Below are 49,872 nucleotides of genomic sequence, written 5' to 3' on the forward strand. Positions count from 1 at the left end.
ACGACCTGGCCGAGCGCTTCGCGGTGAGCCGCGGTACCGTCCGAGCCGCCCTCGCCGACCTCGCCGATGACGAGTACATCGCCACCCGTGGCGGGATCGGGTCGGTCGTCACGTTCGACGGCGCTGCCCTCGACCCCCGCGGCGGCTGGGCGCGGTCGATCGCCGCGTCGGGAACCGAGGTGTCCACCCGGATCCTGCGGATCGCACGGTTCGACGACGCGGCCCTCCAGGCCGAGGTGGACGCCGTCGATGCGACGTTCGTCGCGGTCGACCGTCTGCGGATCGTCGTCGGCGGCAGTCCGGTGTCACTGGAGCGCAGCGTGGTGCCGCACACCGGTCGCCTGGCTGCCGCCACCACCGACGGACTCGTCGACGACTCCCTCACCGCCACGATCGCCGAGACCGGTCTGGTGCCGGCCAGTGCCGAGCAGTGGATCGACGTCGTCCCCCTCGACGTCGACGACGCAGCGCTCCTCGACCGTGCCGCGGGCACGCCGTTCCTGCGCAGCCGCCGCGTCTCGCGCACCACCGAGGGTGCGTTCGTCGAACGCGTCGACAGCCTCCTCGACCCCGACCGCTTCCGGCTGCACATGCGCTTCGGGACCACGTCATGACCCCGCGACAGGACTCCGTGAACCAGCTCCGCCTCCGTTCCCACGCCCTCGCCAGCCTGACCGGGCTGGCGATCGGTGACGCCCTCGGCATGCCGACCCAGTCGATGTCGCGTGCGCAGATCCGCGCCGACCACGGGACGATCACCGGGTTCGCAGACGCCGGGCCGAACCAGCGCATCGCCGCCGGCATGCCGGCGGGCTCGATCACCGACGACACCGAGCAGGCCGTGATGGTCGCCGAGCTGCTGCTCGAGGGCGGCGGACGGCTGGACCCCGTCCGCTTCGCCGAGGCGCTCATCGCCTGGGAGCGCGGGATGGAGGCGAAGGGCTCGCTCGACCTGCTCGGCCCGAGCACGAAGACCGCGGTGCAGCGGATCCTCGACGGTGTCCCCGCGTTCGAGGCCGGCTCCACCGGCACGACGAACGGCGCCGCCATGCGCATCGCGCCGGTCGGGGTCGCGGTGCCGTCCAGTGACCTCGTCCACCTGGTCGACGCCGTCCAGGACGCCAGCCGCGTCACGCACGACACCGGACTCGGCATCGCCGGAGCGAGCGCCGTCGCAGCTGCCGTGAGCGCCGGCGTCGACGGTGCGACCCGGTCCGGCGCACTCGACGCCGCGGTCGCCGCGGCCACGATCGGCGCGGAGCGCGGCCACTGGGTCGCCGGCGCGGACATCGCAGCGAAGACGACGTGGGCGCGTGGGCACCTTCCGACCGTGCCCGAGTCCGAACGCATCGACACCGTCGCGCGGCTCATCGGCACGAGCGTCGCCAGCCAGGAGTCCGTCGTCGCCGCGCTCGCCCTCGTCGCACTCGACCTCGACCCGTGGGAGACGCTCTGCACGGCGGCGTCGGTCGGCGGCGACACCGACACGATCGCCGCGATGGCCGGTGCCGTGCTCGGTGCCGTGCACGGACCCGAGGCCTGGCCTGCCGACGCGGTCACCACCGTGACGACCGTCAACGACCTGCGGCTCGACCACCTCGTCGACGGGCTGCTCCTGCTCCGCGCGCGCAGCTGACCCACCTCCCCCTCCCCCGGCTGCGGCGTCTCCCGACGGACCGCCGCTCACCTTCGTGCACCACCCTTCCAACGACGTAAGAGGAACCGAACCATGTCCGAGAAGCCCACCACGCTCAGCAGCGGCACGCTGACGACGATCGAGCAGCGGGGCATCGAGCCCGTGCCCCACGACGAACGGACCGGCACGCCCGGCGCGCTGTTCTGGGTCTGGTTCGCTGCCAACATCTCCATCCTCGGCCTCCCGCTCGGTGCGACCCTGGTCGCGTTCCAGGGCCTGACGATCTGGCAGGCGCTGCTCGTCGCCGTGATCGGCGCCGCCGGGTCCTTCGCGGTCGTCGGCGTCATCTCGATCGCCGGTCGTCGCGGCGGGGCTCCTGGCCTGACGCTCAGCCGTGCGGTGTTCGGCGTCCGGGGCAACATCGGCCCGACGTTCGTGTCGCTGCTGTCCCGGCTCGGCTGGGAGACGGTGAACACCACCACGGCGGCGTTCGTGCTGCTGTCGCTGTTCACGATCCTCTTCGGCACGGGCGGTGACGCGAAGGCGAACCCGGTGCTGACGATCGTCGCGATCCTGGTGTTCGTCGTCGCGACGGTGCTCGTCTCCGGCCTCGGGCACGCGTTCATCGTCGCCGTGCAGAAGTGGGCGACGTGGGTGTTCGGCGCGCTCAACGTGTTCGTCGCCGTCTTCCTGGTGCTGCGTGTCGACTGGGACGTCGTCGGGTCCCAGCCGGCGGGCCCCGTCGCCGCGATGGTCATCGGCATCGGCACAATCGCCGCCGGCACCGGCATCGGCTGGGCCACGGCCGGAGCCGACATCGCCCGCTACACCCGCACCTCGGTGAAGGCAGGCGCCCTGATCGCGTCGAGCGCCGCCGGTGCGGGCATCCCGCTCGTCGTCCTGGTCGGTCTCGGCGCGCTCGTCTCCGCGGGCGACCCGACGCTGGCGCAGGCGGGCGACCCGGTCGCCGCGATCCGCGACCTGCTGCCCAGCTGGATGGCGATCCCCTACCTCGTCGCGGCGTTCGGTGGCCTCCTTCTGTCGAACCACCTGTCCGTGTACTCGGCGAGCCTCACCACGCTGACGCTCGGCATCAAGGTCCCGCGGGTCTGGGCGGTCGCGGTCGACGTGGTCGTCACGACGCTCGGCGCGATGTACTTCATGCTCGTCGCCGACGGCTTCTACGCCCCGTTCATCACGTTCATCTCCGTCCTCGCCGTCCCCATCACCGCGTGGCTCGGGGTCTTCATCGCCGACATGGTGAAGCGGCGCTGGTACGACCCTGCCGCACTCCTCGACCTGCGCGCCGGTGGCCGCTACTGGTACCGCGGCGGCATCGCCTGGGGCGCCCTCGCCGCCTGGATCGCCGCGATCGTGATCGGGTTCCTCTTCACCAAGGTGCAGGTCGGCGACGCGGACCCGGTCTTCGTCGGCGCACTGTCCGGGACGTGGATCGGCGCGAACGGCCTCGGCTGGATCGTCACCTTCATCGTCGCTGCCGCCGTGTACCTGCTCACCGGCGGGGCACGCGGTCGGCTCACCGAGCACGGACCAGCGACCACCACCGATGCCGAGGTCGGCGCCTGATGCCCCGCCTCGTCTCGGTCGGCAACGTCATCGTCGACATCGTCATGCGCGTCGGTGCGATCCCGGAACCCGGCGGTGACGTCATCGCCTCCGGTTCGGAGATCACGGCGGGCGGCGGCCTGAACACGATGGTCGCCGCCGCCCGGGACGGGCTCGACGTCGCCTTCGGCGGACAGTACGGCACCGGGCCGTTCGGCGACATCGTCCGCAGCGCGCTCGCCTCGTCCGGCGTCGAGGTCCTGCAGCCCGGTCTCGACGACGTCGACAGCGGGTACTGCGTCGCGCTCGTGGACGACTCGACCGAGCGCACCTTCGTCACGAGCGTCGGCGCCGAGGGGCGCCTCAGCCGCGCGGACCTCGACCGCATCACCCTCGAACCCGACGACACGGTCTTCGTGTCCGGCTACGGCCTCGCCCACGCCGTCAACGGGCCGGCGATCGCCGACTGGCTCGGCACGGCGCCGGACGCCGTCCGTGTCCTCCTCGACCCGTCACCGCTGGTGGCCACGCTGGCCCCGGCGGTGCTGGGCTCCGTCATGGCGCGTGCCGACCTGGTCAGCGCCAACGGACGGGAGGCTCGGCTCATGTCCCCGACGTCCGCGGGGCTCCCTGAGGCGGTCGCCACGATCGCCGCGGCCGCCCGCGGCACCGCCCTGGTCCGCGACGGCGCAGCGGGCTGCTGGGTCGTCGAGGCCGGCACCCCTCCGGTCCTGGTGCCCGGCTTCCGGGTCGACGCGGTGGACTCGAACGGTGCGGGCGACGCCCACGGCGGGGTCCTGGTCGCCGCGCTGTCCCGGGGCGCGTCGCTCGTCGACGCCGTCCGGCGGGCGAACGCCGCGGCAGCGCTCGCGGTGACCAGGAACGGCCCCGCCACGGCCCCGACGGCCGCGGAGACGGACGCGTTCCTCACCCGGCTCGCATGACGCGGCCGTGCGCGGTCAGTCGCTGAGGGGCCGGAGCCACTCGGCTTCGAGGTCACCCTGCACGAGGTCGGCCAGCTTGCCGAAGTAGTCCTGCATGTGCGGCTGCTGCACGTGGCGGGCGATGTCCGTCCCGGACGACCAGCGCTCGTAGAACGCGAACGCTCCCGGCTGCTCCTCCGACGTGTGGACCGCGTACTGCTCGTACCCCTGCTCGACCCGGACCGCCGGGATGATCGCTCGGATCGCCTCCTCGAGCTCGCGCTCCTTGCCGGCCTTCGCGCGGGCGAAGCCGTAGACGGCCACCGGGGTGGTCGAGGCCAGGACGTCGGCGGGCATCAGGCCGTCGGGGACGGTGTCCTCGGTCGTGCTCATGGTGACTCCTTCTTGCGTGTGTGGTCGTCACGGGCGTGCGCTCGGGACGAACTCAACGCTAGGAGCGGCCGATGGCGCACTCAATGCGCGCCCGTGCCGAGAAGATGTCCGAAAGGACCAGTGGCTGCCCGGTCTTGGTTCCGTCGAACGAACAGTCGTAGGTTCGGGGCATGGACGTTCTCTCCGAGGTGCTCGACGTCTCCGGTGTCCGCGGGAGTGCCGGCGCGCGGGTCGTGGCGGGTGGCGACTGGGGCGTCGAGTGGGTCCGTGACCGAGACGCCGTCGTCTACACGGTCACCGCAGGCATCGCCTACCTGACGGTCGACGGGGAGCCCCCACGGCTGCTGATGACCGGCGACGTCGTGATCCTCGCCACCGGTGCGGCCCATGCGCTGTCGAGTGCTCCGGGCACCGACATCCACTCGTGCGACGTGGCCGCCGCTTCTGACGCCCGCCGTCGTGGTGATGTCCTCCGACTGGGCGACGGCGACGTGCAGACTCAGATCCTCGGCGCTTCCTACTCGCACGACCCGGCCGGGAGCACCCCGGTCTTCGCGCTGCTCCCGCCCGTCGTCCAGTTCAGAGCGCAGCAGCTCGACGCGACCCTGACCGACGTCGTCCGGCTCCTCGGGAAGGAACTGGCCCACCCCGGTCTCGCAACCCGCCTCGTCCTGGACCGCCTCGTCGACGTCCTCCTCATCGAGGTCCTCCGCACCTGGCTCACCACCTCCCCGCAGGCGGACGCGTCGTGGTGGGGCGTGCTCCGCGACCCGCTCCTCCTGCGCGCAGTCACCCGGATGCACGAAGACCCTGGGCACCCGTGGACGACCGAGTCCCTCGCGCGTGCGGTCGCGACGTCGAAGCAGACCCTCACCCGCCGCTTCTCGACGTTCGCGGGGACCACGCCCGGCGCGTACCTGACACGGTGGCGCATGGACCTCGCCGCGCATCGGCTCCGCGACACCGACGACACGCTCGAGCAGATCGCCGCCGACGTCGGCTACACCTCCGTCTACGCCTTCAGTCGTGCCTTCCGCCGCGAACGCTCCTCCCCTCCGGGGCGGTACCGCACGGCCGCGCGTGCCGGCTACTGATGGACCTGACCCGACGCGATCAGCTGCTGGAGGGCCGCGATCGCCGCGCGTGCACCGGCTTCGTCCTGGCGCTCCCACCGGACGAAGACCCGGTCGAAGGCTGCCGCTCCGACAGCGATGGCGGCTCGCCCCGCTGGCGTCACACGCAAGCTCTTCTTCCGAGCGTCTGCCGGGTCGACGTCTCGGGTGACGTACCCCAGTGTCTCGAGTGTGTTGATCGTCTTCGCCGCCGCCTGTCGGCTCACGCCGGTCTCGCGGGCGAGCGACGCCGCACTGGAAGCCCCGTTGTCGATCGCCTGCATCGCCAGCTCGTTCGTGACCGTCAAGCCGGGGTGGCCGGCTTCCTCGAGGCTGGCGCGGACGTCCGCGACCATCACCTCGAACGCCCGCATGAGGAGTTGCGCGAACTGCGTGCCGCTGGTGACGTCCATGCCGCAACGCTACCGACCGCCACCCCCGCTTGACAACCCGGTTGACTACTGTTCTGATGGCAACCAGGTTGTCAAACGAGGAGCATGTCATGCACACCACCATCGCCGCGCACGGGGCCACCATCCCCGAGGTCCGGCACCACACCGCCGCGGTCAACGGGACCGATCTGCACTACGTCTCAGCGGGCAGCAGCGAATCCCCGATCCTGCTGGTCCACGGCTTCCCGGAGAGCTGGTGGGCATTCCACCGCCTGATCCCGCTGCTCGCCGCCGGCCACCGGGTGTTCGCCGTCGACCTCCGCGGGTTCGGCGACTCCGCCACCGCCGACGACGACTTCACCAGCGCCGACGCCGCAGAGGACCTCCACGCCCTCATCGCCGAGCTGGGCGTCGGGCCGGTCCACGTCGCCGCCCAGGACATCTCCGGTGGGGTCGTCTACCGACTCGCCTCGGAGCACCCCGAAGACGTCCGCAGCCTCATCGCGACCGAGATGGGGCTCGCCGGCTTCGGCCTGGAAGGCTTCGGCGACATCACACACGGCGGCTCCTGGCACATCGGCGTGCTCGCCGCTCCGGGCATCGCCGACTTGCTGCTCACCGGCCGCGAAGAGGAAGTCCTCGGCACGTGGGCGTTCCCGTCCATGTCGGCCGACCCGGACGCTGTCACCGCTGCGGACATCGCCGAGTTCGCCCGGACCTACTCCCGCCACGACGGCTGGAACGGCGCCGTCGGGCTCTACCGGTCGATGCTCTCCGAGGGTGCGGACTTCCAGACCCGAGCCGAGCAGAAGCTCACACTCCCCGCTCTGGCGATCGGCGGGTTCGGAGGGCCCTTCACCGAGCGGACCGTCGCGCAGATCGTCGAGGGGCCGGTCGACAGTGTCCTCGTCGACGGAGTGGGGCACTACGTCGCCCTGGAAGCGCCCGACCGGCTCGCCGGCGCGATCACAGCCTTCCTCACCCAGCAGGACTGACCCCGCCGGAACGGCATCGAGCCGGACTGTTCACCGTGGTCAGCAGCGATCCCGACCGGAACTCGTCGGCCAGCTCCGTGAACTGGTCGAGGGCAGGGTCGCCTCGCCTCGCCTCGCCTCGCCCCGCCCCGCCCCGCGTCGAGTCGAGTCGAGTCGAGTCGAGTCGACGCCACCGGTGGGTCCGGGGCGGACCTGGCGTTCCTCGGACGTTCGGTCAGGAGTACGCGTTGCCCGACACGGCGTGACGGACGCCGCCCGCCGGCGACGGAACATCCCCGTCGAAGCGTGGGATGACGTGCACGTGGGCGTGGAAGACGGTCTGGCCAGCTGCCGTCCCGTCGTTGAAACCGACGTTGTAGCCGTCCGGACCGTGGCTCTCGTCGAGTTGGCGCTTCACGACGGCCACCAGCTCGGTCATCGCGACGACCTCGTCAGCGGTTGCGTCGAACCAGCTCACCACCGCTCGCTTCGGTACGACGAGGGAATGCCCAGGCGAAACCGGGTTCGCGTCACGGATCGCGAACACCAGAGCGTTGTCAGCAATCCACTCGTCGGGCGGGATCTGCTCGAACACGGATGTCGCTGTCATCGTCCCACTCAACCGTCTTTCCGCGTTTGGTTCAACGACCGGTCGTCGGAACCGGAGCGCTCGGCGGGCCGCCTCCTGGTGTTCGGTGCCTCGGCCCGAGGGCTGCCGGCTCGGCACGATAGCGTGGCTGTATGCGGTTCAACGCCTTCGCGGCCTACTCGGCCGGGATGGGCTTGATCGCTGAAGTCATCCCCGAGATGCAGGACAGTGACTACGAGTCCGGGATCGTCCAGATCGGCGAAGAGGCCTGGCGCGTCCGGACTGGGCGGAACACCCCGACCAAGCCGGGCGCCTTCGTCGCGTTCTGGCACCGGGACGAAGCGGGCAACACGGCGCCGTTCAGCGATGACGATCCCGCTGCAGGGCTGCTCGTCTTCGTGGAGCACCATGGTCGAAGGGGACTGTTCCGGTTCACGGGCGCGCAGCTCACTGAGCTCGGCATCACGTCAGGAGAGCGGCCGGGCAAACGTGGGTTCCGGGTGTACCCGAGCTGGTGCGTGGGCTTGAACGTGCAGGCCACGACCACGCAACGCGCTCAAGCTCCCGCGTTCCAGGAGTTGTGAGCTGCAGTGCTGGCAGTCGATCGCCCATCGGGATGGACGGCTGCGATCGCGGTTTGACTCAGCGGAGTCCCGCCGACAAGCGACTCTTCGGGCAACAACTCCTACCCCGACATGCCGAATGACGCGATCGTCGAGGCTGCCGAACTCACGACCGGGCCGTCACGGTAGGCAGGCGCTGGCCCCAGGTCTTCTCGGTGGGCCCTGCCGGGATCGAACCGACGACATCCACGGTGTAAACGTGGCGCTCTACCAGCTGAGCTAAAGGCCCTCACCACGATCCTAGGGTGTCAGCGCTCGATCGTCGTCGAACCAGGCGGGCACGTCACGACACCCCGCACCGGGGTCGATCGCAGCGGATCACGAGTCCCTGCGCGTCCTCGTCCCGGTCCTCCGGAACGCCACCGGACAGCACGATCGGGGTGTCGTCGGCGCTGAGGCCGATCGCCAGCGTGCTGGTGCTCGACCGTTCGTCCTGCACCGGCGGGAACCGGGCGATCGTCGTCTGCTCGGAGCTGGTGCACCGCGCATCACGGCACGAGAGCAGTCCAAGAGTGCCGCGTTCCTCGTCACGGACCGCGACGAGTGGCCGCCCCGATCGGTCGACGACGAACGCCGGAAGCAGGTTCGTCGGCCCCTTCGGCGTGATGTCCGTGTGTGACGAGGACGAGCACGACGCATCCGCGCAGAACGTCAGCCGTTGGGTCGAGACACCGTTCGACCGCGCGAGCACGACCGGGTTCCCGTCGCCGCCGATCGCCACCCGGGCGTCGTACGCCTCGTCCCACGCCCGGACCGGCTCCCCCGGCGGGATCGCGTGCGACAGGTCGCGGACGACGGGCTGGCCGCCGTCCGGGCTGAACGACACGAGCCGAAGGGCGGTGAAGGTCGGCGAACGAGCATCGGTCTCCGACACCAGCGAGACCACCGCGGTGCCGTCCGGCGCGACGGCGACGTCCACACCCTGGTGGTCCAGCGGCGGGATCCACGGCAGCGCCACCTGCCGAACCGTGTGTTCGACGCAGGACACGTCCTCGCAGAACACGGCGACCAGGTGCGAGCGTCCTTCCGGTTCACCGCCGCGGGCGATCCCGACCACCACCGGCCGGTCGCCGGAACTCGCGACTGCCACGTCGGTCATCCAGTAGTTGACGCGGTCCCGGTCGGTCTCCACGATGTCGACGGCGGCGACCGTGGTGCGGTGCCCTTCCGGGCGATCGACGGCCGGCGCCTCGTCGGCGGAGTCACGCTGCTCCGCCCGTCTCCCCGCGGGCCAGGCGGCACCGTCCGACTTCGGCGCCGCATCGAGTTGGTCCGCCCGGGAGTGCACGACTTCGAGCTCGTACCGCTGCGCGACCTCGTCCTCGAACCGCACCTTCCACTGGGCGGTGAGCAGGCCGCCGTCACCCGCGCTGCCGACCACGGATCCGAGTGTCCGGCTGGGCATCTCGGTGGCGTCGTCGCACGATGTCTTCCGACACATCCGCAGACTGCTCGGCGGCGTGTACGGCGCGCTCACGACGGCAGTACGCCCACTGACGTCCGCGACGTCGCCACCCCGCAGGACGCGTGCATCGACCTGCGCGACGTCGTACTGGACCATGCCCAGCGGGTTGCTCGAGACGATCACCGCGAACACCATCGCCGGGACGAGCACCACGCCCGCTCCGACGAGGCCGGGCCGCGCCCGTCGTCCGCCGCCCATCGGGTACCCCAGCAGCGGCGGGCCGAGCCGGCCGCCTTCGCTCCGCGCGGCGGCGCCGCGTACCGCGATCGCGAGGACGAACAGCACCAGCAACACCACGACGACGCAGCACCACGCGACGACCACGCTGCTCCGGAACACGGACGGCGGCAACAGACGCAGCAACAACAGGACACCGACCCCGAGCACCGTCACCAGCGCCGCTCCCCCGACGAGCGCACGACGCGGCGTCGCCGTCGCCTCGTGCCCACCACGGACGATGACCCGACCAGATCCCCAGGCGCGACGGAAGGCCGATCGACGGGGCACACCGGCCACGAGCAACGCCCACCCGAGCAGCAGCGGCGCCACGATGACGACACCGACCGCCAGCACCACGACGATCACGACGGTGCCCCAGACACCCGCCCGCCACGACACGGCGGTGGCTGTCCCCGCCGCCACCGCCACCAACGCGAGGAGAGCGGCCTCGACGACGAGCCGCCAGTGGTGGACCGACCACCGCCACGCGTCGCGCGGCCCCGCGGTCGCATCATCCGTGGCCGCGAGCATGACCACGGTGGTTGCGGTCACCCCGAAACCGAGCCCGAGCGCCGCGATGACCGTGCCCACGGCGAGCAGGGCCACGGGTACCCCGGCCCGTCGAGCGCCGCGAACGCACCGTTCACAAGGGCGACGCGACCGCCCGGCACGCCGAGCAGGAGCACCACCCCGGCCAGCAGCAGCCCGGCCGTGAACGGCACGACGAGGGCGAGCCCCGCGCGGCCCCCGCTCCACGCAATCGACGGCACGGGTGGTGGACCGTACTGCCGCCGCACCGCGGTCTCGGTCGAACCCGTCCTGGCGACACCCGTCCCCGGTCGTGCACCATCCATCTGCTCGTCCCCCTCCGACAGCGTCCGCCCATGCTGTCAGGTTCGACGCCAGACGTCCAGAAGGTGACATTTCAGCCGCGGACCCGTGCGCCGGCGAGCGTGGCCGCCCCAAATGGTTTAGCCCCAGACTTACTTTCGACGATATGAAGCTCTACGCTTAACCCATGCAGTCCGAGCCCGTGATCGCCGTGATCGTCGACCTGGTCGACTCCCGCACGCTCGAGGACCGCTCCGCAGCCCAGCAGGACGTCGAGCACGCCTTCGACAGTACCGCGGACGTCAGCGCACTCGACCCCCTCCGCGCCACCGTCGGCGACGAGTTCCAGGTCATCTACGCCACGCTCACCGACGCCCTCGTGGCGACGACGGCCGCGACCCTCGCACTCCCCCCGACCGTGCAGATCCGCCTCGGCATCGGCCGCGGGCAGGTCCGGACGATCGGCACCGGCGGCGCCGGTCCGCTGCAGGACGGCCCGGGCTGGTGGTCGGCGCGGGACGCCATCAACGAGACCCACCGGCGCGAGGACGGCCGGACCGCGTTCCTGCGGTCCTGGTACCACGACGCCGACGACCGCCACGGAACGACGGAGCGACTCGTGAACGCCTACTTCCTCAGCCGCGACCACGTCGTCTCGCGACTCGCACCCCGCGCCCGCCGGATCGCACTCGGTCTGGTGCAGGGCCGCACGCAGGCGCAGATCGCCGCGGACGAGGGCATCACCCCGTCGGCGGTGTCCCAGTCCGTGCAGAAGTCGGGCGTCGCCGCCCTGGTCGAGGGCCTGCGTGTCCTCGGGGACGGGGGCCGCTGATGCTCGCCGGAGTCCTCCTGACCCTCGTCGGGCTCGCCGACGTCGTCCGCGCACGGACCGGGACCGACGCGGCACCTCGGCGCGTGCTGACCATCACGGTGATCGCCCTGCTGTGGGCCGCCGTGACGGCCGTGGCGGTGCTCGGCCTCGGCCTCGCCGTCTGGTCGGTGCTGGTCACGGTCGTGCTCGCAGCCCTGTGGGTCGCGACGACGATCCCGGTGCGGTCCGGGGGCGCACCCGGCGGTCGCGATCGGGCACTCCCCTGGCTCCGACGCTCCGGGTCCTGGCCGGCCGTCCTGCTCGCGGTCGCCGTCGCCGCGCTGCTGCTCTGGGCACCGGCTGCCGACGCGTCCGGCTTCGTGGTGGACTGGCACCGTGACGCGGGCCCGTCCTTCGTCGGCGCGGTGCCGCTCGCCGCGATCGTGGCCGGGATCGGATCGGCGCTGTTCCTGGTCGACTCGGCCAACGTGGTCGTCGCCCAGGCACTGCCAGCAGAACTCTCCCCGGACGCCCAGCGCACAGCGGCGGCGGCAGCAGCAGCCGGCCGACCGAAACGCTTCGGCCGACGACGCACCGGCAGGGCGTCGGACGAAGACGACGACCAACCCGGAGACCGCACGGTCACCCTCAAGGGCGGCCGCATGATCGGCCCGATCGAGCGCCTCCTGCTGGCCGGGTTCTCGTTGGCCGGCGCCTTCCCCGTCGTCGCCGCGCTGATCGCCGCGAAGGGGATCGTCCGGTTCCCCGAGATCCGCCGCGAGACGACCGGGTACCAGGCCGAGTACTTCCTCATCGGCAGCCTGGTGAGCTGGGCGATGGCCTTCGCCGCCGCCGGCATGTGCTGGTTGCTGGCACTGGGCTGACGAACACCCCCGCCCCCGATCACCGCAGGTACGCTCTCCCCCGTGAACGGTGTCGGAGTCGGTGTCCTCGACGAAGCCGGGCGGCTCCGCCTGCTCGGCGCCGGTGTGACGGGCGCGGCCTTCGCCGTCGTCCTGGTCATGCTGGTCCTGTCCTCGTGGACCGAGGCGACCACCACCGTCCTGGTCTCGGCCGGTATCCCGACCGCCGTGGCTGGTGCCGCGATCGCCGTCGTCCTGCAGCGCCGCGCCTGGCGTGCCGAGGGCGGCTACGAACGGTCGATCGTCGTCCGCGAGTGGATCGCCGACGGTCAGGTGCCCGCGGGTGTGCCGGCGGACCAGTGGATCCCGCTCGTGCAGGCCCAGGCCGACCGCGAGGGCGCAGGCTGGGGCAAGGTCGTCCTCGGCGTGCTGTGGATCGCGATGACCTGGTCGATGCGCGACCAGCACGGCACGCTCATCACGACGATGCTCATCCTGCTCTGGAGCGCGATGGCCCTGTGGGCAGCCGTCTGGGTCATCCCCCGCGCCCGGGCGGCGCGAGCGCTCCTGCGCCGCGGCGTCTCGACGATCGGCTGAACCCCGCTCGGCTGAACCCCGCCGGCGCACGTCTGACTACGCTCGGACCCATGCAGAGTCGCACCCTCGGCCGCACCGGCCGCTCCGTCTCCCCCATCGGCCTCGGCACCTGGCAGTTCGGCGGTGACTGGGGTCCCGTCTCCGAAGCCGACGCCAACGCCGTCATGGACGCGTCCGTCGAGTCGGGCGTCACCCTGTTCGACACCGCCGACGTCTACGGCGACGGCCGGAGCGAGCAGCTCATCGGCGCGTGGCGTGCCGCGAACCCCGACGTGCCGCTGACGATCACCACGAAGATGGGCCGTCGCGCCGACCAGGTCCCCGAGAACTACGTCGCCGCGAACTTCCGCGAGTGGGTGGACCGCTCGCGGAAGAACCTCGGGCAGGACACCCTCGACCTCGTGCAGCTGCACTGCCCGCCGACCCCGGTCTACGAGGACGACGCCGTCTACGACGCCCTCGACGCGCTGGTCGCCGACGGCTCCATCGCCGCCTACGGCGTCAGCGTCGAGACCGCCGACCAGGCCCTCACCGCGATCGCCCGGCCCGGCGTCGCGAGCGTCCAGATCATCCTCAACGCGTTCCGTCTCAAGCCGCTCGACCGCGTGCTGCCGGCGGCCCGGGAGGCAGGGGTCGGCATCCTGGCGCGCGTCCCGTTGGCCTCGGGGCTGCTCTCGGGCAAGTACACGACCGACACGTCGTTCGCCGAGGGCGACCACCGCAACTACAACCGCCACGGCGAGGCCTTCGACCAGGGCGAGACCTTCAGCGGCGTCGACTACGACGACGGCGTGCGTGCTGCGCAGACCTTCGCGGCGTCCCTGCCGGACGCCGTCTCGGTCCCGCAGGCGGCGCTCGCGTGGATCCTCGCGCAGAACGGTGTCACCGCGGCGATCCCGGGCGCGCGCAACCCGGAGCAGGCGCGCTCGAACGCCGCAGCGGGCGACCTGCCGCCGATCGAGGGCCTCGACGCCACCGTGCACGACCTGTACGACACGTGGTTCCGCGCGAGGGTCCACGACCGCTGGTGAACCTGCGGAGCGTCGCGGTCGCGGTGGCCGCACTCATGCTGCTGTCCGGGTGCGCCGCACCCGGAGCGGTGACCACCCGCGACGCTCCACCCTGGCCACGGCCGACCGACCTGACGGCCCGCGCCGAGTCCGCCGGGCTCCGGAACGTCTGGGGCGAACGGCTGGCCGAGCACGTGCACACGCACCTGACGATCCTGGACGGCGACGAGCCGGTGACCGTCCCGGCGAACGTCGGGCACTCGGACAGCCGGAAGTTCGCCGCGGAGATCCACACGCACGACACGTCGGGCATCGTGCACGTCGAGTCCCCGACGGAGCAGACGTTCACGCTCGGGCAGTTCTTCGACGAGTGGGGCGTCTCGCTCGGTCCGGAGCACGTCGGTGGTCTGCGCGGCGAACTGACGGTGTGGGTCGACGGGCACCGGAGGATCGGCAACCCGCGCTCGATCGAGCTGACGGACCTGCGCCAGGTCGTCCTCGTCGTCACCACCGTCGGCGAGGTCCCGCACCTGCCGGCGCCCTTCGACTGGCCACCCCAGTACGACTAGCGCCGGAACCGGCTCGGCTCAGGCCTCCTTCGCCGCGACCCACGACAGGTCGAGGTCCCACTGCTCGACCGACCCGGCCGGCAGCTGCCACACGTACTCGTTCTTGAGCTTCTTGCCGTCCTCGCGGAACGGCCCCGTCCGGTACGGGTAGAACGCCACCGTCGGCAGCGTGCCGGGCGGCGCCGTACGGATCGCGTTCGAGAAGTCCTTGTTCAACCGCCGCAGCTCGGCGATCACGGCGCCCCGGGCGGCGTCCGCGTCGAACCCGCCGGCACCCGACGCGAGCTGGAACGCGATGTGCAGCTGCCGGTCACCGCGGTCGTCCTCGTAGCTGATCAGCCGGTGGTTCTCGACGGCCTCGAGCAGCTCCGGGTCGCCGTACACGACGTCCCGCACCACGTCGGGTGCGACGACGGCGCCGTTGTAGTCGACGGACAGGTCGGACCGGCCGTAGTGGAACAGCAGCGGCAGGTCGAGCTCGGCCTCCGCGGCGAGCGCCGCGTGTCCGGTCGCCCGCAGCACGGACCGCAGCTCCTTCATCCGCACCACGTGTCCGCGGTCGTGGATGTTGTAGCGGATGCGTGGGCTGATGTTCTCGGAGCGGGCGATGGTGACGACGAGTTCGCCGAGGTCGTTCTTCTCGATCAGGTAGCCGAACGGGTTGAACTGGAACACCATCGGGAGCACCCCGTACTCGCCCTGCTTGGTGAGGGCGGCGGAGAGTTCCGGTGAGGCGGCGATCGCCCGGCGCAGCTGCACGCTGAACGGCGTCTCGATGCCGAGGTTGATCTCGAGGTCGCTCGCCCCGTAGGAGCCGAGCACGGCCTGGGCGTACTGCTCGATGTGGGCGCGCATGTTCTCGCTGATGCCCTCACCCCCGAACGCGGCGACGATCGTGTACTGGCTCCAGTCGAGCCGGTCGTCCTCGAACAGGGCCTTCAGGAACGGTGGGTAGCTGCAGATGATGTAGGTGAAGTCGGTGCCGAACTCGCGCATCGTCTGCACGATCTTGTCGCGGTCCGGACCGATCGACTTGATCATGGACGACTCGGTGAGCGAGGCGGTCACGTTCATCCCGGTGGCCCAGGCCCCGAGCGAGAAGGCGTTGAGCACGAAGGGCTGCTTCGACAGGTCCTTGGCGGTGCGGGAGAACCCGAGTTGCAGCAGCTGTCGGGTGGCCTGGCGTTCGTCGGGGCCGCGCACCCAGCTGGTCGGGGTGCCGCTCGATCCGCTGGACTCGTCGACGACGACGCCGCGTCGGGGCAGGCGTCCGTCGATGCAGCGCTCGGAGATGCTCCAGCGCTTGACGTAGGAGTCCTTGTCCATCTCGGGGAGCCCCGAGATCGCTGCGGCGATGCCGCCACGGGTGTCGAGCCTGGAGGCGCGTCCGGACTCCGCCAGGAACGCCCGGTACGCGGGGACCCGCTTCGCAGCCCGTTCCGCGGTCCGCCAGGCGCGCCAGCGTCCGAGGGTCCAGCGGAGCGGCTCGATGCCGGGCGTGAGCAGGAGCTTGTGGGTGCCGACGCGGGGCATGAACAGTGCGACGAAGGTCTCGACCACCCACACCACCGAGAACACCGCTGCGCGCTTCACCGGGCACCGCCCACGGTCATCGCTGCTGCGGGTCGGCGGTGTGCCAGGGGTGGTGGGTCGCTGTGTCCGAAGCGGAACAGCATCCAGGCCGTCCGCCCGTCGGACTCGTCGACGCCCGCGCGTTCGACGAACGCGGCGTGTGACCGCGGGTTGGTGATGACGGTGCCGAAGGGGTGCATGGCGATGCCGCGTGCGGAGAACTCCAGCCAGATGCGCATGAAGACCCGTCCGGCCTCGACGTACTCGGCCGGGGTGCTGAACGGTCCCTCGAGCCAGGCGAGCTGTCGGACGCCCCGCATGGTGGACAGGTACACCCTGCGGAAGACCCCGCCGATGCCCGGGGCCTGCCAGAGTCCGCGGTGCTCCATGGCGAACCGGAGCACCGGGCCGGGCATGAGCATCGTCTCCGCGGACAACCCGTCGCCGGTGGCCGCTGCCTGTCGCTTCGAGAACCGCAGCCAGTGCAGGATCTCGTCGTGCACGGCGTCGTGCTGCAGGTCGTCGAACAGGGTCTCCTGGTTGACGCGCACGATCTCGTCGACGGTGGCCCGGTCGTCGGTGGTGCGGAAGCGCTGCCCGGCCGCCGACGCGATGGCGGACGCGGCCTCGATCGCGGAGGCGCCGACGAGCGTTGCGTCGTAGGGCCTGCGTGAGGTGCGCCGTGCGAGGAAGCCGGCCAGGGCCTCCCGGTCGTCCGCGGTGACCACGTGCGGACGCAACGTCACCGTGCCCAGCCGGTGCAGGCGGTCGTCCGCGCCAGCGTCGAGCCGACCGAAGTCCATCTCGGCGTGGTCGAGCCGTTCCTGCACGGTGTACCCGTGCGCCCGTGCCACCACGTCGAGCCCGGCCAGGAACACCCCGGCGCAGACGTGCCCGAACGGGATGCCGAACGACTCCGCCGGCAACCCCCGTCGCAGGTCGTAGAACACGGTCGCGGTGCGGTCGTCCTCGACGCGCACGACGATCGGTTGCGAGTTGTGCGGCGACGGGTAGTGCCGCGCGTCCTCGATGATGCCCGTCCACGGTGATGCCATCGTTCCCCCTCGGTGGTCCCTGGCGACGATCATACGAACCCCCGACGTGCCCCATGCCGGTCAGGGCATGCGCTGTGGACAACCGGTGCGTAGCCTGCTCCTCGTGATGACCATCCGCACCGGCACCGACCTCGCAGCGGTCGAGGACGTCGTCGACGCCGTGACGGCGCACGGCGAGCGGTACCTGGACCGGGTGTTCACCCTGCGGGAGCGCACCGACACCGGCGACGACCCAGAGCGCCTCGCTGCCCGGTTCGCGGGCAAGGAGGCCGTCGTGAAACTGCTCCGGCCGGCTCCGGACCAGGCGATCCCGCTGCGTGACGTCGCCGTCGTGCTCGACGCCGGCGGTGCCCCCACGGTCGAGCTGTCCGGAGCGGCCGCGGCCCTGGCGGAGTCGATCGGGTGCGGCCCGATCGCGGTCTCGTTGGCACACGAACGGGGGCTCGCGGTGGCGACGGCGGTGGCCCTCTCGGAGCGCTGACCCGGCGCTCCGGACAGGGGTGCGGTTTCCCGCACCGGCACGGCGGTTTCCCGAGGGCCGTTCCTCTTTACGGTTGCAGTCATGGAACAGGACCCGAACCCCTCCAGCACCACCGCGACGATCGCCGACCCGGCCACCGACCGGGCCGTCCGTCGCGCCCTCGCCGAGCACGGCCGGCTGACGGTCGACGCGTGGGACGTCGCGTCGATCGCCGACCTCTACGCCCTCGGCCTGACCTCGCACGCCACCGTCAACGTGATGCTCGCGGTGGAGTCGGACCTCGACGTCGAGTTCCCCGACTCCGTGCTGAACCGGTCCACCTTCGCGAGCGTCGAGTCGATCACCGCCGCGGCGGAGCTCGCCGCGGAGCTCGCCTCGTGACCCTGGTCCTGCCCGCTCCGTCGGTCATCGACCGCTTCGCCGAGCGTGCGAGCGCGGTGGCCGAGGTCGCCGCACAGTTCGCCGACGAGGTCGACCGCGACGCCCGACCCCCGCGCGAGGCCATCGCCGCGATGCGGGAGTACGGCCTGCTCGCGGCAGCGGTGCCGACCGAGCACGGTGGCGAGGGTGCCTCCGTGGCCGAGCTCTCCGCGATCGCGACCGAACTCGGCCGCGCCTGCGCCGCGACCGGCATGGTGTTCGCGATGCACCAGGGCCAGGTCATGGCGCTCTGGCGGCACGGCGGCGACGGTGCCGGCGTGCTCGAGACCATCGAGGCCGTCCGGGGCGGGGCACTCGTCGCGTCCGCCACCACCGAGCGCGGCGTCGGCGGCGACGCCCGGCGGTCCACGTGTTCCATCGAGCCGACCGACGACGGCCGGATCCGCCTGCGCAAGGACGCGCCGGTGATCTCGTACGCCACCGAGGCCGACGCGGTGTTCGTCACCGCACGCCGCGACCCCGACGCCCCGGCGTCGGACCAGCGACTGCTCATCTGCCGCACCGACACGATGGTCCTGTCGCAGACGTCCACCTGGGACACCATGGGGCTCCGCGGAACGTGCAGCAACGGGTGGATCCTCGACACCGAGACGACGACCGACCGGGTGTTCCGCGACGACTACGCCACGATCTCCGCCCAGACCGTCCTGCCGGTGTCGCACGTGCTCTGGGCCTCGGTCTGGCTCGGCATCGCGGTCTCGTCCGCCGAACGTGCCCGCAGCGCCGTCCGGAAGCAGGCCCGCGCCACCGTCGGGACGACCCCGCCCGGTGCCCTCCGGCTCGCCGAGCTCCTGGTCGACCTGCAGGCCCTCGCCGACTCGGTGCGCCACGCCGCCGAACGGTTCGACGCCGCCGCCGACGACCCGGACGTGCTGGCCTCGAGCGCGTACGCCCTCGCCGCCAACGCCCTGAAGATCGGTGCGTCCGAACGCGTCACCGACATCGTCACGAAGGCGCTGCGCATCGTCGGGATCGCCGGCTACGCCGCCTCGGGTCCGATGAGCATCGCCCGACACCTCCGAGACGCCCACGGTGCCGCCGTCATGGTGAGCAACGACCGTCTCCTCAAGAACGACGCCGACCTGGCCATCATGACGGGAGTGATCCTGTGACGATCACGGACACCACCACGCACACCACCGACACCACCACCGCGGACACCGCCGCCGACGCCGCCGCGCTCGACGCCGCCCGCGCCGCCCTCCGCGCCCGCCTGCTCACCGACGGCGTCCTCCTCGACCTCGGCACGCCCGGCCTCTACGGCCGCACCGGGGTCTTCGAGCGCGTGTACGCCGCAGTCGACGCCGCAGCGGTCCGCAGCCAGCAGCACCTCGGCGCCGAGATCCTGCGCTTCCCGCCGGTCGAGCCGCTCGCGTCGTTCGAGCGCACCGACTACATCGCGTCGTTCCCGGACCTCGCCGCGTCGATCTCCGGGTTCACCGGCGACGACCGCACCCACCGCGCACTGCTCGCCGCCCGCGAGCGCGGTGAGCGCTGGGAGGGGTTCCTCGAGCCGGCCGACCTCATGCTCACCCCCGCGGTCTGCCACCCGGTCTACGGCCTGATCGGCGACACCGTGCCGCAGCAGGGCCGGTTCTTCGACGTCCTCGGCGACTCCTTCCGCCGTGAACCCTCGCTCGACCCGATGCGCCTGCAGGCCTTCCACATGCACGAGTTCGTGCACGTCGGCACCCCCGCGTCCGCAGCGGCCCACCGCGACGGCAGCATCCCGGTGATGCGCGCGCTGCTCGAGTCGTTCGGGCTCGAGATCGACGTCGTCCCCGCCAACGACCCCTTCTTCGGCCGCGTCGGGCAGATGCTCGCCCGCAACCAGGTCGAGCAGGCGCTCAAGTTCGAGTTCGTGACGAAGGTCTACGGCCCCGACCACGACGCCACCGCGATCAGCTCCGCGAACCTGCACGAGGACCACTTCGGCACCTCGTTCAGCCTCCGCACCGAGGACGGCCAGGTCGCGCACAGCGCCTGCATCGCGTTCGGCCTGGAACGCATCACCATCGCCCTGTTCGCCGCCCACGGCACGGACCTCGACGCCTGGCCGGCGTCCGCCCGCGCCGCCCTCGCCCTGTGACCACGCTGCACGGCTGGTCCGGATCGCCGGCGATCCGCGCCGCGGTCCAGCTCCCCGCCGCCGCGCGCGCCGGCGTCGTCATCTGCCCGCCGCTCGGGCAGGAGGGCGTCATCGCGTACCGCACGCTCCGTCTGCTGGCCGACCGCCTGGAGGCCCGTGGCATCGCCTCGGTGCGCTACGACCCGTCCGGACGTGGTGACGGCGCACCCGACACCGCGCCCGACGCGCAGGTCCGGTCCGCACACCACGCTGCCGCCGTGCTCCGCACGACGGGGGTGCAGCACGTCGCCTTCGTCGGGCTGGCCTCGGCGGCCCTCGTCGCGGCGAACGCGGCCGCGGACACCGACGGCCTCGTCGTCTGGGACGCACCGGCATCGGGCAAGGGCTGGCTCCGCCGGCAGCGCGCCCTCGCGACCATCACGATCGGCGCCGACCGCGTGGTCGACGGCGTCGAGAGCCTGATCGGGTTCGACGTCGAGCCGGACGAGGCCGCCGCACTCGCGGACCTCGCCTTCGCCCCGCGCACCGGGCCCACCGTCGCGCTCGTCCGTCCGGGTGCCCGGCCGCCGAAGCCGCTCGGTGGCGTCGAGGTGACCGAGGTCACCGGCAGCGCCGAGCTCCTCGACGGCACGAGCATCCACGCCCGCATCCCCGGAGCCGCCGTCGACACCGTCGTGGCCTGGCTCGACACCTGGGCGCCCGAGACGGCGGTGCCCGTCCGCACGCCCGTCCTCGACGAGGTCCTCGACGTCGACGGCCGCGTGTCGGAGCGCATCGTCCACCTCGGCGATCAGGGCCTGTTCGGGATCGAGACCGTCTCGTCCGCCCAGCACCACGACGCCCCCGTCGTCGTGCTCCACAGCGGCGGCGCCGAACACCGGGTGGGGGCCACCGACTACCAGGTCGAACTCGCCCGCGCCCTCGCCCGCGACGGCGCCCGGGTCGTCCGGGTCGACCGTCGTGCCACCGGCGAGAGCACCGGCGTGCACGAGGACGAGCGGAGCTTCCTGTTCGCGCAGGAGTGGGTGGAGGACCAGTCCGCCGTCGTCACCGCACTCGCCACACCCTCGGACCGGCTCGTGCTCGTCGGCATGTGCGCCGGCGCCTGGGTCGCGGGCCGCGCCGTCGAGGAGGCCCCGCGCCTGGTCGTCGAGATCAGCCCGAACGACTACCGTCGCGTCCCGGCCGAGCCCGGCTCGTACGCCGACGGGGTCCGGGCGATCGACGCCCCGTCGCCCGCCCGGATGTGGGTGCGCGAGCGGTACAACCGCTTCGTGCCGAAGGCCGTCCGCGACCGCATCGCCCGTCGCGACCGGATGGGCGGGGTCGTCGGCCACGTCCGCCCGCTCGTCGAGCACGGCACCGACGTCGTCGTGATCGTCGCTCCCGAGGACGCCGCCCTGTTCGATCGGCTCGGTGGGCAGAAGGCCGTCCGGCGCTGGCCCGGTGACGACCGCCGCGGCTCGGTGTCCGTCGTCCGCGTCGAGGACGGCGACCACGCGCTGTTCTCCCCGACGATGCGCGAGGCCGTCGTCGCCGAGGTGCGTTCCCGCGTCGCGGCGACGTTCCCCGTCCACACCTGACGCGGCCCGACCCGGCGGACAGTCCGTACGGGTGCACGTTCCGACGATCCACGTGTCGAACGACTCGTGGAGTGTCGCCCGATGCACGCGCATCCGATGCGGGCGCATGTTCCGACGATCCACGTGTCGAACGACTCGTGGGGTGTCGCCCGATGCACGCGCATCCACTTCGGGTCAGACGAGGGCGAGTGTCCTGGCGACGGCGTCGGGACGCTCGACGTGGGCGAAGTGCCCGCAGTCGTCGAGCAGCACCGTCCGGACCTGCGGCACGAGCACCCGCAGCGCCTCGAGGTCCGAGACCCGGGCGAACACGTCGTCGCGCCCGGCGATCGCCGTCACCGGGCAGGTGATCGCACGCCACCGGTCGACGTTGTACGCCGCCGCCGACCGTGCCGCCTCGGTGAACTGCTCCGGCCGGAGCTCCTCGACGAAGGCCTCGAGCACGCTCGGGTCCAGGCGTCGCACGTGCGTGAACACCGGCGCCGCGACGAGCGGCAACAGGCCGATCCGCGCGATCCACCGGAGCAGCGGACGAGCGGCGCCACCGGTCACCGTGAGGCCCGCACGCAGCAGGGTGAACGCCGGCAGGGTGCCGAGCGCCCGCACCGGGTGCCGAGCCGCGCCGGCGGTCGCGACCGTGGTGCCGGACACCAGGGCGAGCGACCGCACCCGCTCGGGCGCCACCACCGCCAGGTGCAACCCGACGAACGCGCCCATGGAGTGCCCGACCACGTCGACCGCGCCGAGGCCCAGCGCACCGAGGACCGCCGACACGGCACCCGTGACGGCGTCGAGACCGAGCGGACCGTCCGGAGCGGGCGAGGACCCCCAGCCGGGCAGGTCGACGAGCACCAGCCCGCGATTGCCGACGCCCTGTGCGGCATGCAGCAGCGGCGTCCACGTCGACCAGGAGCCGGCGACGCCGTGCAGCAGCAGGAGCGGGTCCGGGCCGGCGCGGTGGTGCACCACGACTGGCCCGGTCGGGGCCTCCACGACCGTGCGGGTCAGCCCCCAGGCACCGGGCGTGACGCGCACCGGGTACGGGGCGTAGGCATCAGCGGTGACCCCGTGACCACGTGGGTCGGTGTCGATGGCGTGCACCGGGCCTCCTGTCCGACCGTCGACGCGGACGCGTCCGTCAGGAGGGATTCGGAACGCTAGCCGACGGGGACGGGTGCCGAGCAGGCGGCGAGCCGGTCGAGGGCCGCCTTGTACTCGGCGACGTCGCGCTGCAGGCCGGGCTCGGTGATGATCGAGGCCTTAATGCGGCCCTGCACGTCGATGACGAAGGTCGCGCGGGTGGCGAAGCCCTTGTTCTCGAGGAACACGCCGTACTCCTTCGAGACGGCGCCGTGCGGCCAGAAGTCGGCGAGCAGCTCGAAGTCGTAGCCGTTCGTCTCGGCGAACGACCGGAGCGTCGCCTTCGAGTCGACCGAGATGCCGAGCAGCTCGATGCGCTGGTCCTGGAACATCGTGATGTTGTCCTGCAGGGTGCAGAGCTCGTTCGTGCACCCGGACGAGAACGCCAGCGGGAAGAAGACGAGTGCGACCGGGCGGTTGCCACGGAAGTCGCTGAGTCGGACGTGCTCACCGAACTGGTTCGGGAGCTCGAAGTCCGGCGCGAGTGAGCCGATCTCCAGTGCCATCGCTACGTGTGCTTCTTCCTCGGGCGTGGGGTGTGCCCGTCGGGTCCGTGCGCCGCGGATCGCGTGTGCACGATCGGCCATGCTACGCCGACGACACGCGAATGCAAGCACCCGTCCACCTGCACGTCACCATCAGCATCAGCGTCGGTCCTGGGGCCTAGAGTGGACGGGGCCCCAGCCGGTCGCGACCCGACCACCGGAGCCACCATGTCCACCACCACGAGAACGAACGAGGTCAAGGGTGACGGTGAACGACCAGGACCCGTACAGCGCCGGGGCGAACGACCAGGATCCGCAGGAGACCGCCGAATGGCGTGAGTCCCTCGACGGGCTGGTCCAGACCCACGGACACCAGCGCGGTCGCGAGATCATGCTGAGCCTGCTCAAGCGGTCCAAGGAACTGCACCTCGGTGTGCCGATGGTCCCGACGACGGACTACGTGAACACCATCGCGCCGGAGAACGAGCCGGAGTTCCCCGGCGACGAAGAGCTGGAGCGCCGGTACCGCCGCTGGATCCGCTGGAACGCGGCCATCACGGTGCACCGCGCACAGCGTCCCGGCATCGGGGTCGGCGGCCACATCTCGACGTACGCGTCGAGCGCCGCGATGTACGAGGTCGGTTACAACCACTTCTTCCGCGCGCAGGACCACCCCTCCGGTGGTGACCAGGTCTTCTTCCAGGGCCACGCCTCCCCCGGCATGTACGCACGCGCGTACATGGAAGGACGCCTCTCCGAGGACCAGCTCGACGGGTTCCGGCAGGAGAAGTCGCACGCCGGCGGCGGCCTGTCGTCGTACCCGCACCCGCGCCTCATGCCGCACTTCTGGCAGTTCCCGACCGTGTCGATGGGCATCGGCCCGATCAACGCGATCTACCAGGCGCAGCAGGCCAAGTACCTGTCGAACCGCGGCATCAAGGACGCCATGGACCAGCAGGTCTGGGCGTTCCTCGGCGACGGCGAGATGGACGAGGTCGAGTCCCGCGGGCAGCTCCAGGTCGCCGCGAACGACGGCCTCGACAACCTGAACTTCGTCATCAACTGCAACCTGCAGCGACTCGACGGTCCGGTCCGTGGCAACGGCAAGATCATCCAGGAGCTCGAGGCGTTCTTCCGCGGTGCGGGCTGGAACGTCATCAAGGTCGTCTGGGGCCGCGAGTGGGACGACCTGCTCGCCCGCGACACCGAGGGCGCGCTCCTCAACCTGATGAACCAGACGCCGGACGGCGACTACCAGACGTACAAGGCCGAGAACGGCGCCTACGTGCGCGAGAACTTCTTCGGGCGCGACCCGAAGGCGCTCGAACTCGTCAAGGACTACACCGACGACCAGATCTGGAACCTCAAGCGCGGTGGCCACGACTACCGCAAGGTCTACGCCGCGTTCAAGGCCGCGACCGAGCACAAGGGCCAGCCGACCGTCATCCTGGCGAAGACGGTCAAGGGCTACGGCCTCGGCCCGAGCTTCGAGGGGCGCAACGCGACCCACCAGATGAAGAAGCTCACGCTCGACAACCTCAAGCAGTTCCGCGACGAGATGCGCATCCCGATCTCCGACGCGCAGCTGGAAGAGAACCCGTACACGCCGCCGTACTACCACCCGGGCAACGACGACGAGGCGATCCAGTACATGCACGAGCGTCGTCGCGCGCTCGGTGGCTACGTGCCGGAACGTCGCACGAAGTACACGCAGTTCACGCTGCCGGACGACTCGAAGTACCAGGTCGTCAAGAAGGGTTCCGGCAAGCAGGAGGTCGCCACCACCATGGCGTTCGCACGCCTGCTGAAGGACCTGCTGCGCTCGCCCGACTTCGGCGACCGCGTGGTCCCGATCATCCCGGACGAAGCACGCACGTTCGGCATGGACGCCTACTTCCCGTCGGCGAAGATCTACAACCCGAACGGCCAGCACTACACGTCGGTCGACCGCGAACTCCTCTTGGCCTACAAGGAGAGCCCGCAGGGCCAGATCATCCACGTCGGCATCAACGAGGCGGGTGCCCTCGCGGCGTTCACCGCGGTCGGCACCTCGTACTCGACGCAGGGCGAGCCGCTCATCCCGGTCTACGTCTTCTACTCGATGTTCGGGTTCCAGCGCACCGGCGACGCCATCTGGGCCGCCGGCGACCAGATGACCCGTGGCTTCATGATCGGCGCGACCGCCGGCCGCACCACGCTGACGGGCGAAGGCCTGCAGCACGCGGACGGTCACTCGCCGCTCCTCGCCACGACGAACCCGGCCGTCGTCTCGTACGACCCGGCGTACGGCTACGAGATCGGCCACATCGTCAAGGCCGGCCTCGACCGCATGTACGGCACGAACGAGGACGGCTCGCCGAAGCACGCCGACCCGAACGTCATGTACTACCTGACGGTCTACAACGAGCCGCTGGTGCAGCCGGCCGAACCCGAGGGCGTTGACGTCGAGGGCATCCTCAAGGGGATGTACCTGCTCAAGGCGAGCGAGCACGACGGCCCGAAGGCCCAGCTGCTCGCGTCCGGTGTCGCCGTGCCGTGGATCCTCGAGGCGCAGCAGCTCCTCGCCGAGGACTGGGGCGTGTCGGCCGACGTCTGGAGCGTCACGAGCTGGGGTGAGCTGTACCGCGACGGTGTGGCCGCCGAGCAGCAGGCGTTCCTCAACCCGAACGAGCCGGCCCGCACGCCGTTCGTCACCGAGCGTCTGCTCGGCACCGAGGGCCCGGTCGTCGCCGTGAGCGACTTCATGCACCTGGTGCAGGAGCAGATCCGCCCGTTCGTGCCGACCGACTACGCCACGCTCGGCGCCGACGGCTTCGGCTTCTCGGACACCCGTCCGGCCGCTCGCCGCTTCTTCCACATCGACGGCCCCTCGGTCGTCGTGCGGACGCTGCAGCAGCTCGCCCGCCAGGGCAAGGTCGACGGCGCGCTCGTCCAGCAGGCGATCGACAAGTACCGCCTGCACGACGTGACCGCCGGCACCACCGGCAGCGCGGGCGGCGAGAGCTGATCAACCCGTGACGACGGTCCGCCCGGACCACGAGAGCCAGGAGAGCGCGCGCGAGCGTGCGCTCTCCTGGCTCCGTCAGGTGTCCGGAGAACTCTCCACCGCCACGATCAAGCGGCTCGAGGACACGCTCCCCTGGTACAGCGAGATGCCCCCGGGGCGCCGCTCCGCCGTGGGCCTCGTCGCCCAGGCGGGCATCACCTCGTTCATCAGCTGGCTCGAGGGCACCGCGTCGACGCCGTGGATCGCCGCGGCCGACGTCTTCGGGTCCGCCCCGCGGGAACTCCTGCGCTCGGTGAGCCTGCAGCAGACCCTGCAGCTCATCCGCGTCGTGGTGACCGTGGTCGAGGAACGCGCCGCCGACGACGAGATGCTGCAGGAGGCGATCCTCAAGTACTCCCGCGACATCGCGTTCGCCGCAGCCGACGTCTACGCCCGCGCGGCCGAGGCCCGTGGCCTGTGGGACGCCCGGCTCGAAGCGCTCGTGGTCGACTCGATCCTCTCCGGCGAGTACGACGACGAACTGCCGTCCCGCATCGCCGCCCTCGGGTGGCACGGCCACGGCGAGGTCGCGGTGCTCGTCGGCACCGCACCGAAGCAGCTCGAGGTCGACCAGGTCCGCCGCACCGCACGGCACATGGACGCCGACGTGCTCGTCGGGGTCCAGGGATCGCGGCTCGTCGTGGTGATCGGCCGCGCCACCCCCCGTGACGACGTCCCCGAGGGCGAGGAGCCCGTCTCCTTCACGACCATCGCGCAGGCCCTCGAACCACTGTTCGGCGAGGGGCACCTGGTGCTCGGCAACGAGGTCCCCGGGGTCGTCGACGCCTCGACCAGTGCGAAGGCCGCCCTCGCCGGGTTCGCCGTCGCGCGTGCCTGGCGCGGCGTGCCCCGCCCGGCCCTGGCCGACGACCTGCTGCCCGAACGTGCCCTGGCCGGCGACCCCCTCGCCCGGTCCGCCCTGGTGCAGCGCATCTACGTCCCGCTCAAGGACCAGTCCACCGAGCTCCTGCAGACGCTGTGGTGCTACCTGGACACCGGCCGGTCGCTCGAAGCCACGGCGCGCGAGCTCTTCGTGCACCCGAACACCGTGCGCTACCGCCTGCGCCGGGTCGCCGACATCATCGGGTGGGACGCCACGCACGCCCGGGACGCCCTGATCGTGCAGTCGGCGCTCATCCTCGGCGCGATGTCCGAGTCCGCGACCGGCCGTCGCCGCATCACGCCCCGACGCTAGAGCGCTCCGGACGGTAGAGAACCGACAATGTCCCGCGGGGATTCGTGTGGGAAGTCCACACGGGCCCCGCGGGACGAGAACGCGAGGATTGTACGGTGATCGTCGTCGTCGCGCCCGGACAGGGCTCCCAGACCCCCGGCTTCCTCGCCCCCTGGCTCGAGGACGCCACCGTTCGTGAACGAGTCGGGCAGTGGTCGGAGTCGATCGGCGTCGACCTCGCCGAGCACGGCACGAACTCCGACGCGGACACCATCAAGGACACCGCGCTCGCACAGCCCCTCATCGTGGCCGCCGGCCTGGTGACCGCCGACGCACTGCTCGCCGAGGGCCGTCGTGCCCTGGTGGGCGGGGTCGCCGGACACTCGGTGGGCGAGTTCACCGCCGCCGCGGTCGCCGGGATCCTCGAGCCGACCGACGCCGTCGCCCTGGTCGCCGAGCGCGGCCGGGCCATGGCGGACGCCGCAGCGCTCGAGCCGACCTCGATGGCCGCCGTCCTCGGTGGCGACGCCGACGCGGTCGCCGCAGCCCTCGCCGAGCACGGCCTCGTGCCCGCGAACCACAACGGTGGCGGCCAGACCGTCGTCGCCGGTGCCGCAGACGCCATCGCGGCCCTCGCCGCCGACCCGCCCGCCAAGGCCCGGGTGATCCCGCTCGCCGTGGCCGGTGCGTTCCACACCCGCTACATGGCCCCCGCCGTCGAGCGGGTCGCCCCGGTCGCGGCCGCCGCCACCGTGCAGGACCCGACCCTGCCGATCTGGACCAACGCCGACGGCTCCCGCGTCGACGACGGACGCCGCTTCGTCGACCTCATGGTCCAGCAGATCGCGAACCCCGTGCACTGGGACGCGGTCATGGAGTCCTTCTCCACCGCAGGCGTGACCGGCATCATCGAGCTCGCACCCGCCGGTGCCCTCGTCGGCCTGGCGAAGCGCGGCCTCCGCGGCACGCCGACCGTCGCCATCAAGACCCCCGACGACCTGCCTGCAGCGATCGACCTGCTGCAGCGCGCGGGCCAGGAAGCAGACGCAACCGCATGACCGACCCGACCACCCCGACGGACGCCCCCACGGACCTCCCGACCGGATCCGCGCGCCCGCTGCTCCAGCAGCGCCGCGGCCACGAGTTCACCCGGATCCTGGCGTTCGGCGCCGCCCGCGGCGAGAACGTCGTGCCGAACGACGACCTCGTCGGCCCGATCGACTCGTCCGACGAGTGGATCCGCCAGCGCACCGGCATCATCACCCGCAAGCGCGCGGGCAAGGACGTCGAGGCCGTCGACCTCGCCGAGGCCGCCGCACGCGAGGCCATCGAGAAGGCCGGCATCGAGCCGTCCCAGATCGGCGTCGTGCTCGTGAGCACCGTCACGCACACCGTGGCGACCCCGTCGATGGCGTCGCTGCTCGCCGAGCGCATCGGCGCCACCCCGGCCGCCGCGTACGACATCAGCGCCGCCTGTGCCGGGTACGCCTACGGCATCGCCCAGGCCGACTCGTTCATCAAGTCCGGGCTCGCCGACCACGTGCTGGTCGTCGGGGCCGAGAAGCTCAGCGACGTCGTCGACCCGACGGACCGCTCGATCTCGTTCCTGCTCGGGGACGGTGCCGGCGCCGCCGTGATCGGCCCGAGCGACTTCCCGGGCATCGCCCCCACCATCTGGGGTTCCGACGGCTCGAAGTGGGACGCCATCGGCATGACCGCGACCTACAACGAGTGGGAGGCCGGAGCACCGCGTCCGACCATGCGCCAGGCCGGGCAGACGGTGTTCCGCTGGGCCGTGTGGGAGATGGTCAAGGTCGCCCGCCAGGCACTCGAGACCGCCGGCGTCCGCCCCGAGGACCTCGCCGCGTTCGTGCCGCACCAGGCGAACATCCGCATCATCGACGAGTTCGCCAAGCAGCTCGGCCTGCCCGAGACGGTGACGATCGCCCGCGACATCACCACCACCGGCAACACCTCCGCCGCGAGCATCCCGCTCGCCACGCACCGCCTGCTCGAGGAGCACCCGGACCTGTCGGGCGGCCTCGCCCTGCAGATCGGCTTCGGCGCCGGACTCGTGTTCGGTGCCCAGGTGGTCGTCCTCCCCTGATCCCCGTCCGGTCGCGCACCCGCGCGCCCGGTCCCCATCCCGACGAGCCTCCGCGCACCCGGACCCCGCGTGCCCTAGGCTGGTCAACGGTCAAACGACACCCCCCTTCAAGGAGAACACTCATGGCCCTGTCCAACGAAGAAGTCCTCGCCGGCCTGGCCGAGCTGATCAACGACGAGACCGGTATCGCCACCGACACCGTCGCCGCCGACAAGTCCTTCACGGACGACCTCGACATCGACTCCATCTCGATGATGACCATCGTGGTCAACGCCGAGGAGAAGTTCGACGTGAAGATCCCGGACGAAGAGGTCAAGAACCTCAAGACCGTGGGCAACGCGGTCGACTACATCGTCAAGGCCCAGGCCTGACACGAGCTTCCTGAGCGCCGCGGCCCGCGGACCCCTGCGGGCCGTGGCGCTCATCTTGTTCACCCCAACGAAAGAGCACGTCGTCCCATGACCAAGAAGACCGTCGTCGTCACCGGGATCGGTGCGATCTCACCCCTCGCCGCGACCGCCCCGGACACCTGGGACGCGCTGCTCGCCGGCAAGTCCGGCATCACCCGCATCGAGGACCCCCGCTACGCCGAGCTCGAACTCCCCGTGGAGTTCGCCGGCCAGGCGCGCCGGTTCCTCACCGACCAGCTCACCCGCCCCGAGTCGAAGCGCCTCGACCCCTCGTCGCAGCTGTCGCTCGTCGCGGCGCGCGAGGCCTGGGCCGACGCCGGCATCGACGACGAGTCGGTCGTGCCCGAGCGCCTCATCGTCGACTGGGCGACCGGCATCGGCGGCGTGAACACGCTGCTCGACGCCTGGGACACCCTGCGCGAGAAGGGTCCGCGTCGCGTCCTGCCGATGACGGTCCCGATGCTCATGGCGAACGGACCCGCCGCCGCCATCGAGATGGAGTTCGGCGCCCGTGGTGGTGCCCGCACCTACCTGTCCGCCTGCGCGTCGTCGACCGAGTCGCTGGCCGAGGCGTACCGGCACATCGCCGACGGCGACGCCGACATCGTCATCACCGGTGGCGCCGAGGCCGCGCTGCACCCGCTCCCGCTGGCCGCGTTCGCCGCGATGCAGGCCCTGTCGCGCCGCAACGACTCCCCCGAGACCGCGTCACGTCCCTACGACGTCACGCGTGACGGCTTCGTGCTCGGTGACGGCGCTGCGGCGCTCATCCTCGAGTCGAAGGAGCACGCCGAGGCCCGCGGCGCGACGATCTACGCCGAGGTCGCCGGCTCCGGCATCACCTCGGACGCCTTCCACATCACCGCGCCGGACCCCGAGGGCAGCGCCGCCGCCCGTGCGGTCCTGCAGGCCCTCGAGCACGCCGACGCGAGCATCGAGGACGTCGTGCACGTCAACGCGCACGCCACCTCGACCCCCGTCGGGGACGTCGCCGAGTACCACGCGATGCGTCGGGTCTTCGGCGACCACCTGGACGACGTCGTGGTGTCCGCGACCAAGGCCTCGACGGGCCACCTGCTCGGTGGTGCGGGTGCGATCGAGGCGGTCTTCACCGTCCTCGCGCTGCACAACCGCGTTGCCCCGCCGACGATCAACCTGCACGACCAGGACCCGGAGATCGTCATGGACGTGGCCCGCGAGCCGCGCGCACTGCCCGAGGGTGACCTGCTCGCGGTCAGCAACTCGTTCGGCTTCGGCGGCCACAACGCCGTGGTCGCGTTCCGTAGCGTCTGATCCGTCCCACCCTGCCAGGAGGCCCGTCCCGCGTCGTCGGGGCGGGCTTCCGTCGTTCCGGTGCCGGTTGGAGTCCCGGCAACACGCCGTCGTGTCGCTGAGGCGCCCCGGAAACGACGAGACGCCGCCGTATTCGGCGGCGTCTCGAGTCTTCGGCGGCGTCAGGACAGCACGCCGGCGTGTTGCGCACCCGACGTCGGCGTCCGGCGCACCCGAGACGCCGGCGTGTTGCGAGTCGGGTCAGCCGACGCGGTGCAGCCAGACGACCGGGTTGCCCTCGGCCGCGTGGCGGAAGGGCTCGAGCTCGTCGTCCCAGGCCTGCCCGAGGGCGAGCCGGAGCTCACGGTGCAGCTCGAGGGCGTTGCTGCCCGCGACCTCCATCGCGTAGCGCACCCGGTCCTCGGGGATGACCATGTTGCCCGTGACGTCGGTCTGCGCGTAGAACACGCCGAGGTCGGGCGTGTGCATCCAGCGGCCGCCGTCCGAGGCGCTCGTCGGCTCCTCGGTGACCTCGTACCGCAGGTGTTCCCACCCGCGCAGGGCCGACGCGATCGCGGCACCGGCGCCCACCGCACCGGTCCACGTGTACTCGGTCCGGCGCGCACCGTCCTGTGCGGGCTGGTCGAGCCACGAGAAGTTCACGGCGCGGTTCATCGCGCGACCTGCTGCCCATTCGACGTGCGGGCAGAGCGCGCGGGGGGAGGAGTGCACGTAGAGCACTCCTGTCGTCGTTCCGTTCACGGTTCCTCCGATACGTCAGGTGCGACTTCCCCATCGACCTGGTGCGGAGGATCCTGACCCGAGGGGCCACGGAACCATCGGTATGCGATTGTGATGTCCCGACGGGACACGCCCATTATGCAGCGCCGCGGCTGGGAACGGCAAGGAACCGGCACCGATCAGTGCAGGACGGCACCGTCCGCGTCGACCGGGTGTCGCTCCCCCGCCGTGATCGGCACCGGGACGCGGTTGTCCTCCGGTGGGATCGGGCACGCGTACTGGTACGAGAACGCGCACGGCGGCAGGACCAGCCGATTCCAGTCGAGCTCGACCGTGGCCTCCGTGCCGGGGTCGTCGAGGTACAGGAACCGACCCATCGAGTAGGTGCTGCCCGGGTCGTCCTCGGGCAGGGCGCTCGTGGCGTCCTGCACGATGAGCTGCAGCCGCGGGGCTCCCCGGTGGGCAGCCGACCGAACGGCGACGAACCGCACCGTGGCACCGCCCACGACGGTCTCGATGTGTCCGGCGACCGGCAGGGCGTCGCCGGCGGCGTCGCGGACGCTGCCACGGGCCTCCAGGTCGTCTCCCACCAGCGGGACGTACGTGCCGGACGTCACCCAGTCGCCGGACCACGCGAAGCGGGCGATCTGCGCGAAGCGGACGATCGACTCGGACGACGGGTCCCAGACGCGCAGCGTGCCGCCGCTGACGGTGCCGGCGAAGCCGTCCGGCAGCGCGACGGACGACGGCACGACGGCGGTGTCGCCAGCCACCAGGACCGTGCCGTCGACCAGGACGCCGTCGACGACGACACCGTCGGAGGCCTCGGCCGTCACGGTGAGTCCGCCGACCGCCGGGGCCCACGTCCCGGGGACCGGCCAGACCGGCTGCGGGTGGTCGACGTGCTGGGCGTTCACCAGGGCGAGCGGCCCACGGGCACCGCGCGCCCAGCGGTCACGGTCGTGGACGTGCTCGGCGCAGGCGGCGACGACCGCGTCGTCGGGTGCGCCGGTACCGCTCGTCACGCCTGTTCCTGGCGGGGGTAGATGACCTTCTGCACGATGATGATGACCGACGCCGCGACGGGCAGCGCCACGAGTGCGCCGAGCACGCCGCCGATCGTGCCGCCCGCGACCGCCGCGATGACCACGAGCGCGCCGGGCACCTGGACCGCACGCGACATGATGCGCGGGGAGATCAGGTAGGCCTCCACCTGCATGTAGACGAGGTAGTAGATGGCGGCGGCGAGGGCGGTGGCCGGCGACGCGAAGAAGCAGAGCAGCGAGATGACGATCGCGGCGGCGAGCGTGCCGACGAGCGGGATGAGCGAACCGAGGAACGCGAACGACGCGAGCAGCACCGGCAGCGGCGCCCCGATGATGAGCAGGAAGAAGAAGCTCAGGATGCCGTTGATCAGTGCCTGCGACACCTGCCCGACGACGTAGCGGCCGACGGCCTGCGTGATCTGCTCGCTCACGTCGATGAAGTTCTGGCGGCGCGACGCCGGCACGAACCGGTAGGTCGCACGCTTCATGCCCCGCATCGACGCGAGGAAGTAGAGCATCAGGATGATGACGATGAGCGCCCCGGTGACGCCGGACAGGATGCCGCTGCCGACCGCCAGGATCCCGCCGCCGACGCTGAGCAGGTTGCCCGGCTTCTCGACGAACGACTGCAGCGACTGCAGGGCGTGGTCGATGTCGAACGACCCGGCGAACTGCTTCGACAGGTCCTGCACCCACTGCTGCTGCGAGATGTCCTGCACGATGTCGGGGAAGTTCTGGATCAGGTTCGACGCCTGCTCCACCAGGATCGGCACGACGGCGAAGACGATGCCGGCGAAGGCCCCGAGCACCGCGACCACGACGATCGTGATGGCGGACCAGCGCGGGATGATCCGCTCCAGGAACGACACGAGCGGGTCGATGCCGAGTGCCAGGAACAGTGCGACCCCGATGTAGACCAGCACCGTGCTGAGCTCGTTGATGATCGCACCGGCGAGCAGCGCGACGAGCACACCGATGGCACCCATGAACCCGAGACGGAAGGCGTTCACGCGCACACCGGTACCGCCACGGGTCACCTCGAAGGTGACGTTCGGTGTCGGTGCGTGGTCGTCCTGCGACGTGTCGCGCTTCCTTGGCATGTGCACGTAGGGCGGGCGGGACTCGAACCCGCGGATCGTTCGGTTATGAGCCGACTGCCTTGACCAGCTTGGCTACCGCCCCTCGCCGGAGACCCTCAGGCCACCGGCTCACCACGATACAGCGACTCGAACGTCGACAGCGTGCGGTTGATGTCGTGTGCCTCGATCATGGCCAGACTGCGATCCCGCATCGCCACGTACTCCGACTCGGGCGCGGTGAGCACCGTCGTGAGCTTCGCCGCCAGGTCGTCCACGTCGCCCGGGGTGAACAGGTACCCGTTGCCGTCGATCAGGTGCGGCAGCGCCATCGAGTCGGCGGCGACGACGGGCAGCCCGGACGCCATCCCCTCGAGCGAGGAGATGCTCTGCAGTTCCGCCGTCGACGGCATCGCGAACACCGTCGCGTTGGTCAGGGCCTCCTGCTTGCGCTCGTCGGAGACGAACCCCAGGAACCGCACGCGGTCCTCGAGCCCGAGCTCCTTCGCCAACGCGGTGAGCTTCGGGATCATCTCGCCGTCGCCGACGATGGTCAGCGTCGCCGACAGCTCGGCGGGCAGCAGCGCCACCGCGCGGACGAGCACGTCGAGGTTCTTCTCGGGGGCCACACGGCCCACGAAGACGATGTCGTTGTTGACCGGGCGTCCCTCGCGCGCCACGTACCGGGACGCGTCGATGCCGCACGAGATCGCGAGGACCTGCTGGCCGGCGATGGCCTTCCGCAGGTAGTCGGCGGCCAGGTTCGTCGGCGTCGTGATGGTGTCCGCCAGCCGGTAGGTCTTGGCGGCGTCGCTCCACGCGATCTTCAGCGCGAGGGGCAGCGTCCACTTGCCGAACGGCGTGTACTCGAGCAGGTTCTCCGGCATGAAGTGGTTCGTCGCGATGACCCGGATGCCGCGGTCGTTCGCCTCGTGCACGATGCCGCGGCCGATGACCACGTGCGACTGGATGTGCAGCACGTCGGGCTTGACGGCGTCGAGGATCGGGCCGGTCCACTTCCGGACGCTCCACGGCCAGACGAAGCGCAGCCACGGGTGCAGCGGCCACTTGTACGACTTCAGGCGGTGCACGACGAGCGTGACGCCGTGGTGCTCCTCGTCGAAGGTGCCGTAGTGGCGGCTCGAGGCCGGGGCCACGACGTGCACCTCGTGCCCGCGCTCGGCCAGGCCGACGGCGAGCTGCTCGGCGAAGGTGGCGGCGCCGTTGACGTCGGGGGCGAAGGTGTCCGCTGCGATCAGCACGCGCAACGGTCGGTGACCGCCCGTCGCTTCCGTCGGTCCGGCGGTGGCGGTGGTGGCGTCTCCTGACACGGCTGAGTTCGTCCTCTCGTGGGCGATGGCTGGTCGGCAGTGACGCTATCGCACCAGGATCGACGGTCGCGTCAGCCGCGCGGATGAGGGCGGCGACCACCGGGGGTGCGCGGCGAGTGCACCGCCGCGTGCGCGCCGGTCGCCCGCGCCGGCCGGCGTCAGGCCCGGGTCTGCGGGTGGTGCTTGGCGAGCAGGAACACCCCGGTGATGGCGATGCCCGCGGCCACCACGAAGCCCGCGACCGCGAACCACGGCGCCCCCGAGGCCTCGCCGAGCACGATTACGCCGATGCCGACCGCGACGATCGGGTCGATCACCGTCAACCCAGCGATCACGAGGTCCGCCGAACCGCTCGAGTACGCGTTCTGCACGAAGTACCCGCCGAGCGACGCCGCCACGACCACCCCGACGATGGCGAGCACGGTCAACCAGTCGAAGGTGCCGTTCACGAACCGGTTCAGCACCACCTTGGCCAGCGTCGCCACGAACCCGTAGAGCACCCCCGCCCCGACGATGTAGTAGAGCGCACTGCGGTGCTTGGCGACCAGCCGGAAGGACACCAGCACGAGCACCAGCACAACGGCCAGGATCACCAGCACGGTGACGAGCTGCTGACGGGTGATCGCGCTCTCGTGTCCGACGAACGCCGCGATCCCGACGAAGATGCCGACACCGATGATGCACGTCCACACGGCCCGCCGGGCACGGCGACCGAGTGGCACACCGGACGACCGCGACGAGAACCACGTCGTGATGACGAGGGCGACGGCACCCAGGGGCTGCACGACGATCAGGGGCGCGAACGTGATGCTGATCAGCTGGAGCACCACCGCGATGCCGAGCATGAGCGTGCCGAGCACCCAGTAGCCGCTCGAGACGAGCCCGACGACGTGCCGGACACTCAGCCCCTTCGACTGCCGACCGAGACGCGCCTCGACCCGCTGGACCCCGCGGCTCTGGAACTGCGCCCCGAGCGACAGGAACACCGCACCGATCAGCGCCACCGGGATCATCAGCGCCTGGAACGGCGTGAGGTTGCTCACGGCGTCGGGCAGCTGGAGGTCCGTCGTCACGCGTCGAGGCTACCGTCCCCCGCCGGATAACCTGGGTGAATGGCCGTTCTCCCGATCCGCATCACCGGCGAACCCGTCCTGCACGAGCGTGCAGCCGAGGTCACCGCGTTCGATGACGACCTCCGCACCCTCGTCGCCGACATGCTCGAGACCATGGACCTGGCCCCGGGCGTCGGCCTGGCCGGTCCGCAGGTGGGTGTCGGCAAGCGCCTGTTCGTGTACTCCTACACCGACGATGACGACGTCCTGCACCGGGGCGCCGCCGTGAACCCCGTCCTGTGGATCACGCCCCCGGTGCCCGAGTCCGTCGAGGAGCTCGACGAGGACGAGGAGTCCGAGGGCTGCCTGTCGATCCCGGGCGAGCGGTTCCCGCTCCGCCGCTCCGAGGGCGCCCTGCTGCGGGCCTTCGACGAGCACGGCACCCCGTTCGAGGTCGAGGCGCACGGCTGGCTGGCCCGGATCTTCCAGCACGAGTACGACCACCTGGACGGCTGGCTCTACGCCGACCGCCTGGTGCACCCCTACGGCAAGCAGGTCGCCAAGGCGATCCGCAAGAGCAGCTGGGGCGGCCCCGGCCAGTCCTGGTTGCCGGGTCGCGACCACCCCGAGGGCTGACTGACGCCCGTCGGCGTCGGCACCCGGTGCCGTCCAGCCCGTCGCTGGTCCGGCGGGCGGCCTGGAGGCCCGGCTCAGCCCCGGTAGGCGGCCAGTGCGTCGCGCAGGCGGTCGGTCTCCGGGTGCCCGGGGCAGTACCGCAGGAGCCCGGCGGCCACGTGCGCACCGCGCGCGTCGGCGACCGCCGACGTCCACGGCGCCGAGCCGCGGACCGCGCACGTGCTCGCGAGCTCGACCAGGGTCGCGTCACCGCGCGCCGCCGCCACCGCGGCCTGCTGCTGGCTCGACGGCACCGACCCGGTCAGGCGCTTCGCCGAGCAGTCGGCGCGCTCGGCCTCCCACACCGCCGAGTAGGTGGTGTAGGTCTCGCTTTCCGATCCGTCGGCGGCGCAGACGAACGCGAAGACCACGGGCGACGCGCCCGAGCCCAGGCCGGTGTCGGAGCTCGTCGGGTCCTCGGACGCGTCGGTGTCCGGGCCGACGCTGCTGCAGCCGGTGAGCACCGCCGTCACGGCGACGACGACGCCGAGGAGCGTGAGTCGAGGCGAACGGGAACGGTGCACCTGTGAACGCTAACAGCAAGCGCTGCGGACGACCCGTACGGCGGCTCCTGCGATGATGGTCCGGCATCGCCCTGTCCTGGAGGTCCTCATCCCCCGCCTGCACTCCCGCCCCGTCCGTGCGACGGCCCTCGTGGTCGTCGCCCTGGCTGCTGTGTTCGTCGCCTACTGGCACCTCGGCCGTCCGACCATCGTGAACGACGAGTTCGTGTACCTCCGCGCGAGCTGGGCCTACGTGCACGGGAACTTCTCGCTCAACCTCGAGCACCCGCCGCTCGCGAAGTACGTGTACGGCGTGGCGCAGCTCCTGGTGGGACAGGGGCCGCTCGGACCGAGGCTGGTGGCTGCGACCGCGATGCTCGGCACGGGTGTCGTCCTGTTCCTCTGGCTGCGACGCGAGGTCGGCTTCTGGACCGGCCTGACCGCGGCGGCGATGTGGTGGCTGACGCCGCGTGGCTCGGGCTCGTCCTGGGCGGAAGCCGGGTCGGTCATCGGTGTCCGCATCGACCGGTTCGCGATGCTCGAACCCCTCATGGTCTTCTTCGCCGTCGCCTCGCTCGCCGCGGCCTGGCGCTGGATGCGGACCGGCAACCGGTGGTGGGTGGCCGCAGCGGGTGCGCTGCTCGCACTGTCCGTCACCTCGAAGGTGTCGACGGCAGTGCTCGTCCTCGCCGTGGGAGCACTCCCCCTGCTGTTCCGTCGGTGGCGCGACCTGGGGGTCGGTGCGCTGTACGGCGGCGTCGCGTTCGTGGTCGTGTTCGTGGTCGTCTACCTGCCGGTCGGGCTCTTCGGGGCCATCGGGCAGATGCTCCGGTTCCAGGCGCAGCAGAACGCCCACGGGCACCCGACGACCATCCTCGGGACGATCTACCCGGCGGCACCGTGGTGGGCGAACTTCGCGTTCCTCGCCGACGGCACGGGCTGGTTGCTGCTCAGCGTCCTGACCATCGGTGTGGTCGCCGCGCTCGTCGTCCGACCGGACCGCCTGGTCGCGTACCTCGGCATCGCCCTCGGTGTCTTCCTCGTCTTCTACGTCATCGTCGCCAACGTCTCGCTGCCGTACTACTACGACGCGTGGATGCCGTTCATCATCGCCTTGGCGGCGATCGGGTACGAGCGACTGGCGACCGTCCGGCCGCCCGTCGGACGCATTGCGGCGGCAGTGCTCGTCGCCGCGCTGCTCATCCCCGTCGCACGGCTCGGCGTCGCCGTCGTGCAGACCCGTCCGAGCGGGATCGCTCTGCTCTCGGATGCTCTGAAGGTCCGCGGACACGACTCCGAAGGCGTCCTCTTCAGCCAGTTCAGCGCCAACACCTGGCGCATCTACTTCGGGGACCGTGGCTCCATGCGCCCGGAGAACGGACCGTTCGACGCCGTCGTCGTCGGCTCGGACACCCGGCGGACCATGCCCGAGCAGGTCCGGACGTTCCTCGACGAACACGCTGCAGAACTCCAGCACTTCCGGCTCGACTACCTCGACGTCTACGTGCCCCGACAGGGCATCATCGAGGACAACAACCGGGACGGCACGCTCAGGGTCGAGCCCGACGCTCGCTGACCGCGATCGAGGTTCAGCTGTCCTGTCCGGCGACGACGACGTCCACCGGCGCCTCGAGACGACCGCCGTGTCGTGCGTCCGTGCGGATCTGGCACCGGACGGTCGTCGTGCCGACCGGCGCGGTGACCACACGGTCACTGCAGTTCGGAGAAGTCAGTCCGAGTGGCAGTTCCAGTCGGAGCACGACGCGGACTGCTGTGCCGTCGGTGCTCCGGACCGAGAGCGCTCCGGGTTCCAGTGCTGTGCCCCGGACGCTCATCTGCTCGATCCGAGCGCCCGACAGGTCGGCACCGGAGACGTCTGCACCGTCGATCCGGGCGGAGGAGAGATCAGCGTCCGCGAGCCGGGCTCCGCGCAGATCAGCACCGCGCAGATCGGCGGCGTGCAGATCAGCCTCCCGGAGGTCCGCGCCGCGCAGGTCGGTCGAGCGCAGGTCGGCTCCGAAGAACACGGTCTCGGAGAGGTCTGCGTCACGGAGGTCAGCACCACGCAGGTCTGCGAGCCGGAGGTCGGCCGTCGAGAGATCGACCGATGACAGGTCGGCTCCGGGGCACGCCGTCGCCGTGGCCGGCCCCGGCTCGGACACCACCGCACAACCGTCGACATCGTGACTCGTACCCCCGTCGTCGCCCGGCCTGAGGAAGGCTGCGACACCGATCACCACGACGAAGGCAGCTGAGGCGACTCCGACGCTCACCCCACGGGCGCGACGGGACGCGCTCACGACTCGACCCCGGTCAGCCATCTCGGCAGGACGTCGAGCCCCCAATCGGAGTACCACGCGGCGGAGTGTGCGTAGGGGAAGAACGCGCTCAGCGGGTTGTACAACACGAAGAGCGCGGCGAGCACCACGCCGACCACGGCCGTCGCGACGGAACGCGTTCGCGGTCGGAGACGTCGGAGCCACGTCCGGACACCAACCAGGACGACGACCACGGCCAACGGCATCGCTGGCAACAGGTAGCGACCGGAGAACGCGTACGACTCCCCCAAGTTGACCATCGTGGCGGCGTTGAAGCAGAGGACGGCGAACGTGTAGGTCGCCGCGACCGCGGCGCACCAGGTGAGCGCCGCATCGTGCAGGATCCGTCGGGCCTGCGTCAGCGCGATCCCGATGCCGACGACGGCGCTCGAGGCTCCGAACACGACGACCGACGGGTTCGGACGCCACGGGAACGAGGCGCCCCAGAAGAAGAACAGTGACTGGAAGTAGATCGTCACCCATGACCACAGGAAGGACAGCGGCGCGAATGCCGGCAGCGTTCCGTTCACCTCGGCCAGGTCGTGGGCGCGGGAAGCGGCGTAGTTCCGGCGGAAGATCGCGTAGTCCATGCAATCGGCACGACTGTGCAGGGCAGTACAGGCGGGGTTCACCGCGCGGAACTGCAACAGGTTCAGACCGAAGCGCTCGATCGCGAGAGCGGTCAGCACACCGCCGATCACGAGCAGCACGATCGACTGTCCGGGTCGCGCGCGGAGTCCCCCGACGGCTCGCTGCACCGGGTGCCGCAACCACGACCAGCCGGCGGCGCGGTACCGCAGCAGGATGGCGAAGAACCCTCCCGCGAGCACGAACGGCGCCTGCGAGTACTTCATCAGGAGGGCGAACAGCGCTGCGACGGCCATCCAGGCCAGCGTGCGCAGTCCCCCACCGCGGACGAAACGGACCGCGACGGCGGCGAACACGAAGAGCGCTGCCATGGCCGGGGCGTCGTAGCTCACCGACGCGGCCTGCCAGGTGAACCGCCCCGTGAACGCCGTCGCCACGATCGCGAGCAGCCCGATCGACGCGGGGACGCGAGCGTGCTGGAACAGCGACCGGAGCGCGATGAGCCCCGAAGCTGCCCACAGCACGTCCACGGCACGGAGAACGAAGACGACTTGCTCGTAGTCGAGCCCGATCGCGAGTGCTCCGCGCGCGGGGAACGACATCAGGTAGTGGTACAGGTACAGCGGCGACCGGACGAGCTCGCCCATCCAGAGCTGCGACGGGTCGACCTGCTGCAGGTAGGGGCCCGCGAGCACGGGGCGCTCGGCGTAGAGCAGGATGTTCCAGACGTGCCCTCGCTCGTCCGGGGCCGCGGCCACGTGGACGTGGAACCACCCGGCGAAGGCGAACCCCATGACGACGAAGACCGTCAGCACCACCACGAACGACGCTCGTGACGACAGTGCGACGTCCACCGCCTGCACGACGGACCGCCGCTCCGTTCGCTCCGAACGTCCGCGGCGGGACTCCCGAGTGTTCGTCATGACGGAACGATCGTACAGGGAGCACCGAACGCGCACGACGACAGCAACGCAAAAGATCCCCACCCCGAAGGGATGAGGACCTGTCGCTCCCCGAGTTGGACTCGAACCAACAACCTGCCGGTTAACAGCCGGCTGCTCTGCCAATTGAGCTATCGAGGATCACTGTCCGCTGGCGAATGACGTGCGAACAACGGGTAACAGCATAGCAGGACGCCGAGGCCCTCCACCGCATCGGACACGCCGCCCGGGCGCGCCGCGCTTCGAGGCCCCCGTGTCAGTACCCGGCGACCGGGTCGACGACGCCGACGAAGCCCTCGCCGTCGCCCCCGAGGAACGCCGCGGCGTTGAGCCGGACGCGCTCGGCGAGCAGCGGTGCGACCATCTCCGGTGTGTCCGCCTGGTGCGGGGTGATGACCGCGCCGGGCTCCGACCAGAGCGGGTGCCCGTCGGGCAGCGGCTCGGGGTCGGTGACGTCGAGGCCAGCCGCGGCGATCTCCCCCGCGCGCAGGGCGGCGACCAGTGCGTCGGTGTCCACGAGTCCGCCGCGGGCGATGTTCACGAGCCGGGCGGACGGCTTCATGATCCGGAACTGCTGCTCACCGAAGAGCTTCGCGGTGCCCGAGGTCATCGCCGCTGCGATCATCACGACGTCGGCGTCGGGCAGGACCCGGTCGAGCTCGTCGGTGGTGACGGTGCGCGCGGCTCCCGGCACGGGCTCGGGCGAGCGGCGCACGACGGTGACATCGACGTCGAACGGGGCGAGCAGCCGGAGGTACTCGAGGGCGATCCCGCCGGCACCGATCACGACGACGTTCCGCCCGTACAGCGAGACACCCTCGGGCTCGGTGGCCCACGACGATGCTCGAGCGCGCTTCTGCAGGACCCGGAGCGTGCCGAGGGTCAACGCGAGCGCGTGCTCGGCGACCGGCTCCGCGTAGGCGCCCTTGGCCGAGGTGAACAGCACGCGGTCGCCGTGCTCCTGGATCAGGTGCGCGAAGGCGTCGACGCCGGCGAACGGCAGCTGCACCCAGCCGACCCCCGGTGCCGACGACAGCGCGTCGGCGAGGCCGGCCGGATCGCGGGGGTCGAGCCAGACGACACCGCGGGTGTCGGCGTCGAGCGGCGCGACGGTGCCGCCGGCCTCGGTCACGGCGACCACGTGCAGGTCCGTCGGTTCCGGCAGCACGGCGACCGGCCCGGGCTGCGGGGCGTCGATCGGCAGCGGTGCACCCGACGTGGGGACGACGGCGCGGTGGCCGCGAGGGCCCTGGGAAGTGGTGCTCACGCGTTCTCCTGACGGTCGGTGCGCGGGCCGGTGCCGGCGGCGAGCGGACGGCGCGGCGCGGACGAACGGCGGGCCGTCGTCGGTGCCGGACGACGCTTCACGCCGCGGGCCGCGGTCGAGGCGAGGGTCTTCACGTAGGGGTCGACCGGGTTGTCGAGGACCTCGTCGAAGGTGCCGAGCCCGACGAGCCGGGCATCGGCCATCACGGCGACGCGGTCGGCCAGGGCGCGGGCCTCGCGCAGGTCGCTGGACACGACGACGGCGGAGAACTGCCGGCCGCGCTGCAGGGTCGCCAGGGCCTCGAGCACGGACTGCCGCACGAGCACGTCGACGCCGCGCGCTGGTTCGTCCGCGACCAGCAGCTGAGGCTCGAGCACGAGCGCCTTCGCCAGGGCGACACGCTGGCGCTGACCGCTCGACAGCTCCCACGTGTTCAGGCGCATCGCCCCGAGCGGCAGGTGCACCGCGTCGAGCAGCCGGGCCACGATGAGCCCGGCCTCGCGCCGGTCGAACCGGCGGTCGCGGGCGTAGATCGGTTCGGCGACGGCCTCGCCGACGGTCAGGTCCGGGCTGAGCCGGTCGGCGCCGTCCTGCGGCAGGTACCCGATCCGGCCGCTCAGCCGTTCGAGCTTGCGCGACGAAGGGCGGAGGCCCCGGGTCTTCTGGCCGAGCACGGTCAGCTCGCCGCCGACGATGTGCCGACGGAGGGCGCCCTCACCCTCGCCGTGGGATCCGAGCTGGCCCGCGATGGCGGCGGCGAAGGTCGACTTGCCCGATCCCGACTCACCGAGCAGGGCGAGGATCTCCCCCTGCCGGACCGTGAGGCTCACGCCGTCGACGGCCCGGATGGACTCGCCCCCGCGTCCGCCCCGGTACTCGATCGACACGTCGTCCGCGACGACCGCCGGTCCGTTGACCGCGATCATGGGTCCCCTTCCACGCCGCCCCCTGGCGGCGGTTCGCGACGGGCCGCCCTGGCAGGTCCGTCGTGCGTGCAGCAGTGGAGACGACCGCCCTGGAGGCCCGGCGTGCGTCGACGACGCTGGCCGGGCCTCCAGGGCGGGTCACGTCGGGTCAGGACCCGACGTTCTCCAGTCGCTCCAGCGTACGCCGTCGCTCCGCCTGCTCGGCTGGGTCCGGCACCGGCAGCGACGCGAGGAGCCGCTGCGTGTAGGGGTGCTGCGGCGCGCCGAGGACCTGCGCCGTCGTGCCCGTCTCGACCAGGTCACCGCGGTACAGCACCGCGATCCGGTCGGACAGCGCGCCGACGACCGCGAGGTCGTGGCTGATGAACAGCGAGGCGAAGCCGAGGTCCTGCTGCAGCTCGAGGAAGAGCTCGAGCACCCGGGCCTGCACGGAGACGTCGAGCGCACTCGTCGGCTCGTCGGCGATGAGCAGCTTCGGCCGGAGCGCGAGCGACCGGGCGAGCGATGCACGCTGGCGCTGCCCGCCGGAGAGCTCGTGCGGGTAGCGGTCGCCGTAGGCGGCCGGCAGCTGCACGGCCTCGAGCAGCTCGTCCACCCGCTTGCGCGCGGCACGGGGGCTCGAGACCTCCTTGTGCACGACCAGCGGCTCGGCGACGCACTCGGCGATCGTCAGCAGCGGGTTGAACGAGGTCGCCGGGTCCTGGAACACGAACCCGATGTCCTTGCGCAGGTGCTTGAAGTCGCGTTCGCGGTACCCGAGCATCTCGGCGCCGAGCACCTTGAGCGAGCCGCCGGTGACCTTCGTCAGGCCCGCCATGGCCCGGCCGATGGTGGTCTTGCCCGAGCCGGACTCCCCCACCAGGCCGAGGACCTCGCCCGGACGGATCGCCAGGTCGACGCCCTTGACCGCCTTGAACGCGGGCGAGCCGAGCCGCCCGGGGTACTCGATCTCGAGCCCCTTCGCCTCGACCAGCGGGGTGACGTCCTCGGAGATCGCGGCGCGCCGGGCCACCCCGGTGGACGCCTCGAGCCGGGGCACCGCCGCGAGCAGCCGCTTGGTGTAGTCGGCCTGCGGCGTCGCGAACAGTGCCGTCGCCGTGGCCTCTTCGACGATCTCGCCCTGGTACATCACGGCGACGCGGTCGGCCAGGTCGGCGACCACGCCCATGTTGTGCGTGATCACGACGATCGCGGTGCCGAACTCGTCGCGGCAGCGGCGCAGCAGGTCGAGGATCTCGGCCTGCACCGTCACGTCGAGTGCCGTGGTGGGCTCGTCCGCGATGATGACGCTCGGCTCGAGGGCCAGTGCGCTCGCGATGACCACGCGCTGCTTCTGCCCACCCGAGAACTGGTGCGGGTAGTGGTCGACGCGGGTCTCGGGGTCCGGGATACCGACGCGACCGAGGTAGTCGATGGCCTTCGCCCGTGCTTCCTTCTTGGACACGCCGCCGTGGGCACGGAGCCCCTCGGCGATCTGCCACCCGACGGTGAAGACCGGGTTGAGGGCGGTCGACGGCTCCTGGAACACCATCGCGCCGGCGGTCCCGCGGAGCTCGCGGAGCTTCTGCGAGCCGACCGACACGACGTCGGTGCCGTCGAGCAGCACCGCACCGCCGAGTGTCGCCGTCTCCGGCATGAGCCGCAGCATGCTGCGGGCCGTGACGGACTTGCCGGAGCCGGACTCGCCGACCAGGGCGAGGACCTCGCCGGGGCGGACGTCGAGGCTGACGCCCTTGACCGCGTCGACGGCGCCGCCGTCGGTCGCGAAGGTGACGGTCAGGTCGTCGACGACGACGACCGGCTCGGTGGTGGTGTCGCCCGGTTGCAGGCGGGTGGTCGGGGTCATGCGCCCGTCCCTTCCGTGTCGTTCCCGGCGGTGGGCGGTGCCTCGGCGTCGCGCGTGTCGCGCGTCGACACGAGCTGCTTCAGGCGTCGGCGTGCACGCAGGCGGGGATCGGAGATGTCGTTCAGGCTCTCGCCGATGAAGGTCACGCCGAGCACGAGCACCACGATCGCGACACCCGGGTAGACACCGGTCCACCAGACGCCGCTCGCGACGTCGGAGAGCGCGCGGCTCAGGTCGTAGCCCCACTCGGCGCCGGACGTCGGGCCGATGCCGAACCCGAGGAAGCCGAGGCCGGCCAGGGTCAGGATCGCGTCGCTCGCGTTGAGCGTCAGGATGAGCGGCAGCGAACGGGTCGAGTTCCGCAGGACGTGCCGCGTCATGATGCGCCACGGGTTCGTGCCCATCACGCGCGCCGACTCGACGAACGCGTCGTTCTTCAGCCGGACGGCCTCGGCACGGACCACGCGGAAGTACTGCGGCACGTACACGACGGTGATCGAGATCGCCGCCGCGATGATGCCGCCCGAGTAGCTCGAGTTGCCGCCGGAGATGACGATGGACACGATGATCGCGAGCAGCAGCGACGGGAACGCGTAGATGGCGTCGGCCACGACCACCAGGACGCGGTCGAGCCAGCCGCCCAGGTACCCGGAGACCATGCCGAGCAGGACACCGACGATGATCGAGACGATCACGGCGACGATGACGACGAGCACGGCCGTGCGGGCGCCGTAGAGCACGCGACTGAACACGTCGAAGCCGCCGACCGTCGTGCCCCAGATGTGCTCGGCACTCGGTGCGCCGGTGCGCGGGAAGCTCTGCCCGTCCGCGCCCTGCAGCTGGCCGAAGCCGTACGGGGCGAGGAGCGGGGCGAACACCGCGACGAGCAGGTAGAGGGCGCAGATGACCACGCCGACGATGAGCATGGCGCGCTGCCAGCCGGTGCTCCGGCGCAGCTGGACCACCACGGGGAGCCGCTTCCAGAGCGGCTCGTGGCGGTCGACGAGGGTGGTGTCGGCCATCGTCAGAACCTCACTCTCGGGTCGATCAGGGCGGCGACGACGTCGACGATGAAGTTGGTCACCGCGACGATCACCGCCAGCATCGCGACGATGCCCTGCACCGCGACGAAGTCACGGGCCGACAGGTACTGGTTGAGCTCGAAGCCCAGACCGCGCCACCCGAAGGTCGTCTCGGTGAGCACCGAGCCGCCCAGGAGCATCGCGATCTGCAGCCCCATCACGGTGATGATCGGCACGAGGGCCGGACGGAACGCGTGGGTGCGCACCAACCGCGACTCGCGCACACCGCGGGAACGGGCGGCGTCGACGTACTCGGAGCCGAGCGACCCGATCATGTTCGCGCGCACCAGGCGCAGGAAGATGCCGGCGGTGAGCAGGCCGAGCGTCAGCGCGGGCAGGACGGCGTGCTGGAGCACGTCGCCGATGACCTGGGCGTTGCCGGTGCGGAGCGCGTCGATGATGTAGATGCCGCTCGCGCCGGGGATGCCGTCGAGGATGAGCGACACCCGGGTCGAGGCCCGGTCGCCGAGGGGCAGCCAGCCGAGCCACACCGAGAAGACGAGCTTGAGCAGCAGACCACCGAAGAACACCGGCGTGGCGTAGGTCAGGATCGCCAGCGCGCGGAGCAGCACGTCCGGCCACTTGTCACGCGTGTACGCGGCGAGCATGCCGAGCGGGATGCCGAGCACCAGCGCGACGATGAGCGCGTAGAACACGAGCTCCGCGGTCGCACCGCCGTACGTGACGATGATGTCGGTGATCGGACGGTTGTCCGTCGACGAGGTGCCGAAGTCGCCGCGCAGGATGTTGCCGAGGTACTCGAAGTACTGCACGAGCACCGGCCGGTCGTACCCGGCGGCGTGCAGGCGTTCCTGTAGCTGGCTCGGCGTGAGTCGACCGCCGACCGATGCGGTGATCGGGTTCCCGATGACGCGCATCAGGAAGAACACGAGCGTCACCAGGATGAAGACGGTCGGGATGATGAGGAGGAACCTGACGAGGATGTACCGGCCGAGTCCGCCACCACTGTTCTTGGCACTGCGTTGTGCCTGTGGCTTGGTGGGATCGGTGCCGTTCACGTCCTGCGTCGCCTCGGGAGTGCTGAGGGTCACGGGGTGTGTGCCTTTCGTCGCCGTTGCACAGGCACGCGGGCGCTCCTCGTGGGAACGCCCGCGGCCTGCACGTGGGGCTTGGTGCTACTTGCTCAGGGTGGCGTACCGGAACTTGAACGAGGCGTCGAGGGTCAGGCCCTTGACGTCCTTGCCGGCGACCGCGACGGACTTGCCCTGCAGCAGCGGCAGCGTCGAGATCTGGGTGGCCTCGCGCTCCTGGGCCTGCTCGATCAGGTCAGCACGCTTGTCCGGGTCGGACTCGGCCTGCTCCTTCGCGATGAGGTCCTGGATCTCCGGGTCGTCGTAGTGGTTCTGGACGAAGTTCTCCTTGGTGAAGAACGGCGACAGGTAGTTGTCGGCGTCGGAGAAGTCCGGGAACCAGCCGAGCTGGTACACGGGGTAGGCGTCCTTGGTGCGCTCCTGCGCGTAGGTCGTGTAGACCGTCGACTGGATGTTGACGGTGAACAGACCGGAGTCCTCGAGCTGCTGCTTGAGCAGCGCGTACTCGTCGTCCGAGGCCGAACCGTAGTGGTCGGGCGCGTACTGGATGTCGAGCTGCACCTTGCCCTTGACGCCGGCGTCCGACAGCGTCTTCTTCGCCTTGGACACGTCCGCGCCGCCGTCGCCGTCGCCGTACATCTCCTTGAACGGCTGGACCGCGCCGGTCAGGCCGTCCGGCACCATCGAGTACAGCGGGGTGAAGGTGTCGTTGTAGACCTCCTTCGCGAGCTGGGCGCGGTCGACCACGTCGGCCGCGGCCTGACGCACGGCCAGGGCCTTCGCCTCGTCGGCGTCGTCCTGCCCGGTGCCGAACGGCTGCGTCTTGAAGTTGAAGACCACGTAGCGGATCTCGCCGCCGGGGCCGTCGGTGACCTTGAGGGAGTCGTCCTTGCGCAGGTCCGAGATGTCGGTCGGCGTCAGGGAGCGGTACGCCACGTCGACGTCGCCCTTCTGCACGGCGAGCTTGAGGTCGGTCTCCTTGGTGTAGTAGCTGGCGGTGACCTCGTCGGTCTTCGCCTTGCCGAGGAGGCCGTCGTACTTCGGGTTCGTCTTGTACTGGATCGTGTCGTTCTCCTTGTAGGAGCTGATCTGGTACTGCCCGGCGAACGCCTTGCCCTTGACGATGTCGTCGGCGCTGGTGAGTTTCGTCGCGCTGAAGACGTCCTCGTCGACGATCGGACCCGCGGGGCTCGAGAGCACCTGCGGCCAGGTCTGGTCGGCGTGGTCGAGGTTGAACACCACGGTGGTGTCGTCCGGGGTGTCGATGCTCTTGAGGTTGGCCAGCAGCGACTGCGGACCGTTCTCGTTGTTGATCTTCAGCTCGCGGTCGAACGAGAACTTCACGTCGCTCGACGTGAGCTTGTTGCCGTTCGCGAACTCGAGCCCGTCCTTGAGGGTGACCTCGTAGGTGGTCGGGTTCGTGAACTCCGCCTTCGTGGCGATGTCCGGCTCGACGTCCGGGCTCCCCACGGGCGTGTTCATCAGGAACGGGAACACCTGGTTCTGCACGGCGAAGGAGCCGTTGTCGTAGGAACCGGCCGGGTCGAGGGACGTGATCTTGTCCGTCGTCCCGATGCTCAGGCCGTTCAGTTCGGTGTCACTCACGCTGCTGCTCGCGCAGCCGGTCAGCACCAGCGCCGTCGCTGCTGCACCGGCGCCGAGCGCGATGCCGCGCTTGCCCCACTTGGTCACGGATGCCATGTCCGCTGCCTCTCTGGTCATGATTGCAAGAGTCCTGAGCCGGAGGGTGGAACGTCTGTGTGCCCGGCCAGGAACGCTCATTGGTATCACCCTGTCACGGAACAGAACGAACCGGGGGCGATTTGTTTACACCGCTGTAATGCACAGGCCCGCCGCGTGATGCATGATTCCGCCGGAGTCGAGCGGCGCGTCACGCACGAAAGTTGCGTGGTGCAACCGAGGCGCTCTAGCGGTCGAGAGCGCCTGTCGAGCGACGGTTCGTGCGATCTCGCCGAAGCGCACGCGGCGCGTCGTGAAGC

At 71.0% G+C, this 49,872-nt stretch carries 48 protein-coding genes and 3 tRNA genes (1 of these 51 cut by a window edge); 25 read left to right on the top strand and 26 right to left on the bottom strand.

The window, feature by feature from the left end; genetic code table 11:
* The 4 genes from DEJ06_RS13435 to DEJ06_RS13450 all read left to right on the top strand — a co-directional run.
* Positions 1–614: the 3' portion of a GntR family transcriptional regulator gene (locus tag DEJ06_RS13435; RefSeq protein WP_220036518.1), read on the top strand. The gene continues 97 nt to the left of window position 1, outside the view; 614 of the gene's 711 nt are visible here — the last part of the coding sequence; the start codon falls outside the window, past its left edge; its stop codon occupies positions 612–614.
* On the top strand, positions 611–1,636 hold the full coding sequence (locus DEJ06_RS13440; RefSeq protein WP_181436876.1) for an ADP-ribosylglycohydrolase family protein: 1,026 nt from the start codon (positions 611–613) through the stop codon (positions 1,634–1,636). Before DEJ06_RS13435 ends, DEJ06_RS13440 begins: the two co-directional genes overlap by 4 nt.
* Positions 1,637–1,729: 93 nt before the next feature.
* On the top strand, positions 1,730–3,223 hold the full coding sequence (locus tag DEJ06_RS13445; RefSeq protein WP_111039642.1) for a cytosine permease: 1,494 nt from the start codon (positions 1,730–1,732) through the stop codon (positions 3,221–3,223).
* Positions 3,223–4,146 carry a PfkB family carbohydrate kinase gene (locus tag DEJ06_RS13450; RefSeq protein WP_111039643.1) on the top strand — a complete coding sequence of 308 codons (924 nt, stop codon included), beginning with the start codon at positions 3,223–3,225 and terminating at the stop codon, positions 4,144–4,146. Before DEJ06_RS13445 ends, DEJ06_RS13450 begins: the two co-directional genes overlap by 1 nt.
* A 15-nt stretch (positions 4,147–4,161) precedes the next feature.
* Here DEJ06_RS13450 and DEJ06_RS13455 read toward each other — a convergent pair whose 3' ends face one another.
* Positions 4,162–4,518 (bottom strand): putative quinol monooxygenase, encoded by a 357-nt coding sequence (locus DEJ06_RS13455; RefSeq protein ID WP_111039644.1) that lies wholly within the window; start codon positions 4,516–4,518, stop codon positions 4,162–4,164.
* Between the two features lie 170 nt (positions 4,519–4,688).
* On the opposite strand from DEJ06_RS13455, the gene DEJ06_RS13460 reads away from it, so the two are divergent.
* The gene (locus DEJ06_RS13460) at positions 4,689–5,612 is read left to right on the top strand and encodes an AraC family transcriptional regulator (RefSeq protein WP_111039645.1); all 924 of its coding nucleotides are present in this window, start codon (positions 4,689–4,691) and stop codon (positions 5,610–5,612) included.
* Here DEJ06_RS13460 and DEJ06_RS13465 read toward each other — a convergent pair.
* Positions 5,606–6,043 (bottom strand): MarR family winged helix-turn-helix transcriptional regulator, encoded by a 438-nt coding sequence (locus DEJ06_RS13465; RefSeq protein WP_111039646.1) that lies wholly within the window; start codon positions 6,041–6,043, stop codon positions 5,606–5,608. The genes DEJ06_RS13460 and DEJ06_RS13465 overlap by 7 nt on opposite strands.
* 89 nt (positions 6,044–6,132) lie before the next feature.
* Here DEJ06_RS13465 and DEJ06_RS13470 point away from each other — a divergent pair, with 89 nt between their 5' ends.
* On the top strand, positions 6,133–7,017 hold the full coding sequence (locus DEJ06_RS13470; protein WP_111039647.1) for an alpha/beta fold hydrolase: 885 nt from the start codon (positions 6,133–6,135) through the stop codon (positions 7,015–7,017).
* Between the two features lie 214 nt (positions 7,018–7,231).
* Here DEJ06_RS13470 and DEJ06_RS13475 read toward each other — a convergent pair whose 3' ends face one another.
* Entirely contained in the window at positions 7,232–7,591 is a 360-nt protein-coding gene (locus DEJ06_RS13475; RefSeq protein ID WP_258372518.1) for an HIT family protein, read from the bottom strand.
* 146 nt (positions 7,592–7,737) lie between these two features.
* On the opposite strand from DEJ06_RS13475, the gene DEJ06_RS13480 reads away from it, so the two are divergent.
* On the top strand, positions 7,738–8,169 hold the full coding sequence (locus tag DEJ06_RS13480) for a MepB family protein (RefSeq protein WP_111039649.1): 432 nt from the start codon (positions 7,738–7,740) through the stop codon (positions 8,167–8,169).
* A 195-nt stretch (positions 8,170–8,364) separates the two neighbouring features.
* Here the strand turns inward: DEJ06_RS13480 and DEJ06_RS13485 are convergent.
* The 3 genes from DEJ06_RS13485 to DEJ06_RS13495 all read right to left on the bottom strand — a co-directional run bounded on the left by DEJ06_RS13485 (position 8,365) and on the right by DEJ06_RS13495 (position 10,662).
* Positions 8,365–8,437 (bottom strand) — tRNA-Val (locus DEJ06_RS13485).
* Between the two features lie 54 nt (positions 8,438–8,491).
* A complete protein-coding gene (locus DEJ06_RS13490; protein WP_146245868.1) occupies positions 8,492–10,444 on the bottom strand; it encodes a hypothetical protein in 1,953 nt (650 codons plus the stop codon).
* Positions 10,441–10,662 carry a hypothetical protein gene (locus tag DEJ06_RS13495; RefSeq protein ID WP_146245869.1) on the bottom strand — a complete coding sequence of 74 codons (222 nt, stop codon included), beginning with the start codon at positions 10,660–10,662 and terminating at the stop codon, positions 10,441–10,443. Before DEJ06_RS13495 ends, DEJ06_RS13490 begins: the two co-directional genes overlap by 4 nt.
* 248 nt (positions 10,663–10,910) lie before the next feature.
* On the opposite strand from DEJ06_RS13495, the gene DEJ06_RS13500 reads away from it, so the two are divergent.
* Genes DEJ06_RS13500 through DEJ06_RS13520 form a run of 5 tightly spaced genes read left to right on the top strand, consistent with a single transcriptional unit; the run spans position 10,911 to position 14,573 of the window.
* Positions 10,911–11,555: a SatD family protein gene (locus DEJ06_RS13500; protein ID WP_111039652.1), complete on the top strand. Its 645-nt coding sequence runs from the start codon at positions 10,911–10,913 to the stop codon at positions 11,553–11,555.
* Complete coding sequence (locus tag DEJ06_RS13505; protein WP_111039653.1) at positions 11,555–12,418, top strand: hypothetical protein; 864 nt, start codon at positions 11,555–11,557, stop codon at positions 12,416–12,418. The genes DEJ06_RS13500 and DEJ06_RS13505 overlap by 1 nt, the downstream gene beginning before the upstream one ends.
* Before the next feature lie 42 nt (positions 12,419–12,460).
* Complete coding sequence (locus tag DEJ06_RS13510; protein ID WP_071405333.1) at positions 12,461–12,994, top strand: hypothetical protein; 534 nt, start codon at positions 12,461–12,463, stop codon at positions 12,992–12,994.
* A 50-nt stretch (positions 12,995–13,044) separates the two neighbouring features.
* Positions 13,045–14,025, top strand: coding sequence for an aldo/keto reductase (locus DEJ06_RS13515; protein WP_111039654.1), 981 nt, complete (start codon positions 13,045–13,047; stop codon positions 14,023–14,025).
* Positions 14,022–14,573, top strand: a complete 552-nt coding sequence (locus DEJ06_RS13520; RefSeq protein WP_111039655.1) for a hypothetical protein — start codon at positions 14,022–14,024, stop codon at positions 14,571–14,573. Before DEJ06_RS13515 ends, DEJ06_RS13520 begins: the two co-directional genes overlap by 4 nt.
* A gap of 18 nt (positions 14,574–14,591) precedes the next feature.
* On the opposite strand, the gene DEJ06_RS13525 is transcribed toward DEJ06_RS13520, so the two are convergent.
* On the bottom strand, positions 14,592–16,166 hold the full coding sequence (locus DEJ06_RS13525; RefSeq protein WP_258372519.1) for a phenylacetate--CoA ligase family protein: 1,575 nt from the start codon (positions 16,164–16,166) through the stop codon (positions 14,592–14,594).
* Positions 16,163–17,200: a hypothetical protein gene (locus DEJ06_RS13530; RefSeq protein ID WP_111039656.1), complete on the bottom strand. Its 1,038-nt coding sequence runs from the start codon at positions 17,198–17,200 to the stop codon at positions 16,163–16,165. The genes DEJ06_RS13525 and DEJ06_RS13530 overlap by 4 nt, the downstream gene beginning before the upstream one ends.
* Before the next feature lie 106 nt (positions 17,201–17,306).
* Between DEJ06_RS13530 and DEJ06_RS13535 the strand changes: the two genes are divergently transcribed.
* The 5 genes from DEJ06_RS13535 (at position 17,307) to DEJ06_RS13555 (ending at position 21,794) form a co-directional block, all read left to right on the top strand.
* Positions 17,307–17,681, top strand: a complete 375-nt coding sequence (locus DEJ06_RS13535; protein ID WP_171907809.1) for a holo-ACP synthase — start codon at positions 17,307–17,309, stop codon at positions 17,679–17,681.
* Between the two features lie 81 nt (positions 17,682–17,762).
* Positions 17,763–18,062, top strand: a complete 300-nt coding sequence (locus tag DEJ06_RS13540) for an acyl carrier protein (protein WP_111039657.1) — start codon at positions 17,763–17,765, stop codon at positions 18,060–18,062.
* Entirely contained in the window at positions 18,059–19,234 is a 1,176-nt protein-coding gene (locus DEJ06_RS13545; protein WP_111039658.1) for an acyl-CoA dehydrogenase family protein, read from the top strand. The genes DEJ06_RS13540 and DEJ06_RS13545 overlap by 4 nt, the downstream gene beginning before the upstream one ends.
* Positions 19,231–20,211 carry an amino acid--[acyl-carrier-protein] ligase gene (locus tag DEJ06_RS13550; RefSeq protein ID WP_220036519.1) on the top strand — a complete coding sequence of 327 codons (981 nt, stop codon included), beginning with the start codon at positions 19,231–19,233 and terminating at the stop codon, positions 20,209–20,211. The genes DEJ06_RS13545 and DEJ06_RS13550 overlap by 4 nt, the downstream gene beginning before the upstream one ends.
* Entirely contained in the window at positions 20,208–21,794 is a 1,587-nt protein-coding gene (locus DEJ06_RS13555) for an alpha/beta fold hydrolase (protein ID WP_146245870.1), read from the top strand. Before DEJ06_RS13550 ends, DEJ06_RS13555 begins: the two co-directional genes overlap by 4 nt.
* A gap of 174 nt (positions 21,795–21,968) precedes the next feature.
* On the opposite strand, the gene DEJ06_RS13560 is transcribed toward DEJ06_RS13555, so the two are convergent.
* Both DEJ06_RS13560 and DEJ06_RS13565 read right to left on the bottom strand, forming a co-directional pair.
* Positions 21,969–22,895 carry an alpha/beta fold hydrolase gene (locus DEJ06_RS13560; RefSeq protein WP_181436877.1) on the bottom strand — a complete coding sequence of 309 codons (927 nt, stop codon included), beginning with the start codon at positions 22,893–22,895 and terminating at the stop codon, positions 21,969–21,971.
* 56 nt (positions 22,896–22,951) lie between these two features.
* A complete protein-coding gene (locus DEJ06_RS13565; RefSeq protein ID WP_071248033.1) occupies positions 22,952–23,440 on the bottom strand; it encodes a peroxiredoxin in 489 nt (162 codons plus the stop codon).
* Between the two features lie 241 nt (positions 23,441–23,681).
* Here DEJ06_RS13565 and aceE point away from each other — a divergent pair, with 241 nt between their 5' ends.
* From aceE to DEJ06_RS13595, 6 genes are all read left to right on the top strand, one after another.
* The gene (aceE, locus tag DEJ06_RS13570; protein ID WP_071405343.1) at positions 23,682–26,426 is read left to right on the top strand and encodes a pyruvate dehydrogenase (acetyl-transferring), homodimeric type; all 2,745 of its coding nucleotides are present in this window, start codon (positions 23,682–23,684) and stop codon (positions 26,424–26,426) included.
* A gap of 7 nt (positions 26,427–26,433) precedes the next feature.
* Positions 26,434–27,660, top strand: a complete 1,227-nt coding sequence (locus DEJ06_RS13575; protein WP_027465341.1) for a CdaR family transcriptional regulator — start codon at positions 26,434–26,436, stop codon at positions 27,658–27,660.
* Between the two features lie 95 nt (positions 27,661–27,755).
* Positions 27,756–28,697 (top strand): ACP S-malonyltransferase, encoded by a 942-nt coding sequence (locus DEJ06_RS13580; protein ID WP_111039661.1) that lies wholly within the window; start codon positions 27,756–27,758, stop codon positions 28,695–28,697.
* Positions 28,694–29,746: a beta-ketoacyl-ACP synthase III gene (locus tag DEJ06_RS13585; protein ID WP_258372520.1), complete on the top strand. Its 1,053-nt coding sequence runs from the start codon at positions 28,694–28,696 to the stop codon at positions 29,744–29,746. Before DEJ06_RS13580 ends, DEJ06_RS13585 begins: the two co-directional genes overlap by 4 nt.
* A 122-nt stretch (positions 29,747–29,868) precedes the next feature.
* Positions 29,869–30,117: an acyl carrier protein gene (locus tag DEJ06_RS13590; RefSeq protein ID WP_017886710.1), complete on the top strand. Its 249-nt coding sequence runs from the start codon at positions 29,869–29,871 to the stop codon at positions 30,115–30,117.
* 87 nt (positions 30,118–30,204) lie between these two features.
* Positions 30,205–31,449, top strand: a complete 1,245-nt coding sequence (locus DEJ06_RS13595) for a beta-ketoacyl synthase (protein WP_027465338.1) — start codon at positions 30,205–30,207, stop codon at positions 31,447–31,449.
* 240 nt (positions 31,450–31,689) lie between these two features.
* Here DEJ06_RS13595 and DEJ06_RS13600 read toward each other — a convergent pair whose 3' ends face one another.
* The 6 genes from DEJ06_RS13600 to DEJ06_RS13625 all read right to left on the bottom strand — a co-directional run bounded on the left by DEJ06_RS13600 (position 31,690) and on the right by DEJ06_RS13625 (position 36,695).
* On the bottom strand, positions 31,690–32,190 hold the full coding sequence (locus tag DEJ06_RS13600) for a DUF3145 domain-containing protein (RefSeq protein WP_027465337.1): 501 nt from the start codon (positions 32,188–32,190) through the stop codon (positions 31,690–31,692).
* 158 nt (positions 32,191–32,348) lie between these two features.
* The gene (locus DEJ06_RS13605; protein ID WP_111039662.1) at positions 32,349–33,194 is read right to left on the bottom strand and encodes a DUF1684 domain-containing protein; all 846 of its coding nucleotides are present in this window, start codon (positions 33,192–33,194) and stop codon (positions 32,349–32,351) included.
* Complete coding sequence (locus tag DEJ06_RS13610; protein WP_309147174.1) at positions 33,191–34,225, bottom strand: AI-2E family transporter; 1,035 nt, start codon at positions 34,223–34,225, stop codon at positions 33,191–33,193. The genes DEJ06_RS13605 and DEJ06_RS13610 overlap by 4 nt, the downstream gene beginning before the upstream one ends.
* A gap of 97 nt (positions 34,226–34,322) precedes the next feature.
* Positions 34,323–34,397 (bottom strand) — tRNA-Ile (locus tag DEJ06_RS13615).
* Between the two features lie 13 nt (positions 34,398–34,410).
* Positions 34,411–35,622, bottom strand: coding sequence for a glycosyltransferase (locus tag DEJ06_RS13620; RefSeq protein WP_111023008.1), 1,212 nt, complete (start codon positions 35,620–35,622; stop codon positions 34,411–34,413).
* A gap of 158 nt (positions 35,623–35,780) precedes the next feature.
* The gene (locus DEJ06_RS13625) at positions 35,781–36,695 is read right to left on the bottom strand and encodes a DMT family transporter (RefSeq protein ID WP_171907811.1); all 915 of its coding nucleotides are present in this window, start codon (positions 36,693–36,695) and stop codon (positions 35,781–35,783) included.
* A 39-nt stretch (positions 36,696–36,734) separates the two neighbouring features.
* Between DEJ06_RS13625 and def the strand changes: the two genes are divergently transcribed.
* Positions 36,735–37,310 (top strand): peptide deformylase, encoded by a 576-nt coding sequence (gene def / locus DEJ06_RS13630; RefSeq protein ID WP_071405349.1) that lies wholly within the window; start codon positions 36,735–36,737, stop codon positions 37,308–37,310.
* A 74-nt stretch (positions 37,311–37,384) separates the two neighbouring features.
* On the opposite strand, the gene DEJ06_RS13635 is transcribed toward def, so the two are convergent.
* A complete protein-coding gene (locus tag DEJ06_RS13635; RefSeq protein WP_111039663.1) occupies positions 37,385–37,873 on the bottom strand; it encodes a hypothetical protein in 489 nt (162 codons plus the stop codon).
* Between the two features lie 52 nt (positions 37,874–37,925).
* Here DEJ06_RS13635 and DEJ06_RS13640 point away from each other — a divergent pair, with 52 nt between their 5' ends.
* Positions 37,926–39,428, top strand: coding sequence for a glycosyltransferase family 39 protein (locus DEJ06_RS13640; RefSeq protein WP_111039664.1), 1,503 nt, complete (start codon positions 37,926–37,928; stop codon positions 39,426–39,428).
* Positions 39,429–39,441: 13 nt separating this feature from the next.
* Here the strand turns inward: DEJ06_RS13640 and DEJ06_RS13645 are convergent, their stop codons facing one another.
* From DEJ06_RS13645 to DEJ06_RS13685, 9 genes are all read right to left on the bottom strand, one after another.
* Positions 39,442–40,017: a pentapeptide repeat-containing protein gene (locus DEJ06_RS13645; RefSeq protein WP_244993470.1), complete on the bottom strand. Its 576-nt coding sequence runs from the start codon at positions 40,015–40,017 to the stop codon at positions 39,442–39,444.
* 131 nt (positions 40,018–40,148) lie between these two features.
* On the bottom strand, positions 40,149–41,681 hold the full coding sequence (locus DEJ06_RS13650; RefSeq protein ID WP_111039666.1) for a hypothetical protein: 1,533 nt from the start codon (positions 41,679–41,681) through the stop codon (positions 40,149–40,151).
* Positions 41,682–41,767: 86 nt separating this feature from the next.
* A tRNA-Asn gene (locus DEJ06_RS13655) sits at positions 41,768–41,840 on the bottom strand.
* 115 nt (positions 41,841–41,955) lie between these two features.
* A complete protein-coding gene (locus tag DEJ06_RS13660; protein WP_258372521.1) occupies positions 41,956–42,966 on the bottom strand; it encodes a D-isomer specific 2-hydroxyacid dehydrogenase family protein in 1,011 nt (336 codons plus the stop codon).
* Positions 42,963–43,892 carry an ATP-binding cassette domain-containing protein gene (locus DEJ06_RS13665; protein ID WP_110864664.1) on the bottom strand — a complete coding sequence of 310 codons (930 nt, stop codon included), beginning with the start codon at positions 43,890–43,892 and terminating at the stop codon, positions 42,963–42,965. Before DEJ06_RS13665 ends, DEJ06_RS13660 begins: the two co-directional genes overlap by 4 nt.
* A 148-nt stretch (positions 43,893–44,040) precedes the next feature.
* A complete protein-coding gene (locus tag DEJ06_RS13670) occupies positions 44,041–45,738 on the bottom strand; it encodes an ABC transporter ATP-binding protein (protein ID WP_110864663.1) in 1,698 nt (565 codons plus the stop codon).
* A complete protein-coding gene (locus DEJ06_RS13675; RefSeq protein ID WP_111039667.1) occupies positions 45,735–46,760 on the bottom strand; it encodes an ABC transporter permease in 1,026 nt (341 codons plus the stop codon). Before DEJ06_RS13675 ends, DEJ06_RS13670 begins: the two co-directional genes overlap by 4 nt.
* Before the next feature lie 2 nt (positions 46,761–46,762).
* Complete coding sequence (locus DEJ06_RS13680; RefSeq protein WP_372439454.1) at positions 46,763–47,872, bottom strand: ABC transporter permease; 1,110 nt, start codon at positions 47,870–47,872, stop codon at positions 46,763–46,765.
* Between the two features lie 84 nt (positions 47,873–47,956).
* Positions 47,957–49,573 (bottom strand): ABC transporter substrate-binding protein, encoded by a 1,617-nt coding sequence (locus DEJ06_RS13685; protein ID WP_071405356.1) that lies wholly within the window; start codon positions 49,571–49,573, stop codon positions 47,957–47,959.
* Positions 49,574–49,872: the final 299 nt, after the last annotated feature.

Origin of the sequence: Curtobacterium sp. MCLR17_051 (assembly GCF_003234395.1) — a bacterium.
In the GTDB taxonomy this organism is placed as follows: domain Bacteria; phylum Actinomycetota; class Actinomycetes; order Actinomycetales; family Microbacteriaceae; genus Curtobacterium; species Curtobacterium flaccumfaciens.

Coding starts and splice junctions, on each gene's coding strand:
- DEJ06_RS13670 (WP_110864663.1), bottom strand. CDS start 45,738: ATGACCCCGACCACCCGCCTGCAACCGGGCGACACCACCACCGAGCCG.
- DEJ06_RS13590 (WP_017886710.1), top strand. CDS start 29,869: ATGGCCCTGTCCAACGAAGAAGTCCTCGCCGGCCTGGCCGAGCTGATC.
- DEJ06_RS13455 (WP_111039644.1), bottom strand. CDS start 4,518: ATGAGCACGACCGAGGACACCGTCCCCGACGGCCTGATGCCCGCCGAC.
- DEJ06_RS13465 (WP_111039646.1), bottom strand. CDS start 6,043: ATGGACGTCACCAGCGGCACGCAGTTCGCGCAACTCCTCATGCGGGCG.
- DEJ06_RS13685 (WP_071405356.1), bottom strand. CDS start 49,573: ATGGCATCCGTGACCAAGTGGGGCAAGCGCGGCATCGCGCTCGGCGCC.
- DEJ06_RS13505 (WP_111039653.1), top strand. CDS start 11,555: ATGCTCGCCGGAGTCCTCCTGACCCTCGTCGGGCTCGCCGACGTCGTC.
- DEJ06_RS13450 (WP_111039643.1), top strand. CDS start 3,223: ATGCCCCGCCTCGTCTCGGTCGGCAACGTCATCGTCGACATCGTCATG.
- DEJ06_RS13665 (WP_110864664.1), bottom strand. CDS start 43,892: ATGATCGCGGTCAACGGACCGGCGGTCGTCGCGGACGACGTGTCGATC.
- DEJ06_RS13470 (WP_111039647.1), top strand. CDS start 6,133: ATGCACACCACCATCGCCGCGCACGGGGCCACCATCCCCGAGGTCCGG.
- DEJ06_RS13500 (WP_111039652.1), top strand. CDS start 10,911: ATGCAGTCCGAGCCCGTGATCGCCGTGATCGTCGACCTGGTCGACTCC.
- DEJ06_RS13650 (WP_111039666.1), bottom strand. CDS start 41,681: ATGACGAACACTCGGGAGTCCCGCCGCGGACGTTCGGAGCGAACGGAG.
- def (WP_071405349.1), top strand. CDS start 36,735: ATGGCCGTTCTCCCGATCCGCATCACCGGCGAACCCGTCCTGCACGAG.
- DEJ06_RS13480 (WP_111039649.1), top strand. CDS start 7,738: ATGCGGTTCAACGCCTTCGCGGCCTACTCGGCCGGGATGGGCTTGATC.
- DEJ06_RS13515 (WP_111039654.1), top strand. CDS start 13,045: ATGCAGAGTCGCACCCTCGGCCGCACCGGCCGCTCCGTCTCCCCCATC.
- DEJ06_RS13565 (WP_071248033.1), bottom strand. CDS start 23,440: ATGGCACTGGAGATCGGCTCACTCGCGCCGGACTTCGAGCTCCCGAAC.
- DEJ06_RS13640 (WP_111039664.1), top strand. CDS start 37,926: ATGATGGTCCGGCATCGCCCTGTCCTGGAGGTCCTCATCCCCCGCCTG.
- DEJ06_RS13585 (WP_258372520.1), top strand. CDS start 28,694: ATGACCGACCCGACCACCCCGACGGACGCCCCCACGGACCTCCCGACC.
- DEJ06_RS13460 (WP_111039645.1), top strand. CDS start 4,689: ATGGACGTTCTCTCCGAGGTGCTCGACGTCTCCGGTGTCCGCGGGAGT.
- DEJ06_RS13675 (WP_111039667.1), bottom strand. CDS start 46,760: ATGGCCGACACCACCCTCGTCGACCGCCACGAGCCGCTCTGGAAGCGG.
- DEJ06_RS13595 (WP_027465338.1), top strand. CDS start 30,205: ATGACCAAGAAGACCGTCGTCGTCACCGGGATCGGTGCGATCTCACCC.
- DEJ06_RS13540 (WP_111039657.1), top strand. CDS start 17,763: ATGGAACAGGACCCGAACCCCTCCAGCACCACCGCGACGATCGCCGAC.
- DEJ06_RS13440 (WP_181436876.1), top strand. CDS start 611: ATGACCCCGCGACAGGACTCCGTGAACCAGCTCCGCCTCCGTTCCCAC.
- DEJ06_RS13445 (WP_111039642.1), top strand. CDS start 1,730: ATGTCCGAGAAGCCCACCACGCTCAGCAGCGGCACGCTGACGACGATC.
- DEJ06_RS13530 (WP_111039656.1), bottom strand. CDS start 17,200: ATGGCATCACCGTGGACGGGCATCATCGAGGACGCGCGGCACTACCCG.
- DEJ06_RS13535 (WP_171907809.1), top strand. CDS start 17,307: ATGACCATCCGCACCGGCACCGACCTCGCAGCGGTCGAGGACGTCGTC.